This is a genomic window from Streptomyces sp. NBC_00829 (assembly GCF_045161795.1).
GTDB lineage: Bacteria > Actinomycetota > Actinomycetes > Streptomycetales > Streptomycetaceae > Streptomyces.
Genome location: NZ_CP108867.1, coordinates 1,719,046 through 1,776,716 on the forward strand (window position 1 = coordinate 1,719,046; position 57,671 = coordinate 1,776,716).

The following is a 57,671-nucleotide window of genomic DNA, read 5'->3' on the forward strand; positions in this document are numbered from 1 at the left end:
ATCGAGGCGCCGACATGCATCAGCGCGTACAGCACACAGACATAGCTGGCCGAGTTGCCGGCTTTCAGCATGACCCGGTCGCCGAGGCCGACTCCGCGTTCGCGGATCACATCGGCGACGCGGAGGGCGTCCTGCTCGAACTCGTCGACGGGCCGTACCGAGTCGGCTGCAAAGATCTTCGCGGTCATCGGTCGCACACTGTCCTTCCTCTGGGCCGAACGTGACCGGAGCCGGCGTGCGGTGCGCCGTGCCGACGGCGTGTCCGGGCCCGTTCAGGGGTGGATCGCGGGATTCGCGAGCTTCACAAGTGATGGGGAGATCGGTCGGTCCCGCCCATGGACGCGGGTCTCCACACGGCACGCTAGGCAGCGGGGCAGAGCGCGGGTACCCCTGTCCCGCCCCTACGGCCCCTGCTTCGGTGCCGTAGGGCGGAGCCGGTAGCGGTCAGTCGGGTTCCGGTCCGCGGAGCGAAATGAGCTGGTCGTGCACGAGGTTGACCACTTCACGTCGGTGCGAGTCGAGATACCCGCGGGTGCCGGGGAAGACCTCCAGGTCGAACCGGCCCGCCGTGCAGCGCCGCCAGGCCCGTACCCCGGACAGGGGCGCGCGCGGGTCGTGGTACCCGGCCAGGGCGACGACACGGCAGTTGAGCGCGGGGGGGCCGAGGCTTCCCCGGTGGCCCGGTCCCGTACGTCCGGAGACGAACAGGGTCAGGGGTCCCGCGTCGGTCTCCCGTTCCAGCCGCTGCGCGACCGCGTAGGCGAGTTCGGCGCCGAGGCGGTGTCCGAACAGGGCGAGCGGGCGGTCCGCCCAGTCGCGGACCGCCTCGAAGATCTTGTCGGCGAGCGCCGGGTCCTCCTCGGCCGAGTGCTCCTCCTCGGAGGTCGGGCCCGGGTACTGGATGATGAGCAGCTCCACGGTGGGCAGCAGCAGCTCCGACATGGCGAGGTAGCAGACCGAGGAGTTCCGCGAGCTGGGGAAACAGATCATGCGGTAGCTGCTCGGGACCGCCGGCTGCCGGATCTGGATCAGGCTGACGTCGTCGGGGGTGGTCTCCCTGGTGGAGTGCTGGGTGCACTCGTGAGTCATGCGCCCTGAAGCTCCGCCTCGGGCGCTGCCCGGAACGGGCGGTTGGTTCTGTACCAGTCGACTGTTTCGGCAAGGCCCTCGGCGAAGTCGTGGACGGGCGCGTAGCCGGGCTCGTCCTCGACAGGTGCGAGATTGGCGCGGTGGCCGGCGTAGGTGAGCGCGTCCAGGACGGTGACGCGGGCGTCGTCGCCCAGCGGCTTGTCCGGGCCGAGGACCGTGCGCACGAGGTGGGAGCCGATGAAGCCGGCCGCTCCCGTGATCAGGATGTTCATAAACGGATCTGCACCTTGCTGTGGTCGCCGAGGATCAGACGGTGGGCCTGGGGGGTGCGGAGCGCGGGGGTGACCTGCGCCTGACGGCCGATCATGGACGCCTCGATACAGCGGACGCCCTCGATGGCCGCACCGGCCAGCACTATGGAGTACTCGATCTCGCTGTCGACGACCACGCAGTCCTCCGCGACGGAGGTGAACGGGCCGACGTAGGAGCCCTCGACGCGGGTGCCGCGGCCGATGACCGCCGGGCCCACGATCCGGGAGCGGGTGATCACCGCGCCGTCCTCCACGACGACCCGGCCGACCAGCTCGCTCTCGTCGTCGACCGAGCCCGCGCAGGACGGGGTCAGACCGTCGAGCACCGAGCGGTTGACCTCCAGCAGGCCGGCGGCGTTCCCGGTGTCCTTCCAGTAGCCGTTGACGGTGGAGGAAGCGATGTCGAGGCCCTTGTCGAGCAGCCACTGGATGGCGTCGGTGATCTCCAGCTCGCCACGGGCGGAGAGCCTGATGGCGTCCACGGCGTCGTGCACGGCGGCCGTGAAGAAGTACACACCGACCAGTGCCAGATCGCTCTTGGGGAACGTCGGCTTCTCTTCGAGGCCGGTGACCCGGCCCGCGTCATCGAGGGTGACGACGCCGAAGGCGGACGGATTGGGGACCTGGGTCAGCATGATCTGCGCGGCGGGCCGCCGGGTGCGGAACTCCTCCAGCTGCTCGCTGATCCCGCCGAGCAGGAAGTTGTCGCCCAGGTACATCACGAAGTCGTCGTCGCCCAGCCAGTCCCGTGAGATACGCACGGCGTGGGCCAGGCCGAGCGGCTGGTGCTGGGGGATGTAGGTGACGCTGATGCCGAAGCGGGAACCGTCGCCGACGGCCTCCCGGATCTCTTCGGCCGTGTCGCCGACGATGACGCCGACATCGGTGATGCCCGCTTCGGCGATCCCTTCGAGGACATAGAAGAGGATGGGTTTGTTGGCCACCGGGACGAGTTGCTGGGCCGAGGTGTGGGTCAGGGGGCGCAGGCGGGTGCCGGCTCCCCCCGACAGGACGAGTGCCTTCACGGGGTCTCCTCGCTGAGTGGTGTGGCGAGCGAGGACACGTACCGTACGCAGTCCTCGTACGCGGGCAGCCCAGGCCTTGGGCCTCGGCCGCCGCGACGGTGGGGGGCCGCTGCGTCCTTGGGGGACAGCAGCGGTTCGGTGCCCGGGAGCCAGGTGACGCACCGCGCCGCGTACACAGGTGACGTACGTGGCCTGGCCGGGCGGGAGGTCGGCGAAGTGGACGCCGCGTACGACGCCGCGGCGGGACACGGCGCAGTTGACGACGACAGCGGGGCCGCCGTCGGCCACGCCGCGGCGACCGCCACCGGGTGGCTGAGGTCGAGATCGGCGCTGCCGGTCCCGACCGGGTCGGCGCCGTGGGCGGTGAGGCAGGCGGCCACTTCGCCGCCGAGCATGCCGGTCGCGCCGATCACCATCCACCGCAGCGATCCAGGATCCGCTCCAAAGCCTGCGGACACACGACCCGCCGACGCTTCATTTTGCGAAAAATAATTCGGCGCGATCACGCGTCGATGCTATGAGGATATTCCGCAGAACCGCAACACTCACCGTCCAAAAGCTTTCAATAGGGGGCAGGGGGGATACACCCGACGACCCCCTATTCCCCCCTAGGATTCCCGGATTCCCCCTAGGAATAAGGATAGTTGAGCCATGGCGCCGCCTCGCATGCTAGACAGGTTCCGTACCGCTTCGGTGTCCTATTCAGTCGGCGCTCGACGCGCGGCCGGTCACGCGACTTTCCTGTGCGAATCCCCCGGACTGCCGTTGCCGCGTCCCGCTTGATTCGCAGGCGTAAATGAATTCTGAACGACCCGTGGATTCCGCCGTCGTGGTCGACGGACTGGTCAAGAAGTACCGGGGCCGCGATCGACCAGCGGTGGACGGCTTGAGTTTCTCGGTCCGCCGTGGCGAGGTCTTCGGATTCCTCGGTCCGAACGGAGCGGGCAAGACGACGACCATCGGCATCCTCACCACCCGCGTGGCCCCCACGGCGGGACGCGCGTTCGTGCAGGGCGTCGACGTCGTGGCCAGCCCCGCGCAGGCGCGCCGGGCCTTCGCCGTCGTACCGCAGCGCAACAACCTCGACCGGTCGCTGACCCTCCGGCAGAACCTGACCTTCCACGCCGGCTACCACGGCATGAGCAGGGCCGAGCGTGGGCGGCTGGCCGATGAGTGCCTGGAGTGGGTGGGGCTCGCCGACCGGGGCAAGGCCCGCGGAGACGAGCTCTCCGGCGGCCAGGCCCAGCGCGTGATGATCGCCCGGGCCCTGATGCACCGCCCCGAGGTGCTCTTTCTCGATGAGCCGGCCACCGGACTCGACCCACAGGCACGGCTGTTCATCCACGAGCGCGTGGCGGAGCTGAGCAAGCGCGGTGTGACCACCGTGCTCACCACCCACGACATGGACGAGGCCGAGAAGCTCTGCGACCGCGTGGGCATCGTCGACCACGGCCGGCTGCTCGCTCTCGACACCCCACAGGCTTTGATGCAGAACCTGAGCAGTACGGCGCTCAACCTCACCGTGCAGCCCGCGGAGCACGGACCCGAGAGCGTCGTGCGTCTGCTGGAGAAGATCGAGACGGTCGAGCGGGTCGAGCTGGTGCACCAGGAGGAGGCCCCGGAGCAGGGCGGCGCGCCCTCGCCCGTACGGCTTCGCCTCTACAGCGACGCGCCGTCCGGCGCGGTCCTGCCGACCGCCATCACGGCCCTGACGGAAGCGAGTTGTGACATCAAGGACATGAGCGTCGGAACCGCGACCCTGGAGGACGTCTTCATCGAGCTCACCGGCCGGGAGCTGCGATGACGGCCACCGTCACCGCACCCGACCCGGTCGCCGACTTCCCCGCGGAACTGCGGCCCGCGCGCACCGACGTACGCACCGCGACCCGCACGTTCTTCTTCATCCTGTGGCGCGACATCTTCGTCACCGGCCGCGAACTGGGCCCGTTCCTCGCCCAGGTGCTCGTGGAGCCGTTCTTCATTCTGTTCGTCTTCGGCAAGGTTCTCGGCGAACTCGGCTACACGAGCGGCGGATTCCAGCAGGTTCTGCTGCCGGGCGTGGTGGCGCTCAACAGTTTCCTGGTCAGCCTGCAGAACACGTTGCTTCCCCTGGTCATCGACTTCTCGTGGACCAAGGAGATCGAGGACCGGCTCCTGGCGCCGATCCCGACCAGTCTGGTGGCCGTCGAGAAAGTGGTCTTCGGCGCACTGCGCGGCATCACCGCCTCGCTGGTGATGATCCCGGTCGGCTTCCTGATCCTCGACGACGTGTCCTGGCCGATGGACAGCTTCCCTTCCACGCTGGGCGTGCTGCTGATGGGCGCGCTTGCGGGCAGCACGGTGGGCCTGACGATCGGCACGCTGGCACCGCCGAGGCACATCAGCGTCATCTTCGCGGTGACGCTGACCCCGCTGATGTTCACCGGGTGCACCCAGTTCCCCTGGCACGGTCTGGCGGACATCCGCTGGTTCCAGGTGCTGTGCGCCATCAACCCGCTGACCTACGTCAGCGAGGGGATCCGCGCCCTGCTCCTGCCGCCCGGGGGTCCCGCCTCGATTCCGCTGTGGGTCGACCTGCTCGCCCTGAGCGGTGCGATCGTGATCTTCGGACTGATCGGCATCAGGGGATTCCATCGCAGGGCTCAGGACTGATCGTCCTCTCCCCCACGTCGTCCCCTCCTGGCCTCGTGCCCGGCCCGGCGCACCCGCGTCCGGCCGGGTGCGGGGCCGTTTCCCGTCAGTGACGCCGGCACGCGACTGCCGGTGCAATCCTGGAAAGCAAAGGCATTCACGGATCATGACCAATTCCGAGCAGATTCCCTCGACCGATGCGGCCGTACCGGACGTACCGGCCGAAGTGGCCGAAGTGGCCGAAGTGGCCGAAGTGGCCGGTACCGCCAGTACCGCCGAAGTGGCCGGGCCTTGTGATCCCGTGAGTCCCGCCGACTCCGACGGCACGGCTGACCGGGCCGGTTACGGGGCCGACAGGACCGGGACCGCGATCGTGTTTCCGGGCATGGGCCCGTCGGGCTTCACGGAGGTCGGCAAGTTCCTGCTGCTCGACCCCTATGCGCGCAAGAGGCTCGCGGAGGCCGACGAGGCGCTCGGCTATTCGGTGTTCGACCGGTTCCGCACCTCGGAGGACGACTACTCCGTCTATTCGCAGATCGCCTTTCTGGTGAACTCGATGGGGATGGCGGACCGGGCGGTGGACACGCTCGGCATCTCCCCCACGGTCTGCACGGGTCCGAGCTTCGGCCAGAAAGCCGCCGCGGCCTTCGTCGGCTCGCTTCCCTTCGCGGATGTCGTCCGGCTCACCGCGGAGCTGGCCCGGTGCGAGGAGGAGTACTTCACCGGCGCCTACGAGGACGTCGTCACCCACTCCTTCGTCCGCACCCCGCAGGAGCGACTGGACGAGATCCTCGCCGGCTTCGACGACCGTGGCGTCTGGTACGACATCTCCGGCCGGCTCGACGCCGGCTTCCACATGCTGTCCGTGCGGGAGAAGGAGCTCGACGGCCTGAAGGCGAGTATCAGCGCGGCAGGCGGCTACTCGATGTACTCGATGCGGCCGCCCGTCCACGCGGCGGCCTTCTCGGACCTGCGTCGCAAGGCGGAGGAAGAGGTCTTCGGCGCCTACGAACTGGCCGACCCCACCCTGCCCGTGATCACCGACCAGGACGGCACGGTCGTCCGGGACGCCGCCGGGATGCGCAGGATGATGCTGGACACCTTCGACCGGCCGATCCAGTGGCCGAGCGTGGTGGAGTCGCTCAAGGGGCTCGGTGTGGGCACGGTGTGCGTGACCGGACCGGACAACCTCTTCCACCGCCTCGACCTCACCAAGGACAGCTTCGAGGTCGTGACGGTGGGGCTGCCGAAGAAGCGCTCCCGCGAGCGGGAGCGTCAGCGGGCGCGACGGGCCGCCTGACGGAGTGTCGGCACACCGAGGGCCGGGTCCCACCCTCAGGGGTGGGAGCCGGCCCTTGTGCCTGTCCCGGCGTCGGCGTGAGGCACTCAGTGGGTGGCGTCCACCCACTCCTCGACGGCCTGCGCGGTCGTCGGGGCGTGTTCCTCCATCATGGTGAAGTGGTTGCCCGGCACATCCACAGCGGTGTGTTCCAGGTCCCAGTAGGAACGCCAGTCCCCGTTCGTGGGCCGGGACCAGTCGAAGAACCGCTCTCCTGCCCGTATCAGCAGGGTCGGCGTCTTCACGGCCGTGGGCTTCCATCCGCCGAACAGCCGGAAGTAGGCGCCCATCGCCAGCAGGCGGCTGTCGTCGACCGGTACGTACGTGTCCTGCCGCTCGTCCATTCCCTCCGAGAGGCCGGGCTGGATCCCGATGATCGCGTCATCGTCGTGCGAGTAGATGTCGATCATCACCAGCGCCTGGGGGAAGACCCCCGCGCTCTCCAGCTTCCCGGCGACCGCGTGCGCGAGCATGCCTCCCGAGGAGTGGCCGAGGAGCACGAACGGCGCGCCGCCCGCGTGCCGTAGCACGGCCTCCGCCTGGGCCTCGATCACCGCGTCGGTGGTCGAGGGCAGTTGTTCGCCCCGCAGGAAGCCGGGTGCGCCGAGCGCATGGACGTCCCGGCGCCCCCGGAAGGCCGAGGCGAAGCGTGCGTACTGGTGCGGGCCCGAGATCGACAGGATCGAGGAGAAGCAGACCAGTCCTGACCGCGTCCCGCCGCGCGAGAGCCGTACCAGACTCGGTGCCTTGCGCAGCTCGGCCGGTGAGGCGAACGACGGCCGGAACCGCGACGCCTGCATGAGCAGCTCCATGAACTGCCCGGACGCGCCTTGCGTTCCTGCCTCCTGAAGCATGGCACCGAAGACACCCGCGGAGTCCTCCCCGCCGCTCCCGGCCGCGCCGTCGGACGCAGCCGCAGCGGGGGCTCCGGCGAGTTCGGCGCGCAGCCGGCCGGCGACGAGCGCGGGTGTGGGGTGGTCGAAGATGAGGGTGGCGGGCAGCCGCAGGCCGGTCGTGGCGTTCAGCTGGTTGCGCAGTTCGACGGCGGTCAGCGAGTCCAGACCGAGTTCCAGGAACTCCTGCGACTCTCCCACCGCGTCCGGCGACGGATAGGCGAGCACGGCGGCCACGTGGGTGCGCACCACGTCGAGCAGCACCCGCTCCTGCTCGTCCTCCGGCAGCCCGGACAGGCCCGAGAGCCGTCGCGCGGCGGCGGACACCGCCGAGTCGGCGGCCTGGTGCACGGCGGCCCGGTGCGCGGCGGCTCTGCGGGGACGGCCACGGACCAGCCCCCGGAAGACGGCCGGAAGGGCTCCGGCGTCCGCCTGGGTACGCAGGGGGCCGGTGTCCAGTCGCATGGCGACGAATACTCCGGCGCCGGAGGCCACGGCGCCGGAGCCGGAGCCGGAGGTGACGGTGCCGCCGATCGCCGTGTCGCCCGTCGCTGTGTCGCCCGTCGTGGGCTGTGATGCGCCCGCCGAAGCAAGGGCGCACGCCGTGTCGAAGAGAGCGAGGCCTTCGTCCGAGGAGAGCGGAGCCAGCCCGGCTCGCGCCATCCGCTGGATGTCGGCATCCGTGAGCTCGCTGGTCATCGCACTGCGCTGCTCCCACAGTCCCCAGGCCAGCGACACGGCGGGCAGCCCGGCCGCGCGCCGGTGCTGGGCCAAGGCGTCCAGGAAGGCGTTGGCCGCGGCGTAGTTGCCCTGACCGGGGTTGCCGAGCGTGCCGGCTGCCGAGGAGAACAGGACGAACGCGGCAAGGTCCAGCCCGCGGGTGAGCTCGTGCAGATGCAGCGCCGCCTCGGCCTTGGGACGCAGCACCGTATCGATCCGCTCCGGGCTCAGCGACGGTACGAGTCCGTCGTCGACGCGGCCCGCGGTGTGGACGACGGCGGTGAGCGGGTGTTCGGCCGGGATGCCTGCCAGCAGCGCGGCGAGCGCCTCACGGTCTGCCGCGTCGCACGCGGCGACGGTCGCCTGCGCCCCCAGTTCGGCCAGGGCGGCGACAAGTTCGGGCGCGCCCTCGGCTGAGGCCCCGCGCCGACTGGTCAGCAGCAGGTGCCGTACACCGTGCTCGACGACCAGGTGCCGGGCGAGCAGGCTGCCGAGCGCTCCGGTGCCGCCGGTGATGAGGACGGTGCCGTCGGGGTCGAGGGTGGATACGCTGTCGGTGATCCTCTCCGTCTCGGAGCGCGTTGCCTCGTCCGCCTCGGCACCGGACGTGTGCTGATCCGGTGCCGCGGGAGCAACGGGGACCCGTGCCAGTCGTGCGGCGTGCAGAACGCCGTCACGGAGGGCGAGTTGGGGCTCCCCGCTCGCCACAGCCGCTGCCAGCGACGGGGCGAGGGTGATTGCGTTCGCGCTGTCGGCCCTCGTCTCTCCCGCGCTCTCGGCGATCTCCGTGTCAAGGTCTAAGTCGAGGTCGAGGTCGAGGTCGAGGTCGAGCAGCACGAACCGCCCGGGGTTCTCGGACTGCGCGGACCGCAACAGACCCCACACCGGCGCGTACGCCAGGTCCGGGACACCTTCGCCGGGCCGTGCCTCGACCGCACCACGGGTGACCACGACCAGCCGGGCACCGGCCGACGACTCGTCGGCCAGCCAGTTCTGTACGAGCTCCAGCGCGTCGTGGGCCGCGTGTCGGACCGCGTCGGCCGTGTGCTGCGTACCGACAGATCCCGACGAGGCGTACGAGACGAGCACCGTGTCCGGCAGCGGCTTGCCCGCGGCCACCACTCCGCCGAGCGCGGACAGGTCCGCGTACCCGTCGACGGTAACGCCCGCGTCCCGCAGCGTGGCCTCAAGACCGAGGGGGTCCGCCCCGACCACGGCCCAACGGGCGTCCCCACCGTCCCTGCGGTCATGTTCGGTACGGGAACCGGTGGCCAGTGCGGGCCACTCCAGCCGGAAGAGCGACTCGTGGAACTCCGGCTGGTCCGCCGACCGCAGCCGCGCCGGGTCGAGCGCCCGCAGCAGCAGCGACTCCACCGAAACGACCGGTGCCCCCTGCTCGTCGAAGGCCGCGAGGGACACTGCGCCGGACCCGGCCGGGGCCAGCCGCACCCGCAGCGAGCCCGCGCCGACCGAGTGCAGTCCGACACCGCTGAAGGAGAACGGGAGCCGGATACGGGTGTCCTCACCCGCCCCGCCGGTCCCGCCGCTCCCGCCGGTCTCGCCCGCCCCGCCGCTCTCGCCGCTCTCGCCGCTCCCGCCGGTCTCGGCATCGGTGGAGGTGAGGAACGAGCCGAGCGCGATGCCGTGCAGGCTCGCGTCGAGCAGCGCCGGGTGGACACCGAAGTGGGCGGCCTGGGCGCGCGGGCCCTCGGGCAGAAGCAGTTCGGCGAACAGCTCGTCGCCGCGCCGCCAGGCAGCGCGCAGATTACGGAACGCCGGGCCGTACGCGAAGCCGCCCGCGGCGAACCGGTCGTACAGGTCGGCCGCGTCGAGCGGTTCGGCGTCCGCGGGGGGCCAGACCTCCAGGCCGGAAACGTCCGGCGCGGCGTCGGCGGCGCCCGGCGCGGCGAGCACTCCGCCGGCGTGCCGCGTCCACGGCACCTCGTGCCCGTGACGGTCCGCCCCTCCCAGATCCTCGGGTCGCGAGTGCACGTGCAGCGCGCGCCGCCCCGTGTCGTCCGGCGCGGCCACGGACACGCGCAGCTGGAGCGCGCCAGTCTCGGGCAGCACCAGCGGCGCCTCCAGCGTCAGTTCTTCGAGCAGGCCGCTGCCCACCCGCTGCCCGGCGTACAGCGCGAGCTCCACGAACGCGGTCCCGGGCAGCAGGACGGTGTCGGCAACGGCGTGATCGGCCAGCCAGGGGTGCGACTGCAGCGACAGCCGACCGGTGAACAGAAGCCCTCCGGAGTCGGGCAGTTCGACGGCCGCGCCCAGCAGCGGGTGCTCGGCCTCGCCGAGTCCGGCGGAGGCCACATCACCGTAGGAGGAGACGGGCACGTCGATCCAGTAGCGCTGCCGCTGGAAGGCGTAGGTGGGCAGGTCGACGCGGCGGGCGCCGGTGCCGGAGAAGTACGTGTCCCAGTCGACGGACGTGCCGTGGGTGTGTGCGTGGGCGAGGGCGGTGGTGATGGTCTCAGGCTCGGGGCGGCCCTTGCGGAGGGCGGGCGCGAAGGTGGCGCCGTCCTTGCTCAGGCAGTCCTGGGCCATGGCGGAGAGGACACCGTCGGGGCCGAGTTCGATGTACGTGGTGACACCCGCGGCCTCCAGCGTCCGGATGCCGTCGAGGAAGCGGACCGCCTCACGGACATGCCGTACCCAGAAGTCGGCCGAGCCCATCTCGTCCGAGACCAGCGCGCCGGTGAGGTGGGAGACAACCTTGATGCGCGGAGTCTCGTACGACAGACCCTCGGCGACCTTACGGAACGCGTCGAGCATGCCGTCCATGTGCGGCGAATGGAACGCATGACTGACGGTGAGACGCTTGGACTTACGGTCCGGGAACGCGTCCACGACCGCGACCGCAGCATCCTCGTCACCCGCGACGACCACCGACCGCGGGCCGTTGACCGCCGCGATACTCACCCGGTCGGTCAGCAGCGGCAGAACCTCGTCCTCCGACGCCTGCACCGCGATCATCACACCACCAGTGGGCAATGCCTGCATCAGCCGGCCGCGGGCGGCGACCAGCGCGCACGCATCCTCCAGCGAGAACACCCCCGCCACATGCGCAGCCGCGATCTCACCGATCGAATGACCCGCCACGAAGTCCGGCTTCAGACCCCACGACTCCACCAACCGGAACAACGCCACCTCAACCGCGAACAACGCAGGCTGCGTATACACGGTCTGATCCAGCACGTCCGCGTCCGACCCGAACAGCACATCCTTCAACGGCAGTTCCAAGCGCGAGTCAAAACGCTCACACACCGCGTCCAGAGCCCGCACGAACACCGGATACGTCGCGTACAGCTCCCGCCCCATACCGAGCCGCTGACTCCCCTGCCCGGTGAACAGGAACGCCAGCCTCCCCGCACTCACCGATCCCCGCGTCAGACCCACCGCCGTACCATCCGCCTCCAACACGGCCAGAGAACGCGCCAACTCCTCACGGTCGCCCGCCACGACCACCGCCCGGTGATCAAAGACCGCCCGCCCAGTAGCCAGCGAATACGCCACATCAACATCCCTGGCCTCAACCGAGACCCCCACATGCGCCCGCAGACGCGCCGCCTGACCACGCAACCCCTCCACCGACTTCGCCGACACCACGAACGGCAACACCGGCCACACCTCACCAACCGGTCGTGTGTCGGGCTCCTCCGCGGGCTCGGGAGCCTGCTCGATGATCGTGTGGGCGTTGGTGCCACTGATACCGAAGGACGAGATGGCCGCGCGCCGCGGACGGCCCGTCTCCGGCCAGGCAGTGGCCGTGTCGAGGAGCGTCACAGCCCCTGCCGACCAGTCGACGTGCGGAGTCGGCTCATCCACATGCAGGGTCTTCGGCAGCACGCCGTGGCGCATCGCCATGATCATCTTGATGATGCCCGCCACACCGGCAGCGGCCTGCGTGTGACCCATGTTCGACTTGATCGAACCGAGCAGCAACGGCTGCTCGTCACTGTGCTCCTGACCATACGTGGCAAGCAGCGCCTGCGCCTCGATCGGATCACCCAGAGTCGTACCCGTACCGTGCGCCTCCACCACATCGACCTCGGCCGCCGACAGACCCGCACTCACCAGAGCCTGACGGATCACCCGCTGCTGAGACGGACCATTCGGAGCCGTCAGACCATTACTCGCACCATCCTGATTGACCGCCGAACCACGAACCACCGCAAGCACCGGATGACCGTTCCTGCGCGCGTCCGACAGCCGCTCCACCAGCAGCATGCCGACCCCTTCGCCCCACGCCGTACCGTCGGCCGCAGCCGCGAACGGCTTGCAGCGCCCGTCGCTCGCGAGCCCGCGCTGCCGGCTGAACGCGACAAACGTGCCGGGCGTGGCCATCACGGTGACGCCTCCGGCCAGCGCCATGTCGCACTCGCCGTTGCGCAGTGCCTGGACCGCGAGGTGAAGTGTGACGAGGGAGGACGAGCATGCGGTGTCGACGGTGACCGCCGGGCCTTCGAGACCGAGGGTGTACGAGACCCGGCCCGAGGCGACGCTGCCCGAGCTGGAGGTGCCCATATAGCCTTCGAGACCGTTGGGCGCGCGGTAGAGCAGGGTGCCGTAGTCGCTGTACATGACGCCCGCGAAGACGCCGGTCCGGCTGCCGCGTACGGCCGCCGGGTCGATGCCGGCCCGCTCGAACGCCTCCCACGACGTCTCAAGCAGCAGCCGCTGCTGCGGGTCGGTGGCAAGGGCCTCGCGCGGCGAGATCCCGAAGAACGTCGGGTCGAAGTGGTGGGCGTCATGGAGGAATCCGCCCGCCCTGCTGTAGCTGGTGCCCGGCCGTTCGGGGTCGGGGTCGAACAGCCCGTCGACGTCCCAGCCGCGGTCGTCCGGCATGTCCGAGATGGCGTCCCGGCCTTCCAGAACGAGCCCCCACAGGTCCTCGGGCGACCGTACGCCGCCCGGGAAGCGGCAGGCCATCGCCACGATCGCCACGGGGTCGTCGTCCCGGGCGATGGCGGCGACCGGGGCGTTTGCCGCATCCTGCCCGCCGAGCAGTTCGGCGTGCAGATAGTCGGCAAGGACGACCGGCGTCGGGTAGTCGAAGACGAGCGTGGCGGGCAGCCGTACACCGGTCGCCGCGCCGAGCCGGTTGCGCAGCTCGACGGCGGTCAGCGAGTCGAAGCCGACCTCGTTGAACGACCGTGCCGGATCGACCGCTTCGGGCCCGGCGAACCCGAGCACGGCCGCAACCTGCGCCCGTACGAGCTCAAGCACGGCACCGAGCCGCTGGTCCGCAGCCAGCACGGCCAACTGCCGGGCGAATGTGCCGTCCGAGGCCGAACCACCCCGGACCGCGCGGCGGGTGGGGGTACGGACCAGGCCGCTCAGCAGCGGCGGCAGCATGCCACCACTGCTTGCCTGGGCCCGCAGGGCAGCAAGATCCAGCTTCACCGGCACGAACAACGCCTGCCCGGACCCGGACACAGCATCAAAGAGCGCCACCCCCTCCCCAGCAGACAGCGCACCCACACCACCACGACCGAGCCGCGACACATCACCAGCGTCCAACTCACCCGACATACCCCCGGACCCAGCCCAAAGACCCCACGCCAGCGACGTAGCAACCAGACCCCGCGCCCTACGGTGCGCAGCCAGAGCATCCAGGAACACATTCGCCGCCGCATAGTTCCCCTGACCCGCACCACCGAACACACCAGCAGCCGAAGAGAACAACACAAACACCGACAAGTCCAGCCCACGCGTCAGCTCATGCAGATTCCAGGCCGCATCCACCTTCGGCCGCAACACCGCCGACACACGCTCCGCAGACAACGACGAAACCACACCGTCATCCAGCACACCCGCCGCATGCACCACACCCACCAACGGATGCTCCACCGGCACACCAGCCAACACCAACCCCAGAGCATCCCGATCCGCCACATCACACGCCGCCCACGAAACCCGGGCACCCAACCCAGCCAACTCAGCCGACAGCTCAGCAGCACCCACCGCAGCCTCACCACGACGACCCACCAACAACAAATGCCGCACACCGTACGCAGAAACCAGATGACGGGCGAACAAACCACCCAACGTCCCACCCGCCCCCGTCACCAACACCGTGCCCTCGGAATCCAACAACCCAGCCGAACCATCAACGACAACAGCACGCGCCAACCTCGGCACGAGGACACATCCCCCACGGACCGCGACCTCCGGCTCGCCCGAAGCGAGCACCGCCGACAGCACATCCGAGTCCACATCGCCGTCACCATCGACATCAATCAGACCGAAACGACCCGGATTCTCCGACTGCGCCGACCGCACCAAACCCCACACCGGAGCATGGACCAGATCCGCCACATCCTCACCCGGCACCGCCGCCACAGCACCCCGCGTCAGGAACACCAGACGCGAGCCCCCGAACCGCTCATCCGCCAACCACTCCCGCACCAGACCCAGCGCACACACCACAGCCGCATGCACCCCGCCCGAAACACCACCCCGCCCATCCGGTTCCACCTCCACACACGGAACCACCAACACCGACGGAATCGCACCACCCTCAGCAACAACCGCACCCAGCCCGGCAAGATCCGCATACGCCTGCGAACCAGCACCCAGCACCATCCAGTCATCCACCGAACCCGCAGGACCACCCGCAGGCACTGCCGTCCAGTCCACCTGGAACAACGCATCGCCGGGACCGCCGCCCGGCCCGGAGAGCTGGTCGGGCGAGAAGGCGCGCAGGGCCAGGCTGCGTACGGACGCGACGGGCGCGCCGTCCGCGTCCGCGATCTCCAGCGCCACGGCGTCCTGCCCGGCCCGGGAGAGACGTACGCGCAGGGTGTCCGCCCCCACGGCGTGGACCGCCACACCGCTCCATGCGAACGGGAGACGCCCCTGCCCGGTGTCCTCGACGAGCGAGCCGAGGTTGATGGCATGCAGAGCGGAGTCAAGAAGGGCCGGGTGGAGCGTGAACTGGGCTGCTCCGGGACCGACTTCACCGAGGCTGACTTCGGCGAACACCTCCTCGCCCCGGCGCCAGGCGGCACGCAGCCCCTGGAACACAGGACCGTAGCCGAAGCCGGAGTCCGCGAGCCCTTCGTACAGCCCCTCCACCGGGACGGACTCGGCCCCGGTCGGCGGCCAGATACCGAGGTCGAACGCCGGGGTCTCCGCGCCCTCAGCCAGTACGGCTGTCGCGTGCCGCACCCACGGCTCGTCGTCCGCACCGCGATCGGCGCGCGCGTGGAAGACGACGGACCGGCGGCCCGATTCGTCGGGCGCGGCGACGGCGATCTGGATCTCGACGCCGCAGTCCTCGGGCAGTACCAATGGGGCAGCGAGGGTGAGTTCGTCGACCAGGTCGCAGCCGACCTGGTCGCCCGCGCGGAGTGCCAGCTCGACGAAGGCCGTACCGGGCAGCAGGACCGTCCCCGCCACCGCGTGGTCGGCGAGCCAGGGGTGGGTGTCGAGCGAGAGCCGGCCGGTGAGGAGCAGACCCTCGGCGTCCGCCAGAGCCACGGAGGCGCCGAGCAGCGGATGATCGGCGGACCGGAGGCCCACCGTGGTCACATCCCCGCCGAGAGTCCCCGCGTCGAGCCAGTAGTGCTCGCGCTGGAAGGGGTAGGTGGGCAGATCGACGCGCTGCCCGCCTGTACGGGAGAAATACGCCTGCCAGTCCACGTCGACACCGCGGACGTGCACCTGGGCGAGGGCAGTGGTGACCGTCTCGGCCTCAGAGCGACCGGAGCGCAGAACAGGCACGAAGGCCACAGCCTCGCTCCCCACACACTCCTGAGCCAACGCCGAGAGCACACCGTCAGGGCCGAGCTCGATGTATGTCGTGACCCCGGCGGCTTCCAGGGCACGGACGCCGTCCAGGAAACGCACGGCCTCACGGACATGCCGAACCCAGAAGTCCGGAGACGACATCTCCTCCGAGACCAGCGCGCCTGTCAGATTCGAGACGACCGCAATCCGCGGAGTCTCGTACGACAGACCCTCCGCCACAGCCCGGAAGTCCTCCAACATGCCGTCCATATGCGGCGAATGGAACGCATGACTGACGGTGAGACGCTTGGACTTGCGGCCCTGAGCCTCGAAGCCCTCCGCGATCGCGACCGCCGCGTCCTCGTCACCCGCGATCACCACCGACCGCGGGCCGTTGACCGCGGCAATGCTCACCCGGTCGGTCAGCAGCGGCAGAACTTCAGCCTCCGACGCCTGCACCGCGATCATCACACCACCGGTGGGCAATGCCTGCATCAGACGCCCACGAGCCGACACCAGGGTGCAGGCATCCTCAAGGGTCAGCACCCCCGCCACATGGGCAGCCGCAATCTCACCGATCGAATGACCCGCCACGAAGTCCGGCCTCACACCCCACGACTCCACCAGCCGGAACAACGCCACCTCAACCGCGAACAACGCAGGCTGCGTAACCGCCGTCCGATCCAGCGCAGCGCCATCGGACCCGAACAGCACATCCTTCAACGGCACTTCGAGATCCAGCCGGGCGCACACCGCATCCAACGCCTCCGCGAACACCGGATACGCCGCATACAGCTCACGGCCCATCCCCAGCCGCTGACTCCCCTGCCCCGTAAACAAGAACGCCAGCTTCCCGCGCGCTCCCACCTCACCGAGTACGACGCGCGCGGTGGTCTCGCCCGACGCCAGCGCAGCCAGATCGGCTAGGGCATTCTCCCGGTCCGCCGCGACGACGACGGCGCGGTGTTCCAGCGCGGCGCGACCAGTGGCCAAGGAGAAGCCCGTATCCACCGAAGCCTGGTCCGGATGGGTCCGCGCATGGGCGAGCAGGCGCTCGGCCTGCGCGCGCAGGGCCTCTTCCGTGCGGGCCGAGACGACCCAGGGCAGGACAGGCGGCACGGAAACGGGCCGCACCCCGGCCTCGGCATCAGCGCTCCGCTCGGCGACGTCCGTTCCCTGCGAGCCGTCCGACTCGTCGTCGGCGGGCGGTGTATCGGCCTCCGGCAGCGGTGCCTGCTCGATGATCGTGTGCGCATTGGTGCCGCTGATGCCGAACGACGACACGGCGGCGCGGCGCGGGCGGCCGGTCACCGGCCACTCCACCGTCTCCCGCAGCAGGGAGACCGAGCCCGCCGACCAGTCGACATTGGTCGACGGCTCTTCGACGTGCAGCGTCTTCGGAATCCTGCCGTGGCGGATGGCCATGACCATCTTGATGATGCCCGCGACACCGGCGGCCGCCTGCGTGTGGCCCATGTTCGACTTGACCGAGCCCAGCCACAGCGGGCTGTCCTCGGTGTGCTCTCGGCCGTACGTGGCCAGCAGCGCCTGCGCCTCGATCGGGTCACCCAAGGTCGTACCCGTACCGTGCGCCTCGACGACATCGACGTCGGCGGCCGTGAGCCGGGCGTCGGCCAGGGCCTGCCGGATGACCCGTTGCTGGGAGGGGCCGTTCGGAGCCGTGAGGCCGTTGCTCGCGCCGTCCTGGTTGACAGCCGAGCCCCGGACGACCGCGAGCACCGGATGGCCGTTCCTGAGGGCGTCCGACAGCCGCTCCACAAGGAGCATGCCCGCCCCCTCGGACCAGCCTGTGCCGTCCGCGGAGTCCGCGAAGGACTTGCAGCGGCCGTCGAACGACAGGCCGCGCTGGCGGCTGAACTCGGTGAAGGTTCCCGGGGTCGCCATCACGGTGACACCGCCCGCAAGCGCCAGCGAGCACTCGCCCTTTCGGAGCGCCTGCATGGCCAGGTGGAGCGTGACGAGGGAGGACGAGCAGGCCGTGTCGACGGTGAGCGCCGGGCCCTCCAGACCGAAGGTGTACGAGACCCGGCCGGAGGCGATGCTGCTGGAGCCGCCGGTGCCGAGGTAGCCCTCGACCTCCTCCGGCACGGCACGCAGACGGGACGCGTAGTCGTGGTACATGACGCCCGCGAAGACGCCGGTCCGGCTGCCGCGCACCGAGGTCGGGTCGATACCGGCCCGCTCGAACGCCTCCCAGGACGTCTCCAGCAGCAGCCGCTGCTGCGGGTCCATCGCGAGCGCCTCACGCGGCGAGATCCCGAAGAACGCCGGGTCGAACCGGTTGGCGGTGTGCAGGAATCCGCCCTCCTGCACGTAGCTCGTGCCCCTCCCGTCGGGGTCCTCGTCGAAAAGGCGCCCCATGTCCCAGCCCCGGTCGACGGGGAAAGGTGAGATGGCGTCGGTCTCCTCGGACACCAGCCGCCACAGGTCTTCCGGGGACTCGACATCTCCTGGGTAGCGGCAGCTCATGCCGACGATCGCGATCGGCTCCTGCTCCTCCGACTCGACCTCCTGAAGTCGGCGGCGCGTCTCGTGGAGATCGGCCGTCACCCGCTTCAGGAAGTACCGGAGCTTTTCCTCATTCATGCGTGCATCCCTCGTACAGAAGCCAGAAAGACAGAGCAGTCGGAAAGGGTGGAGCCGAGCCGTCGCATCACGAGATCCCGAACTCCTTACCGATGAAGTCGAAGAGGTCGTCGTCGGTCGCGGTCTCAAGCGCCTCGGCCACGTCGGCGTCGTCGGCGCCCGCCGGTTCGCCGGCCTCGCTCCAGGCGGCCAGCAGTGCCTGCAGACGCTCGGTGATGCGGTTGCGGCCGTCGTCGTCGGGCAGGGACGCGACGAGCGTCTTCTCCAGCCGGTCGAGTTCGGCGAGCAACGGGGGAACCGCCGCAGCGCCGTCCTGCCAGAGCTCGTCCCGCAGGCACTCCACCAGCGCCTGCGGTGTCGGGTAGTCGAAGACGAGCGTGGCGGGCAGCCGTACACCGGTCGCCGCGCCGAGCCGGTTGCGCAGCTCGACGGCTGTCAGCGAGTCGAAGCCCAGCTCGCGGAACGAGCGGTCGGTCTCGACCGCCTCCGGCCCGGCGAACCCGAGCACGGCCGCGACATATGTGCAGACCAGCTCCAGCAGTGCCTCGTCCCGCGCGGCCGGCGACAGCCCGGCCAGGCGCTCCCGCAGCGCGGTCCCGCCGTCCGCACCGGTGTGGGGGGTGCCTGCCGCGCGGCGGGTGGGGGTGCGGACCAGACCGCTGAGCAGCGGCGGCAGCATGCCCCCACTGCTTGCCTGGGCCCGCAGGGCAGCAAGATCCAGCTTCACCGGCACGAACAACGCCTGCCCGGACCCGGACACAGCATCAAAGAGCGCCACCCCCTCCCCAGCAGACAGCGCACCCACACCACCACGACCGAGCCGCGACACATCACCAGCGTCCAACTCACCCGACATACCCCCGGACCCAGCCCAAAGACCCCACGCCAGCGACGTAGCAACCAGACCCCGCGCCCTACGGTGCGCAGCCAGAGCATCCAGGAACACATTCGCCGCCGCATAGTTCCCCTGACCCGCACCACCGAACACACCAGCAGCCGAAGAGAACAACACAAACACCGACAAGTCCAGCCCACGCGTCAGCTCATGCAGATTCCAGGCCGCATCCACCTTCGGCCGCAACACCGCCGACACACGCTCCGCAGACAACGACGAAACCACACCGTCATCCAGCACACCCGCCGCATGCACCACACCCACCAACGGATGCTCCACCGGCACACCAGCCAACACCAACCCCAGAGCATCCCGATCCGCCACATCACACGCCGCCCACGAAACCCGGGCACCCAACCCAGCCAACTCAGCCGACAGCTCAGCAGCACCCACCGCAGCCTCACCACGACGACCCACCAACAACAAATGCCGCACACCGTACGCAGAAACCAGATGACGGGCGAACAAACCACCCAACGTCCCACCCGCCCCCGTCACCAACACCGTGCCCTCGGAATCCAACAACCCAGCCGAACCATCAACGACAACAGCACGCGCCAACCTCGGCACGAGGACACATCCCCCACGGACCGCGACCTCCGGCTCGCCCGAAGCGAGCACCGCCGACAGCACATCCGAGTCCACATCGCCGTCACCATCGACATCAATCAGACCGAAACGACCCGGATTCTCCGACTGCGCCGACCGCACCAAACCCCACACCGGAGCATGGACCAGATCCGCCACATCCTCACCCGGCACCGCCGCCACAGCACCCCGCGTCAGGAACACCAGACGCGAGCCCCCGAACCGCTCATCCGCCAACCACTCCCGCACCAGACCCAGCGCACACACCACAGCCGCATGCACCCCGCCCGAAACACCACCCCGCCCATCCGGTTCCACCTCCACACACGGAACCACCAACACCGACGGAATCGCACCACCCTCAGCAACAACCGCACCCAGCCCGGCAAGATCCGCATACGCCTGCGAACCAGCACCCAGCACCATCCAGTCATCCACCGAACCCGCAGGACCACCCGCAGGCACTGCCGTCCAATCCACCTGGAACAACGCGTCACGTGTGACGTGCTGGGCCGTGCTCAGCTGTTCGCGGCTCACGGCTCGCAGCGCCAGACCGGCCACCGAGGCGACCGGCTCTCCGGTCGCGTCGGCGATCGTCAGGGCCACCTCGCCGTTTCGGGCGGTGGTGAGGCGTACCCGCAACGCTGAGGCACCGACGGCGTGCAGGGACACACCCGACCAGGAGAACGGCAGCCGTCCTTCAGCGCCGCCGATGTCCGTGCTTCCCAGACCCAGCGCATGCAGCGCCGCGTCAAGCAGGGCCGGGTGGAGGCCGAAGTGTCCGGCCTCGCCCTCGGTGCCCTCCGGAAGTCCGACTTCGGCGTAGTACTCGCCTTCGTGCCGCCAGGCGGCACGAAGCCCCTGGAAGACCGGACCGTAGCCGAAGCCGGAATCCGCCAGCCCTTCGTACAGCCCCTCCACCGGGACGGACTCCGCCCCGGTCGGCGGCCACTCGGTGAGGCCATGCGGAGCCCGCTCGGCCCCGACCGCGAGCGCACCGGCGGCGTGGCGGGTCCACGGCGTTTCGGCATCCGCGTCTTCGGTCCGGGAGTGGAGCGCCAGGGGGCGCCGGCCTGCCGGGTCGGCGGCGCCGACGGAGAGCCGCAGCTGTACGCCACCGTGCCCGGGGAGTACCAGGGGCGCCTCCAGGGTGAGTTCGTCGACCAGGTCGCAGCCGACCTGGTCGCCCGCGCGGAGTGCCAGCTCGACGAAGGCCGTGCCCGGCAGGAGCACGGAGCCCATGACCGCGTGGTCCGCGAGCCAGGGGTGGGTGGCCAGCGACAGCCGGCCGGTGAACAGGAACCCGTCCGAGTCGGGCAGTTCCACCGCGGCGCCGAGCAGCGGGTGGTCCGTCGCGCCGAGCCCGGCCGATGCGACATCACCCTGCGAGCGGCCGGCGTCAAGCCAGTAGACCGAGCGCTGGAAGGCGTACGTCGGCAGGCCGACACGCTGGGCCCCGGTGGGGGCGTAGAACGCCTGCCAGTCGACGGGCACACCGCGCACATGGGCCGTGGCGAGCGCGGCGAGCAGGGTCTCGACTTCGTCGCGGCCCCCACGCAGGACCGGGGCGAAAGCGACGCCCTCCTCGTCGGTGACGCACTCCTGGGCCATGGCGGAGAGGACACCGTCGGGGCCGAGTTCGATGTACGTGGTGACGCCCGCGGCCTCCAGGGCACGGATGCCGTCCAGGAAACGGACCGCCTCGCGGACGTGCCGAACCCAGAAGTCGGGAGACGACATCTCGTCCGAGACCAGCGCGCCCGTCAGGTTCGAGACCACCGCAACCCGCGGAGTCTCGAACGACAGCCCCTCCGCCACCTTGCGGAAGTCCTCCAACATGCCGTCCATCTGCGGCGAATGGAACGCATGACTCACCGTCAGACGCTTGGGCTTGCGGCCGGTGAGCGACTCGGCGACCGCGACCGCGTCGACCGCGTCGGCCTCGTCACCCGCGATCACCACCGACCGCGGGCCATTGACCGCCGCAATGCTCACCCAGTCGGTCAGCAGCGGCAGAACCTCAGCCTCCGACGCCTGCACCGCGATCATCACACCACCGGTGGGCAATGCCTGCATGAGCCGGCCGCGGGCGGCGACCAGCGCACACGCATCCTCCAGCGAGAACACCCCCGCCACATGCGCAGCCGCGATCTCACCAATCGAATGACCCGCCACGAAGTCCGGCCTGAGACCCCACGACTCCACCAACCGGAACAACGCCACCTCAACCGCGAACAGCGCAGGCTGCGTATACACGGTCTGATCCAGCACGTCCGCGTCCGACCCGAACAGCACATCCTTCAACGGCACTTCAAGATGCGCGTCCACATACGCGCACACCGCATCCAGCGCCTCCGCGAACACCGGATACGCCTCATACAGCTCACGGCCCATCCCCAGCCGCTGACTCCCCTGCCCCGTAAACAAGAACGCGAGCTTCCCGCCAACCGGCGAACCCTCCACCAGCCCTGCGGCCGAACCACCCTCCGCCAGCGCCGCTAGCCCGGCACGGAAGCCGTCGTGGTCCGAGGCCACCACCGTCGCGCGGTGCTCGAAAAGGGCGCGGCCGGTCGTCAGCGAGTGGCCGATGTCGGCGAGTGCCGTCGCCGGGTGGGTCTCCAGGTGGGACAGCAGCCGCTCCCCTTGGGCGCGCAGGGCGTCCGGGGTCCGGGCCGAGAGGTTCCACGCGAGGCCCGTCGGGGCCGGCACCGGGCTGTTCGCGGATGTGGTGTCGATGCCCGGGGACAGCTCGATGATGGCGTGCGCGTTCGTGCCGCTCATGCCGAACGACGACACACCCGCTCGGCGCGGACGGCCGGTCTCGGGCCAGGCCATCTGCTCGGTGAGGAGGGAGACCGCGCCCGCCGACCAGTCCACGTGCGGGGACGGCTCGTCCACGTGCAGCGTCTTGGGCAGTACGCCGTGGTGCATCGCCTGAACCATTTTGATGATGCCCGCGACACCGGCCGCGGCCTGCGTGTGACCGAAGTTGGACTTGATGGAGCCCAGCCACAGGGGGCTGTCCTCGGGGCGGTCCTGGCCGTAGGTGGCAAGCAGGGCCTGAGCCTCGATCGGGTCGCCGAGCCGGGTGCCCGTGCCGTGCGCCTCGACCGCGTCCACCTCGGCGGCCGACAGGCCGGCGTTGGCGAGGGCCTGGCGGATGACGCGCTGCTGGGAGGGGCCGTTAGGGGCAGTGAGGCCGTTGCTTGCGCCGTCCTGGTTGACGGCCGTGCCCCGGACGACCGCCAGGACCTGGTGGCCGTTCCTGCGGGCGTCCGACAGGCGCTCGACGAGCAGCATGCCGACGCCCTCGCCCCACGCCGTCCCGTCGGCTGCTGCGGCGAACGGCTTGCAGCGGCCGTCGCTCGCGAGCCCGCGCTGGCGGCTGAACTCGGTGAAGACATCGGGTGTGGTGATGATGGTGACGCCGCCCGCCAGCGCCAGCGAGCACTCGCCGTTGCGCAGGGCCTGTGCCGCGAGGTGCAGGGCGACCAGCGAGGACGAGCAGGCCGTGTCGACGGTGACCGCCGGGCCCTCGAAGCCAAAGGTGTAGGAGACGCGGCCGGAGGCGATGCTGCTGGAGCCGCCGGTGCCGAGGTAGCCCTCGACGCCTTCGGGGACGGCGTTCAGGCGGGACACGTAGTCGTTGTGCATCTGGCCGACGAAGACGCCGACCGGCCTGCCGCGCAGGCCCGTCGGGTCGATACCGGCCCGCTCGAACGCCTCCCACGAGGTTTCCAGCAGCAGCCGCTGCTGCGGGTCCATCGCGAGCGCCTCGCGCGGGTTGATCCCGAAGAACGCCGGGTCGAAGTGGTGGGCGTCGTAGAAGAAACCGCCCTCCCTGGCGTAGGAGGTTCCGGGGCTGTCGGGGTCGGGGTCGTACAGCGCCCCGTTGTCCCAGCCTCGGTCGTCCGGCAGGTGGGAGATGCCGTCGCGGCCCTCGGCGAGCAGCTCCCACAGGTCCTCGGGGGTGCGGACGTCTCCGGGGAAGCGGCAGCTCATGGCGACGATGGCGATGGCATCGTCGCCCTCGACGGCGGTGGCGGCGAGCCGCGGGAGGGCGGCTGCGGCGTCGGAGCCGAGGAGTTCGTCCTTGAGATAGCCGGCGAGGACCGCGGGTGTGGGGTAGTCGAAGACGAGCGTGGCGGGCAGCCGGATGCCGGCGGTCGCGCCGAGCCGGTTGCGGAACTCCACGGCGGTCAGCGAGTCGAAGCCGAGATCCTTGAACGCGCGAGTCGGTTCGACGGCGTCGGGGGTGGCGTGGCCGAGCACGGCGGCCACCTGGTTGCGTACGAGGTCGAGCAGGAGCGGGTCGCGCTCGTGCTCGGGGAGCCGTACGAGCCGCTCCACCAGCGGGGTTCCGGTACCGGCCGCGGTGGCCTCGACGGCCCTGCGGGCGGGGGCGCGGACCAGGCCGCGCAGCAGGGCGGGAACCATGCTCGCGTCGGCCTGGCGCAGCGGCGCGAGGTCGAGCTGCATGGGCACGAGGAGCGCGTCGCCGGTGAGGTGGGCGGTGTCGAGCAGCGCCACGCCCTCTTCGGAGGAGAGGCCGAGGACGCCGGAGCGCGTCATCCGGTCCTTGTCGGCGGTGTCGAGTTCGCCGGTCATGCCGCTGGCCTCGGCCCACAGGCCCCACGCCAGGGAGGTGGCGGCGAGGCCGTGGGCCTGCCGGTGGCGGGCGAGTGCGTCGAGGAAGGTGTTGGCGGCGGCGTAGTTGGCCTGTCCGGCGCCGCCGAAGGTGCCGGCGGCGGAGGAGAACAGCACGAAGTCGGCCAGGTCGAGATGGCGGGTCAGCTCGTGCAGGTTCCAGGCCGCGTCCACCTTGGGACGCAGGACTGTCGACAGGCGTTCGGGCGTGAGGGCGTCGACGACACCGTCGTCGAGGACACCGGCGGTGTGGACGACGGCGGTCAGCGGGTGCTCGGCCGGTACGGCGTCGATGAGCGCGGCGAGCGCGTCACGGTCTGCTGCGTCACAGGCGGCCAGGGTCACTTCGGCACCCAGCTCGCGCAGTTCGGCGGCGAGTTCGGCCGCACCGGCCGCGGCCTCGCCGCGACGGCTTGTCAGCAGCAGACGGCGGGCGCCGCGGCTGGTGACGGCGTGCCGGGCGACGAGTGCGCCGAGAGTGCCGGTGCCGCCGGTGATGAGGACGGTGCCGTTCGGGTTCCACTCCGCGGGCAGGGTGAGCACGATCTTGCCGACGTGGCGTGCCTGGCTGAGGTAGCGGAACGCCTCGGGTGCCTGCCTCAGGTCCCAGGCGGAGACCGGCACGGGGCGCAGCGCGCCCGAGCGGAAGAGGGCGAGCAGTTCGGTGAGCATCTCCTGGATGCGGTCGAGGCCGGCCTCGGTGAGGTCGAACGCCTGGTAGCTGACGCCCGGGTGGGCGGCGGCGACGTCCTGCGGGGAGCGGACGTCGGTCTTGCCCATCTCGACGAAGCGTCCGCCGCGCGGCAGCAGCCGCAGGGAGGCGTCGACGAACTCCCGGGCGAGAGAGTCGAGGACGACGTCGACGCCGCGTCCCTCGGTGGCCGTGCGGAAGGTCTCCTCGAAGTCGAGGGTGCGGGACGAGGCGATCCGGTCGTCAGCGAGTCCGAGTCCGCGCAGGGTGTCCCACTTGGCGGGGCCGGCCGTCGCGTAGACGTCGGCGCCCCAGTGGCGGGCGAGCTGGACGGCGGCCATGCCGACCCCGCCGGCGGCGGCGTGCACGAGGAGGGACTCGCCGTCGCGCAGGCCCGCGAGGTCGTGGAGCGCGTAATAGGCCGTCATGAAGACGATGGGTACGGACGCGGCCTCGGCGAAGGTCCAGCCCTCGGGCATCGGGGCGATCATGCGGCGGTCGACGACGGTGAGCGGGCCGAACGCGCCGGGCAGCATGCCCATGACGCGGTCGCCGGGTCCGAGGTCGGTGACACCGGGGCCGGTCTCCAGGACGATGCCCGCGCCTTCGCTGCCCATGCGGCCCGGGTCTCCGGGGTACATGCCGAGGGCGTTGAGCACATCGCGGAAGTTGAGGCCGGCGGCGCGGACGGCGACGCGGACCTGGCCGGGCTCCAGGGGTGCTTCGGACTCCGGGCTGGGGACAAGCGTGAGGTTGTCGAGGGTGCCCTTGTTCTCGATGTCCATGCGCCAGGCGGAGTCGCCGGGGGGCGGGGTCAGCGGGGTGGAGGCGGGGACACGGGCGAGGCGGGGGGCGTGGACCGTGCCGCGGCGGATCGCGAGCTGCGGTTCGCCGGTGGCGAGGGCTGCGGCGAGGGCGCCCGTCGACGAGGGGTCGGCGTCGAGGTCGGCGAGGACGAACCGGTCGGGGTTCTCGGACTGGGCGGTGCGGATCAGTCCCCACACGGGAGCGTGGGTGAGGTCGGCGAGGTCCCAGTCGCTCTGGGTGGCGATCGCACCGCGGGTGACGAACACCAGGCGTGACGCGGCGAAGCGGTCGTCGGCGAGCCATGCCTTGACGAGGCCGAGCGCCTCGTGGGTGGCCGTGTGGACGGCGTCGGCGCCGGCGGCAGCACCCGGTGAGTGGTGCGCCAGGACGTAGGCGGGTGCCGGGGCGCCCGCGTCGAGCGTCGCACCGAGGGCGTCCAGACCGGCGTGTTCACGGCCGGGCAGGGCGGGCATGCCGGGCAGCGCGTTGTTTCCGTCGGTGCCGATGACGGCCCACTCGTCCGCGGTGCCGGGCGTGTTCGACGGCAGCGGCACGGTGGCCCAGTCGATCCGGAACAGCGACTCGTGGTGCGCGGAGCGTGCGCTGCCGAGTTGGTCGGCGGAGACGGGCCGCAGCGTCAGATTGCCGACGGCGGCGACGGGAGCGCCGGTGGTGTCGGCCAGCTGGAGGGAGAGGGTGTCCCGGCCGTCGGGGGTGAGGCGTACGCGCAGCACGGACGCGCCGACGGCGTGCAGGGACACACCGCGCCAGGAGAACGGCAGTCGGCCCTGCTGGTCACCGTCGGTGGACGGCTGGACGAAGGTGGCGTGCAGGGCCGCGTCGAGCAGCGCCGGGTGCAGGCCGAACCGGGCGGCCTCGGCCTGACGGTCCTCGGGCAGGGCGACCTCGGCGTACACGTCGTCGCCGAGGAGCCAGGCGGCACGCAGCCCCTGGAAGACCGGCCCGTAGGCGAAGCCGCCCTGCCCGAGGTGCTCGTACAGGCCGTCGACGCCGACGGCTTCGGCGCCGGGCGGCGGCCAGGCGGTCAGGTCGAAGCCGGGTGCCTGGGCTCCGCGGGCGAGGACTCCGCCCGCGTGGCGGGTCCACGGCTCGTCGGCGGGCGCGTCCGGGTCGCTGGAGTACAGGTCCACGGTGCGCCGGCCGGACGCGTCGGGCGCGCCCACCACGATCTGGAGGCGCGCCGCGGCCTGTGGGGCGAGGATCAGCGGTGCTTCGAGGGTGAGTTCTTCGAGGAGGTCGCAGCCGGCCTGGTCACCCGCGCGGATGGCGAGTTCGACGAACGCGGTGCCCGGCAGCAGGACGTTGCCCAGGACGGCGTGGTCGGCGAGCCAGGGGTGGGTGTCGAGCGAGAGGCGGCCGGTGAACAGGAATCCTTCGCCGTCGGCGAGGGCCACGGCGGCGCCGAGGAGCGGGTGGTGGGCTGCGCCCAGACCTGCCGATTCGACATCGCCGACGTAGCCGGCCGGGGCTTGGAGCCAGAACCGTTCGCGCTGGAAGGCGTACGTGGGCAGCTCGACGCGACGGGCGCCGGTGCCGGCGAAGTACGCGGACCAGTCGAGCGGTACACCACGTGTGTGGGCGGCGGCGATCGCGGCGGTCAGGGCCTCGGCCTCGCCGCGGTCGCGGCGCAGGGCCGGTACGAAGACGGCGGTGTCGGCCGGGTCCGCCGGGTCGGTGAGGCAGTCGCGGCCGAGGCCGGACAGCACGCCCTGCGGACCCAGTTCGAGGTAGGTGGTGACGTGTTCGGAGTCCAGGGTGCGGATGCCGTCGAGGAAGCGGACCGCTTCGCGGACATGGGAGACCCAGTGGTCGGCGGTGCGCAGTTCGTCGCCGGCGACCGCTCCCGTGAGGTGGGTGACGACCGGGATGGCGGGTGCGTGGTACGTCAGGGACTCGGCGACCTCGCGGAAGGCGTCGAGCATGCCGTCCATCAGCGGGGAGTGGAAGGCGTGGCTGACGGTGAGCCGCTTGGTGCGCCGGCCTCGCCGTTCGAACTCGGCGGCGATCTCCAGGGCGAGGCTCTCCTCGCCGGAGACGACCACGGCGGAGGCGGAGTTGACGGCGGCGATGCCGATCCGGCCCTCGTGGCCCGCGAGCAGTGGCAGAACCTCGTCCTCGGTGGCGGTCAGCGCGATCATCGCGCCGCCCTCGGGCAGTTCCTGCATGAGGCGGCCCCGGGCGGCGACCAGGGTGGCCGCGTCGGGCAGCGAGAGGACGCCCGCGATGTGCGCGGCGGTGATCTCGCCGATGGAGTGCCCGGCGACGAAGTCGGCGCGTACGCCCCACGATTCGACGAGCCGGTACAGCGCGGTCTCCAGCGCGAACAGGGCGGGCTGGGTGAAGCCGGTCCGGTTCAGCAGGTCACCGTCGTCGGTGAACAGTATGTCCTTGAGGGGCTGTTCGAGGTGCGGGTCCAGTTCGGCGCAGACCGCGTCCAGGGCGTTGGCGAAGGCGGGGTACGTCGCGTAGAGCTCTCGGCCCGTGCCGGGGCGCTGGCTGCCCTGTCCGGTGAACAGGACGGCCGTCCTGCCGTCGGCGGCGGCGTGCTGGACGAGTTGGGCGCTGTCGTGGCCGCCGGCCAGGGCGGCGAGCCCGGCGAGGAGTTCCTCGCGGTCGTGCGCGACGACGGCTGCCCGGCGGTCCAGGGCGGTTCGGGTGGTGGCGAGGGAGAGCGCCACATCGGCGGGGGCGGCCTCGGGCCGCTCCGCGAGATGGTCCATGAGCCGGGCGGCCTGGGCGCGCAGTGCGGCGGGGGTCCGGCCGGAGAGGGTGAACGGCAGGGGTGTGCCCGTCGGGACGCTGTCGCCGTCCGTGGTCGCGGGCTCGTCGAGGGGCGGCTGCTCGATGATGACGTGCGCGTTGGTGCCGCTGACGCCGAACGAGGAGATGCCCGCGCGGCGGGGGCGGCCCGTGTCGGGCCACTCGGAGGCCTCGGTGAGCAGCGAGACCGCGCCGGCGGACCAGTCGATGTGCGGGGACGGCTCGCCGATGTGCAGCGACGGCGGCATGACGCCGTGGCGCATGGCGAGGACCATCTTGATGATGCCCGCTGCGCCGGCGGCGGCCTGGGTGTGGCCGATGTTGGACTTGATGGAGCCCAACCACAAGGGGCTGTCCTCGGGGCGGCCCTGGCCGTAGGTGGCGAGGAGGGCCTGCGCCTCGATGGGGTCGCCGAGGGTGGTGCCGGTGCCGTGGGCCTCGACGGCGTCGACGTCCGCGCTGGTCAGGCCCGCGTTGGCCAGGGCCTGGCGGATGACGCGCTGTTGGGAGGGGCCGTTGGGCGCGGTCAGTCCGTTGCTCGCGCCGTCCTGGTTGACGGCGGTGCCGCGGACGACGGCGAGGATCTGGTGGCCGTTGCGGCGGGCGTCGGAGAGCCGCTCGACGAGGATCATGCCCGCGCCCTCGGCCCAGCCGGTGCCGTCGGCGTCGGCGGAGAAGGACTTGCAGCGACCGTTGGTGGCGAGGCCGCGCTGGCGGCTGAAGTCGATGAAGGTGTCCGGGGTGGACATGACGGTGACACCGCCCGCGAGCGCCATGTCGCACTCGCCGTTGCGCAGGGCCTGCGCGGCGAGGTGCAGGGCGACCAGCGACGACGAGCAGGCCGTGTCGACGGTGACGGCGGGGCCTTCGAGACCGAACGTGTACGAGATACGGCCGGAGGCGACACTGCCCGCGGTGCCGGTGCCCAGGTAGCCCTCCAGGCCCTCGGGGACGGCCGGGAGCCGGGTCAGGTAGTCGTGGTACATGACGCCGGCGAAGACGCCGGTGCGGCTTCCGCGCACGGACGACGGGTCGATCCCGGCCCGCTCGAACGCCTCCCAGGAGGTCTCCAGGAGGAGCCGCTGGTGCGGGTCCATGGCGAGGGCTTCGCGCGGGTTGATGCCGAAGACGTCCGGGTCGAAGTCGGCTGCGTCGTGCAGGAAACCACCCTCTCGGGTGTACGAGGTGCCGGCCCGGCCGGGGTCGGAGTCGTACAGCGCGTCGAGGTTCCAGCCGCGGTCGGTGGGGAACGGCGAGATCGCGTCGACGGAGCCCGCGACAAGCTGCCACAGCTCCTCGGGGGTGGTGACCCCGCCGGGGTAGCGGCAGCTCATGCCGACGATGGCGATGGGATCGTCGTCGATGGCGGTGACGATCGCGACCGGGGCCGTGTCCGCCTCGTCGCCGAGGAGTTCGGTCCGCAGGAACGCGGCGAGCGCGTTCGGGGTGGGGTAGTCGAAGACGAGGGTGGCGGGCAGCCGCACACCGGTGGCGGAGCCGAGGCGGTTGCGCAGTTCGACGGCGGTCAGCGAGTCGAAGCCGAGCTCCTTGAAGGCGCGGCCCGGGTCGACGGCTTCGGGACCGGGGTAGCCGAGGACGGCGGCGACCTGGACGCGGACGGTGTCCAGCAGCAGCCGGTCGCGTTCGGCGGCGGTCAGCGGCAGCAGACGGCCGGTGAGGCCGCCGGCCGGGGCGGCGTCCGGGGACTCGACGGCTCTGCGGGCGGGGGCGCGGACCAGGCCGCGCAGCAGGGCGGGGACCATGCTCGCGTCGGCCTGGCGCAGGGACGCCAGGTCGAGGTGCATGGGGACGGCGGTGGGGTCGCCGACGGCGCGGGCGGTGTCCAGCAGTGCAAGGCCCTCCGCGGAGGTCAGGGCGGCGACTCCGGCGCGGGAGATCCGCTCTAGGTCGGCGTCGGCGAGGTCGCCGGTCATGCCGCTGCGTTCGGCCCACAGGCCCCAGGCGAGCGCGGTGGCGGGCAGCCCTTCGGCTCGGCGGCGGTGGGCGAGTGCGTCGAGGAAGGTGTTGGCGGCGGCGTAGTTGGCCTGTCCGGGGCCGCCGAGGGTGCCGGCCGCGGCGGAGAACAGCACGAAGGCCGCGAGGTCCAGGTCCCGGGTCAGCTCGTGCAGGTTCACGGCCGCGTCGACCTTGGCGGGCAGGACGCGGTCGATGCGTTCGGGGGTGAGCGCTTCGAGGACGCCGTCGTCGAGGACACCGGCGGTGTGGACGACGGCGGTCAGCGGGTGCTCGGCCGGTATGGCGTCGATGAGCGCGGCGAGCGCGTCACGGTCTGCTGCGTCACAGGCGGCCAGGGTCACTTCGGCACCCAGCTCGCGCAGTTCGGCGAGGAGTTCGGCCGCACCGGCCGCGGCCTCGCCGCGACGGCTGGTCAGCAGCAGTCGGCGGGCGCCGTGCTCAGCGACGAGGTGCCGCGCGACCAGGCCGCCGAGGGTGCCGGTGGCGCCGGTGATCAGGGCGGTGCCCTCGGGGTCGAGCGGGGGCGTGTCCTGGCCGGGGGCGGCGGCGACCCGGGCGAGCCGGGGCACCAGGGCCTTGCCCTCGCGCAGGGCGAGCTGCGGCTCGGCCGTGGCGAGCGCGGCGGGCAGGGCGCGCAGGGTCTCCTCGCGTTCGTCCAGGTCGAGCAGGACGAAACGGTCGGGGTGCTCGGACTGTGCGGAGCGCAGCAGGCCCCACAGCGGGGCGTGGATCAGGTCGGTGACATCGGAGGCCGCGGTGGTGGCGACGGCGTCACGGGTGACGAACACCAGCCGGGAGCCGGCGAAACGGTCGTCGGCGAGCCATGCCTGGGCGAGCTCCAGGGCGCGGTGCAGGGCGTCGGCGACGGCGGTGGGCAGCGCGGTGTCGACGGGGGTCGCCGACGGGGCGCCGGATGCGGGGAAAGGGACGACGACGGCCTGCGGGACGGGTCCTTGGGCCTCCAGCGCCGCGCCGAGGGCGGCGAGGTCGGCGTGGGCGACCGCGGTGGGCAGCGCGGTGGTGAACTCCGTACCGGCATCACCCAGCAGCGCCCACTGGCCCGCGGCGACGGTGGTGGCGGCCGGAAGGGGCGCGCCTGTCCACTCCACGCGGAACAGCGACTCGTGGAAGGCGGTGCGGGCGGCGTGCACCTGGTCCGGGGAGACGGGCCGCAGGAGCAGCGCGTCGACGGAGGCCACGGGTGTGCCGGTCTCGTCGGCGAGGGTCACCGACACGGTGTCGTTGCCTGCGGGCGCGAGGCGTACGCGCAGAGCGCGGGCTCCCACGGCCCGGAGCGAGACTCCGCTCCAGGAGAACGGCAGCCTGCCGTGTTCGGTCTCGTCGAGGAGCGAACCGATGCCGACGGCGTGCAGCGCGGCGTCCAGCAGGGCCGGGTGCAGACCGAACAGGGCCGCCTCGGCGTGCGCCTGCTCGGGCAGGCGGACTTCGGCGAAGACCTCGTCGCCGCGCTGCCAGGCGCCGGTCAGGCCCTGGAAGACGGGACCGTACGCGAAGCCGGACTCGGTGAGGTAGTCGTACAGGCCCTCGACGTCGACCTCGGTGGCGCCCTTCGGCGGCCAGCTGGTGAGGTCGGCGAGGGGTTCGCGGGTGCCCTGGGCGGCGGCCAGGAAGCCGGTGGCGTGCCGGGTCCAGGCGCCCTCGCCCCAGGTGTCGTCCGCGGCGTCCTCGGGCCGGGAGTGCAGGGTCAGTGAGCGGCGTCCCTCGGCGTCGGGCGCGCCGACGGCGAGCTGGATCTGCACCCCGCCGTGCGGGGGCAGCACCAGCGGCGCTTCCAGGGTGAGTTCGTCCAGCAGGTCGCAGCCGGTGTGGTCGCCGGCCTGGAGGGCGAGTTCGACGAAGGCGGTGCCGGGCAGCAGCACGGTCTCCATCACCGTGTGGTCGGCGAGCCAGGGGTGGGTGGCCAGTGAGAGCCGGCCGGTGAACAGGTGTCCGTCGCCGTCGGCCAGTGCGATGGCCGCGCCCAGCAGCGGGTGGTCGGCGGAGCCGATGCCGGCGGCGCTGATGTCGCCGGCCCAGCCGGTGGGCTGCTCGGGCCAGTACAGCTCGCGCTGGAAGGCGTACGTGGGCAGGTCGATGCGGCCGGCTCCGCGCCCGGCGAAGACGGCGGGCCAGTCGACGTCGACGCCGTGGACATGGGCCTGGGCGACGGCCGTCGCGAACGCGGACGCCTCGGGGCGGTCGGCGCGCAGGACGGGGACGAAGACGGCGTCCTGGCCGGTGACACACTCCTGTGCCAGGGCGGTGAGGACTCCGCCGGGGCCGACCTCGACAAAGGTGGTGACGCCCTGCGCGGCGAGCCTGCGCACCCCGTCCAGGAAGCGGACCCCCTCGCGGACGTGGCGTACCCAGTAGTCGGCCGCGCAGATCTCCTCCGCTGTGACGGAGGCGCCGGTCAGGTTGGAGACGATCGGGATGACGGGCGGCGCGTACTCGACGGTCTCGGCGACCTCGCGGAACGCGTCGAGCATGCCGTCCATCAGCGGCGAGTGGAAGGCGTGGCTGACCTTGAGCCGCTTTGTCCTGCGTCCGCGGGCTCGCAGCGTCCCGGCGAGTGCCGTGGCGGCGTCCTCGTCGCCCGAGACGACCACGGAGCGGGGGCCGTTGACGGCGGCGATGCTCACCCGGTCGGTGAGCAGCGGTGTGACCTCGTCCTCGGTGGCCTCGACGGCGATCATCGCGCCGCCCGGGGGCAGCGCCTGCATCAGCCGGGCGCGGGCGGCGACGAGCTTGGCCGCGTCCGCGAGGGTGAGAACGCCGGAGACATGGGCGGCGGCGAGTTCACCGATGGAGTGGCCGATGAGGAAGTCGGCCGTCACCCCCCACTGTTCGAGCTGCCGGTACAGGGCGACCTCGACGGCGAACAGCGAGGTCTGGGTGTACGCGGTCTCGTCGAGCAGGTCCGCCTCGGGGCTGCCCTCCGCGGCGAACAGCACGTCGGACAGGGGCCGTTCGAGGTGCCGGTCGAGTTCGGTACGGACCTCGTCGAGGGCGCGGGCGAAGCCGGGGTGCGTGGCGTACAGCTCCCGTCCCATGCCCAGGCGCTGGCTGCCCTGGCCGGTGAAGAGGAAGGCGGTCTTGCCCTCGCCCACCGCGCCCGTGATCGGGCCGGCCGGCTGTTCGCCGCCGGCGAGGGCGGCGAGCTCGGCGAGGAGGCTGTCCCGGTCGGCGCCGAACAGCACAGCCCGGCGGTCGAGCGAGGAGCGGCTCGTGGCGAGGGAGAAACCGAGGTCGGTCAGGCTCGCGGGGTCCGCGGCGAGTTCGGGGTTCGCGTGCAGGTGGGCGGCGAGGCGCTCGGCCTGCGCACGCAGGGCGGCATCGCTCTGTCCCGAGACGAGCAGCGGCACCGGGCCGGTGGCACCCTTCGGTCCCTCGACAGCGGATTCCTCGGGCGCGGCGTCGACGGCGGGCTCCTGCGGCGCGTCGGCGGGCGGAGCCTGCTCGATGACGGTGTGCGCGTTGGTGCCGCTGACGCCGAAGGAGGAGATGCCGGCGCGGCGCGGCTGGCCCGTCCGGGGCCAGGGCACGGCCTCGGTCAGCAGTCTGACGTCACCGGTGGCCCAGTCGACGTTGCCGGACGGCTGGTCGATGTGGAGCGACTCGGGCAGCACGCCGTGCTGCATGGCGAGGACCATCTTGATGATGCCCGCGACACCGGCGGCGGCCTGCGTGTGCCCGATGTTGGACTTGATGGAGCCCAGCCACAGCGGTCGTCCGTCGGGACGGTTCTGGCCGTACGTGGCGAGGATGGCCTGCGCCTCGATCGGGTCGCCGAGGGTCGTGCCGGTTCCGTGCGCCTCGACGACGTCGACCTGCGCGGGGGTGAGTCCGGCGTTGGTGAGCGCCTGACGGATGACGCGCTGCTGGGACGGGCCGTTGGGCGCGGTCAGACCATTGCTCGCGCCGTCCTGGTTGATCGCCGAGCCGCGCACGATGGCAAGGACGGGGTGGCCGTTGCGGCGGGCGTCGGAGAGCCGCTCGACGAGCAGCATGCCGACGCCCTCGCCCCAGCCGGTGCCGTCTGCGCCGTCGGCGAACGGCTTGCAGCGGCCGTCGGGCGCGAGCCCGCGCTGTCGGCTGAACTGGACGAACGCGCGCGGGCTCGACATGACGGTGACGCCGCCCGCCAGTGCCAGCGAGCACTCGTCGTTGCGCAGCGCCTGCACCGCGAGGTGCAGGGCGACGAGCGAGGCAGAGCAGGCGGTGTCGACCGTGACCGCGGGGCCTTCGAGACCGAAGGTGTAGGAGAGACGGCCGGAGACGACGCTGGCCGCGTTTCCGGTGAGGAGATACCCCTCGACGCCCTTGGGTACTTCACGCAACAGCTCGGGATAGTCCTGGCCGTTGGTGCCGATGAAGACACCGGCCTTGCTGCCGCGCAGGGTCGCCGGGTCGATTCCGGCTCTTTCGAAGGTTTCCCAGGACGTTTCGAGCAGCAGACGCTGCTGCGGGTCCATGCCGAGGGTTTCGCGCGGGCTGATCCCGAAGAAAGCGGCGTCGAATTCGCCTACGCCGTCGAGGAATCCGCCCTCACGGGTGTACGAGGTGCCCTGCTGGTCGGGATCGGCGTCGTACAGCGACTCGATGTCCCAGCCTCGGTCGGCAGGGAAGTCGGTGATCGCGTCCCGACCGCCGGCCACCAGGTCCCACAGGCCCTCCGGCGACTCGATGCCGCCGGGGAACCTGCAGCTCATGCCGACGATCGCGATCGGCTCCGGCTCCTGGGCCTCGACCTCGCGAAGGCGCTGCCGCGTCTGGTGCAGATCGGCCGTCACCCGCTTCAGATAGCCGAGGATCTTGTCCTGATCTGCCATTGGAACCTCACCCATGCTTCTCGTCACAAACCTTTGCGCCGCTACTGCCTGCTGTCCGCTGTGCTAAATACCGAGCTCGTTCTCGATGAAATCGAAGAGCTCGTCGGGCGTGGCCTCATGAAGTTTCTCGGTCACGGCCTCGCCACTGGTTTCGGTGTGCGGTTCACCCCATTTCGCCAGGAGAGCCTGCAGACGCAGCGCGATGTCGGTACGCGTTTCACCGTCCGGGTCGAGAACGGACAACGCGGACTCCAGCTTTTCGAGTTCCGCTATTCCGGGGGCGGCCCCGGTACTGCCGTCCTGGGTGATCTCGGCCCGGAGGAACTCGGCCAGGATGGTCGGGGTCGGGTGGTCGAAGACGAGCGTGGCCGGGAGCCTCAGCCCGGTTGCGGCGTTGAGGCGGTTGCGCAGCTCCAGCGCGATCAGGGAGTCGAAACCGAGCTCCTTGAACGCGCGGCCCGCGCCCACCTCGTCGGTCGTGGGGTGCCCCAGGGCGGTGGCCGCGTGGGAGCGGACCAGTTCGAGTACGGCCAGGGCCTGTTCGGCCTGCGGCATGACGGCGAGCCGTCGGCGCAGCGCCTCGGCCGGGGAGTTCCCGCCCGCTTCGCCGGTGGCCGGTGCGGACTCGGCCAGCTGCCGCACCTCGGGCAGGTCGCCGAGGAACGGGCTGGGCCGCACGGCGGTGTAGCCGGGCACGAACCGCTCCCACTGGATGTCGGCGACGGCGACGGCCGCCTCCGCGTGGTCGAGAGCCTGCTGCAGCGCACGGATCGCCGAGCGGGGCGCCATGGCGGGCACGCCTCCGCGGTCGAGCCGCTCGCCGATAGCGCCGCCCGCGGCGAGCCCGCTGTCACCCCAGCGGCCCCAGGCCACGGAGGTCGCGACCAGGCCGTCGGCGTGCCGCTGCTCGGCGAGGGCGTCCAAGTAGGAGTTGGCGGCGGCGTAGTTGCCCTGTCCCGCGTCGCCGAGCGTGCCGGCGACACCGGAGAACAGGACGAACGCGGACAGGTCCAGGTCGTGGGTCAGCTCGTGGAGGGTGAGCGCCGCGTCCGCCTTGGGGGCGAGAACGGTCGCGAACCGCTCGGGAGTCAGTGCGTCGATGACTCCGTCGTCGAGGACACCCGCGGTGTGCATGATGGCGGTGAGGGGCTGGTCGGCGGGTATGGCGGCGATGAGGGCGGTGACGGAGTCGCGGTCGGCCATGTCGCAGGCGGCGATGGTGACCTGTGCCCCGAGGGCGGTGAGTTCGTCGCGCAGTTCGGCCGCTCCGGGGGCGTCGGGGCCGCGGCGGCTGGTGAGGAGCAGGTGCTCGGCCCCGTTCCCGGCGAGCCAGCGGGCCACATGCGCGCCGAGCGCGCCCGTACCGCCGGTGACGAGGGTCGTGCCCCGCGGACGCCACTCCCGTACAGCGGTGGCGTCCGCGAGGGGCGCGTGGGCCAGGCGTCGGCCGAACAGACCCGAGGCGCGCACCGCCACCTGGTCCTCGGCCGCGTCACCCGCCAGCACACCCACCAGACGGGCGATCGCCCGGTCGTCGAGGTCGGCAGGCAGGTCGAGCAGACCACCCCAGCGGTCGGGGTACTCCAGTGCGACCGTGCGGCCGAAGCCCCAGATGAGGGCCTGCGCCGGGTCGTGGAGCCGCTCGGAACGGGCCACGGAGACAGCGCCGCGCGTGACGCACCACAGGGGCGCGGACACATCGGCGTCACCGAGTGCCTGCACGAGCGCGGCCGTGGTGACGAGTCCGGTGTGGGTACGGAGCGTGCTGCCTTCGGCGGTGAAGGCGCCCTCATCGGCGAGGGCGAGGAGGGACAGGACACCGGTCGGTGCGGCCTCGCCCGCCTCGGCCTCCAGCCTCACGGCGAGACGTTCGCGGTCGGCCGCGTCGGCGGAGACGATCACGGTACGGATGTCCGCGCCGCGCTCGGCGAGCATACGCAGAACAGCACCCGCCCACTCCCGGGCCGGGCCGGTCAGCACCTCGGGAACGACAACCAGCCACACGCCGGACAGACGATTCTGGACAGGCTCGGCAATCCGCCTCCAGACGACGCGGTAGCGCCAGCCATCCACCATGGACTGCTCACGACTCTGCCGCCGCCACGACGACAGCGCGGGCAGCAGCGCGGTCAGCGGCTGGTCGCCCTCAATGTCAAGTTCCGCGGTGAGCGCTTCAAGGTCTTCACGTTCGACGGCCTCCCAGAACCGGGCATCAATCGCACTCTCCGCAGACACCACCGCCGCCCCGACCCCAGCAGCCTCCGGCCAGAACCGCTGCGACTGGAAAGCGTAGGTGGGCAGATCCACCCGCCGCGCACCCGTGCCCGCGAAGACCGCGTCCCAGTCCACACCCACACCCCGGACATACGCCTCACCCAACGACAGCCAGAAACGCTCCAGCCCACCCTCATCACGGCGCAGCGAACCAACAACCGCGGCCTCACGGCCCGCATCCTCCACCGTCTCCTGCAACCCCACACTCAGCACCGGATGCGGACTCGACTCGATGAACACACCAAACCCCTGCTCCAGAAGCGTCCGGGCAGCCCCCTCCAACTCCACCGTCCGCCGCAGATTCCGGAACCAGTACCCACCATCCAGCTCCGGCCCCCGCACCCACTCCCCCGTCACCGTCGACAGGAACGGCACCTCCCCAACCCGAGGAACAATCGGAGCCAACAACTCCGCCAACTCCTCACGCAACAAATCCACCTGCGCCGAATGCGACGCATAATCCACCGCAATCCGCCTCGCCCGCACCCCATCCGCCTCACACAAAGCCAGGAACTCATCCAGAGCCCCCACCTCACCCGACACCACCACCGACGACGGCCCATTCACCGCAGCAACCGAAATCCGCTCCTCACCCCACGGACCAATCAGCTCCCGCACATCCCCCGCAGGCAACGACACCGACACCATGCCACCCAGCCCCGCCAGCACCCGCCCAATCACCTGACTCCGCAACGCAACCACCCGCGCCGCATCCCCCAACGACAAAATCCCCGCCACACACGCAGCAGCAATCTCACCCTGCGAATGACCGATCACCGCACCCGGACACACACCCGCAGCCCGCCACACCTCCGCCAACGACACCATCACCGCAAACAACGCAGGCTGCACCACATCCACCCGCTCCAACGACGGCGCACCCTCCACACCCCGCAAAACATCCCGCAACGACCAGCCAGTGAAAGGCTCCAACGCCTCCGCACACTCATCCACCCGCGCAGCGAACACAGGCGAAGCATCCAACAGCGCCTCCGCCATGCCTACCCATTGCGACCCCTGTCCGGGGAAGACGAACGCCGTCTTCCCCCCGACAACAGCCCCCTGAACGAGCAGGGGTGACGTGCCCCCCGAGGCCAGAGCGCTCAGGGCTCCGACGTAGTCCTCGCGGTCCCGGCCGATGAGCACGGCGCGCTGGTCGAGTGCGGTACGGGTCGTGGCCAAGGAGTGGCCGACATCGACAAGTCGCAGGTCGGAGTGGGTTGCGAGCTGCGTCAGCAGGCGTTCGGCCTGGCCGCGCAGCGCCTTCTCACTCTTGGCGGTCAGCGTCCAGGGCAGCACGGCGGGCCGGTCGGACGCGGCGTCGTCCGGGGCAGTCGCGGCCAGTAGGGGTTCGGTCGGCGGCTCAGGGGTTTCCCGGTCGCCGGACCCCGGTTCGGCCGGGGCCTGTTCGATGATGGCGTGTGCGTTGGTGCCGCTGAATCCGAACGACGAGACGCCGGCCCGCCAGGGGCGGCCGGTGTCCGGCCATGCCCGCTCTTCGGTGAGCAGGGCGACCTCGCCCGCGCTCCAGTCGACGTGCGGGGTGGGCTCCGCGATGTGCAGGCTCTGCGGCAGCACGCCGTGCTGCATGGCGAGCACCATCTTCATGACGCCCGCGACCCCGGCCGCTGCCTGGGCATGGCCGATGTTCGACTTGATCGAGCCGAGCAGCAACGGCTGTGCGGCCGGGCGCTCCTGGCCGTACGTGGCGATCAGGGCCTGCGCCTCGATCGGGTCACCGAGCGTCGTACCCGTACCGTGCGCCTCGACGACGTCCACATCGGCCGCCGACAGACGGGCGTTGGCCAGGGCCTGCCGGATCACGCGCTGCTGGGAAGGCCCGTTGGGGGCGGTCAGGCCGTTGCTGGCACCGTCTTGGTTGATCGCCGAACCACGGACCACCGCAAGCACCGGATGCCCCTTGGCCCGCGCGTCCGAAAGGCGCTCGACGAGGAGCATGCCGACGCCCTCGGCCGGGCTGAATCCGTCGGCGTCCGAGGAGAATGCCTTGCAGCGGCCGTCGGTGGAGAGGCCGCGCTGACGGCTGAACTCGATGAAGGTGCCGGGCGTCGACATGACCGTCACACCGCCGGCCAGGGCGAGCGAGCACTCGCCGCTGCGCAGGGCCTGCACGGCCAGGTGCAGGGCGACGAGCGAGGCCGAGCAGGCGGTGTCGATGGTGACGGCCGGACCTTCGAGGCCGAAGGTGTAGGAGAGTCGGCCGGAGACGACGCTGCCCGCGCTGCCGGTGGCCAGGTGGCCTTCGAGGCCGTCCGTGGCGGCCCGTACGAGGTTGGAGTAGTCGGAGCCGTTGGTGCCGACGAACACACCGGACTGGCTGCCGCGCAGGGTCTGCGGGTCGATGCCCGCCCGCTCGAACGCCTCCCAGCAGGTTTCCAGGAGCAGGCGCTGCTGCGGGTCCATGGCGAGAGCCTCGCGCGGCGAGATCCCGAAGAACGACGAGTCGAAGGCGGCGGCGTCGGAGAGGAAGCCGCCCTCACGGGTGTACGAGGTGCCCTGCGCGTCGGGGTCGGGGTCGTACAGCGCGTCGACGTCCCAGCCGCGGTCCAGGGGGAACTGCGACAGTGCGTCGCTGTCGGAGGTGAGCAGCTGCCACAGCTCTTCGGGATTGCGGACCCCGCCGGGGAAGCGGCAGCTCATCGCGACGATGGCGATCGGCTCGGAGTCGGAGACGGCGGCCGTCGGCACGAGGGCCGCGGATGCCGCGCCCTGCCCGAAGAACTCGGCCCGCAGGTGCCGGGCGAGAACGGTGGGCGTCGGGTAGTCGAAGACGAGGGTGGGCGGCAGCTTGAGGCCGCTGGCCGCGTTCAGGCGGTTGCGCAGTTCGACGGAGGTGAGGGAGTCGAAGCCGAGCTCCTTGAAGGCCCGGCCGGCCTCGACCGCGTCGGGTCCCGCGTAGCCGAGGACGGCGGCGACGGCGGTACGGACGAGTTCGAGGAGCAGCCGCTCCTGTTCGGCCTCGGGCCGGCCGGTGAGCTGCTGGGCAAGTGCGGCGGCGTTGCCGGTGTCCTCCGCTGGGTCCGTACGGATGGCCTCCATGGCCTCCCGCGCCTCGGGCAGGTCGTGCAGCAGTGGCCGCGCGCGACCGGAGGTGAAGGCGAGGACGAACCGCTTCCACTCCATGTCGGCGACGGTCAGCGTCGTCTCGTCGCGGTCCAGGGCGTGCTGGAGCGCGGAGACGGCGCGTTCGGGCGTCATCTCGATGACGCCGTGGCGGCGCATCCGGTCACCGACCGCGCCCTCGGCCATGCCGCCGTCGCCCCAGGGGCCCCAGGCGATGGAGGTGGCGGGCAGTCCGGCTGCCCGGCGGTACTCGGCGAAGGCGTCCAGGAAGGCGTTGCCCGGCGCGTAGTTGCCCTGACCGGGAGCGCCGAAGGTGGCAGCGAAGGAGGAGAAGAGGACGAACGCCGACAGGTCCAGATCGCGGGTCAGCTCGTGCAGATGCAGCGTCGCGTCGACCTTCACCCGTAGGACCCGCTCGATCTGGCCGGGGGTGAGCGTCTCGATGACCCCGTCGTCGAGGACGGCCGCCGTGTGCACCACGGCGGTGAGGGGCTGGTCGGCGGGGATGGCGGCGATGAGGGCGGCGACGGAGTCGCGGTCGGCCATGTCGCAGGCGGCGATGGTGACCTGTGCCCCGAGGGCGGTGAGTTCGTCGCGCAGTTCGGCCGCTCCGGGGGCGTCGGGGCCGCGGCGGCTGGTGAGGAGCAGGTGCTCGGCCCCGTTCCCGGCGAGCCAGCGGGCCACATGCGCGCCGAGCGCGCCCGTACCGCCGGTGACGAGAGTCGTGCCCCGCGGACGCCACTCCCGCGCTGCCGGCGTCTCGGCGAGACGGGCGCGTACGAGCCTGCGCACGAAGAGGCCGGAGGCGCGCACGGCCACCTGGTCCTCGGCGGCGTCGCCCGCCAGCACGCCCGCGAGCCGGGCCAGCGCCCGGTCGTCCACGGCGTCCGTGCCGGGCAGATCGACCAGTCCGCCCCAGCGCTCGCCGTGCTCCAGCGCGGTCACCCGGCCAAGGCCCCAGACCGGCGCCTGTGCAGGGTCGGCCAGTTGCTCGGAACGGGCCACGGAGACGGCGCCGCGCGTGACACACCACAGCGGCGCGCTCACCTCGGCGTCGCCGAGGGCCTGGACGAGGGACAGGGTGGCGATCACGCCACCGGGCGCGGAGACATTGAGCGGCTCGTCGGTCCCCGCGGGAGTCAGCAGGGACAGGACGCCCGACACTGCGGGACCGTCCCCGAGTAGGTCGCGTATCTGCTCGGCAAGACCGGCCCGGCCGTCCTCCGTCCGGGCGACGGCGATCTGCCGTACGTCGGCGCCGTGTTCGGCGAGTGCACGGAGGACCGCTCCGGCCCACTCGTCGGCCGGGCCGGTCAGGGTGTCGGGAACGGCAACCAGCCATGTGCCGGAGAGGCGGGCGGTCGCGGGGTCCGGCGCCGGCTTCCAGGTGACGCGGTAGCGCCAGCCGTCCACGGTGGACTGCTCACGGCTCTGCCGCCGCCACGACGACAGCGCGGGCAGCAGCGCGGTCAGCGTTTCGTCCTCGTCGACGTCCAACTCGGCGGTGAGCGCGGCCACATCCTGACGCTCGACGGCCTCCCAGAAGCGGGCTTCGACGGTGTCGACGGGGTGCGCGGTGGCCGTGGTGTCCTCGCCGGTGCCGCTTTCGAGCCAGTAGTGCTCCTGCTGGAAGGCGTAGGTGGGCAGATCCACCCGCCGCGCACCCGTACCCGCGAAGACCGCATCCCAGTCCACACCCACACCCCGGACATACGCCTCACCCAACGACAGCCAGAAACGCTCCAGCCCACCCTCATCACGGCGCAGCGAACCAACAACCGCGGCCTCACGGCCCGCATCCTCCACCGTCTCCTGCAACCCCACACTCAGCACCGGATGCGGACTCGACTCGATGAACACACCAAACCCCTGCTCCAGAAGCGTCCGGGCAGCCCCCTCCAACTCCACCGTCCGCCGCAGATTCCGGAACCAGTACCCACCATCCAGCTCCGGCCCCCGCACCCACTCCCCCGTCACCGTCGACAGGAACGGCACCTCCCCAACCCGAGGAACAATCGGAGCCAACAACTCCGCCAACTCCTCACGCAACAAATCCACCTGCGCCGAATGCGACGCATAATCCACCGCAATCCGCCTCGCCCGCACCCCATCCGCCTCACACAAAGCCAGGAACTCATCCAGAGCCCCCACCTCACCCGACACCACCACCGACGACGGCCCATTCACCGCAGCAACCGAAATCCGCTCCTCACCCCACGGACCAATCAGCTCCCGCACATCCCCCGCAGGCAACGACACCGACACCATGCCACCCAGCCCCGCCAGCACCCGCCCAATCACCTGACTCCGCAACGCAACCACCCGCGCCGCATCCCCCAACGACAAAATCCCCGCCACACACGCAGCAGCAATCTCACCCTGCGAATGACCGATCACCGCACCCGGACACACACCCGCAGCCCGCCACACCTCCGCCAACGACACCATCACCGCAAACAACGCAGGCTGCACCACATCCACCCGCTCCAACGACGGCGCACCCTCCACACCCCGCAAAACATCCCGCAACGACCAACCAGTGAAAGGCTCCAACGCCTCCGCACACTCATCCACCCGCGCAGCGAACACAGGCGAAGCATCCAACAGCGCCTCCGCCATACCCACCCACTGCGACCCCTGCCCCGGGAACACGAACACCGTCTTCCCACCCACAACCGACCCGGTCACCACACCCGCGCCAAGACCACCCGACGCCACCGCCGCCACACCCACCGCATGATCACCCAACACCACAGCCCGATGATCCAAACCCGCACGCGACGACGCCAACGACCAGCCCACATCCACCGGATCCACAACCGACCCACCCGCAAGCCAACCCGACAACCGCCCCGCCTGCGCCCGCAACGCCCCCGCACTCCTGCCCGACAACACCCACGGCACCACCGGCAGACCCGAAACCCCACCAACCACCACAGACTCCTCAACCACCGGAGCCTGCTCCACAATCACATGCGCATTCGTCCCACTGAACCCGAACGACGACACACCCGCACGACGGGGTTCACCGGTCTCCGGCCAGGCGATCGTCTCGCCGATCAGGGAGACTGCGCCCGCCTCCCAGTCCACATGAGGGGTCGGCTCATCGAGGTGAAGGGTCTTGGGCACAACACCGTGGCGCATGGCCTCGACCATCTTGATGATGCCCGCGACACCCGCCGCCGCCTGTGTGTGACCGATGTTGGACTTGATCGAACCGAGCAGCAGCGGCCTGTCGGCCGGCCGGTCCTGCCCGTACGTGGCGAGGATGGCCTGCGCCTCGATCGGGTCACCGAGCGTCGTACCCGTACCGTGCGCCTCGACGACGTCCACATCGGCCGCCGACAGACGGGCGTTGGTGAGCGCCTGGTGGATGACGCGCTGCTGCGACGGACCGTTCGGAGCCGTCAGACCATTGCTGGCACCGTCCTGGTTGATCGCCGAACCACGGACCACCGCAAGCACCGGATGCCCCTTGGCCCGCGCGTCCGAGAGCCGCTCGACGAGGAGCATGCCGACGCCTTCGCCCCAGCCCGTACCGTCGGCGGCGGCGGCGAAGGGCTTGCAGCGCCCGTCCGGCGCCAGGCCGCGCTGGCGGCTGAACTCGGTGAAGGTCGCGGGGGTCGCCATCACGGTGACACCGCCCGCCAGTGCCAGCGAGCACTCGCCGGCCCGCAGCGCCTGAACCGCCAGGTGCAGGGTGACGAGCGAGGACGAGCAGGCCGTGTCGACCGTGACCGCCGGACCCTCCAGACCGAACGTGTAGGCCACGCGGCCCGAGGCGATGCTTCCGGAGCTGCCGGTGCCGAGGAAGCCCTCGACACCCTCGGGCACGGTGCCGAGACGCGCGGTGTAGTCGTGGTACATCACGCCGGCGAACACGGCCGTCCGGCTGCCGCGCACGGACGACGGATCGATACCCGCCCGCTCGAACGCCTCCCACGACGCTTCGAGCAGCAGCCGCTGTTGCGGGTCCATCGCCAGTGCCTCGCGCGGCGAGATCCCGAAGGGGGCGGGGTCGAAGCGGGCGGCGTCGTAGAGGAAGCCGCCCTCGCTCACATAGCTGGATCCGGCGCTGTCAGGGTCGGCGTCGTAGAGCGACTCCACGTCCCAGCCGCGGTCGACGGGGAAGCCGGAGACGGCGTCCTCGCCGTTCTCGACGAGCCGCCACAGGTCCTCGGGGGTGCGGACGCCCCCGGGGTAGCGGCAGCTCATCGCGACGATGGCGATGGGCTCCTGGTTCTTCTCCTCGACCTCGCGCAGCCGCCTGCGGGCCTGGCGCAGATCGGCGGTCGCCCGCTTGAGGTAGTCGCGAAGCTTGTCCTCGTTCACCATTGCGTGGGCTCCATGCCAGAGAGGCGGTTGTACGGTCGGTCGTCTGGGCGGCCCCAGGGGTGCCCGGCGGGCGGGGTCCCGTGGCCTGTTGCGCTGGTGCCGGCGAAGGCCGTCCCCGCTCGGGAAGCGGCGGGGGAGGCGCTCCGCGCGGCTGCTCAGGAAGCGCCGAGCTCGTCGTCGAGCAGATCGAAGAGTTCGTCGTCGGTTGCCGTTTCGAGGTCGTCGCCGTCGACGTCCTCGTCCGTGGCGGCACCACTCGCGTCCTGTGCGTCGTTCCACTTCGTCATGAGGGCCTGGAGGCGCATCGTGATCCGCGAGCGCAGGACGCTGTCCGCGTCCGCCGCGCTCAAGGCGGCCTCCAGCCGGTCGAGTTCACCGAGGACGGACGGCCCGTCGTCGTCGAGGGGCAGCGCGGAGCGCAGATAGCCGCTCAGCGCTTCGGGGGTGGGGTAGTCGAAGATGAGCGTGGCGGGAAGCCGCAGCCCGGTGACCGCGCCGAGCCGGTTGCGCAGCTCGACCGCGGTCAGCGAGTCGAAGCCGAGCTCCTTGAAGGCGCTGCCCGGTTCGATCGCGCCGGCACCGCTGTGGCCCAGCACCTGGGCCACCTGGGTGCAGACCAGGTCGAGCAGCACCCGGTCCCGTTCGGCGGGCGGCAGCTGGGCGAGCCGCTGCGCGAGCGAGTCCGGTGCGTCGGCCGTCGAGCCGCTCGCCCTGCGCCGTACCGGGGTACGGAGCAGGCCGCGCAGCAAGGGCGGTACGGCGTCATCCACTTGGGCCTGGAGTACGGCCAGGTCGAGCCGTGCCGCCACGAGCACGCTCGCGGCCCGCGCCTCCTCGGGCACAGCGCCGGAGGCCGATCTGCCCGGCAGTGCGGCGTCGAAGAGAGCAAGTCCCTCCGCCGCCGACAGCGGGTTCATGCTGCCCCGGCCGAGCCGCCGCCGGTCCTGGTCGTCGAGAGTGGCTGCCATGCCCGCCTCGTCGTCCCACAGGCCCCAGGCCAGCGAGACCGCCGTGAAGCCCTGTGCCCTGCGGTGCTGGGCGAGGGCGTCCAGGAAGGTGTTGCCCGCGGCGTAGTTGGCCTGCCCCGCGTTGCCGAACACGCCGGCTGCCGAGGAGAACAGGACGAAAGCGGCCAGATCGAGGCCATGGGTCAGCTCGTGAAGATTCCACGCGGCGTCGACCTTGGGCCGCAGCACCTTGTCCACCCGCTCGGCGGTCAGCGACTCGACCGTGCCGTCGTCCAGCACACCGGCGATGTGCACGACGGCCGTCAGCGGATGCGTCTCGGGCACGGACTCCAGCAGCGCGGCCAGCGCGTCCCGGTCGGCCACATCACACGCCGCCCAGGTGACCTGTGCGCCCGACCGGGCCAGTTCGTCCGCGAGTTGTACGGCGCCGTCGGCGGCTGCGCCACGGCGGCTGGTGAGCAGCAGATGCCGTACGCCGTGCTCGGCGACCAGATGACGGGCGAGCAGTCCGCCCAGTGTGCCGCTCGCTCCCGTGACGAGGACCGTGCCCTCCGGGTCCAGGCCCTGGTCCGGGGCCGTGTCGTCCGCGGCCGGTGCGATGACCGCCCGCGCCAGGCGCGGAGCCAGGACGACGCCGTCGCGTACGGCGAGCTGGGTCTCGTCGCTGTCGAGCACCGCGGGCAGGGCCCGGTACGAGTCGTCCTCGCTGTCGAGGTCGACCAGCACCAGCCGGTCCGGGTGCTCGGCCTGTGCGGAGCGCACCAGGCCCCACACCGCGGCGTGCGCCAGGTCCTCCACATCCTCGTCGGGGTCCGTCGAGACGGCACCACGAGTGACGACCGCCAGCCGTGAGGCGGCGAACCGCTCGTCCGCCAGCCAGGACTGGATCAGCTCCAGAGCGTCCGTGACGGCGGAGTGCGCGGCCGAGGCGAGGCCGCCCGCCGTGCCGAGATCGGGTGCCAAGGAGACAAGGACCGTCTGAGGGGCCGGTTCCCCGAGGGCCTGGGCCAGATCGACCGCTTCGCCGAGAGCGGGCAGGCCATGGTGGTGCACGCCGCCGGCCTCGGAGTCCGCACCGAACACCGCGGCCCGATCCAGGACCCCGGTCCGCTCCAGCGCGGCACCCAGCTTCAGTGGGTCGCCACCCAGCAGGGACCAGCGTCCCTCGGCCGGCCGCTGCGCCTCGGGCAATGGCAGCACGGGCCAGTCGACCTGGAACAGAGCATCCCGCAGGGAGCCCGGTCCGCTGTCCGAGCCGCCGGGACCGTCGAGGGCGAGGGGACGCAGAACGAGCGAGTCGACGGTGAGGACCGGTTGTCCCGTGTCGTCGGAGAGGGCCAGCGTGACCGCGTCCTGGCCGGCCGGAGCCATGCGTACCCGCAGCGCCGCCGCGCCCACGGCGTGCAGCCGCACGCCGTCCCACGAGAACGGCAGCCTCGCCCCCTCGGGGCCGTCGGGGAAGAAATCTCCGAGGCCGACCGCGTGGAGGGCGGCGTCGAGCAGCGCCGGGTGGAGCCCGTAGAGGGCGCCCTCCGGCCGCCGGTCCTCGCTGAGGGCGACCTCGGCGAACACCTCGTCGTCGCGCCTCCAGGCGAGCAGCAGATTGCGGAACGCCGGGCCGTAGCCGAGCCCGATGGCGTCGAACGACGGATACAGCTCCTCCACCGGGCAGGGCACGGCTCCGGCCGGCGGCCACTCGGGCTGCGCCTCGGCCTCGGCCGCCCTGCCGCCCTCGACGGCCAGAACTCCGCCCGCGTGACGGGTCCACGGCTCCTCGGACGCGGCATCCTCCGGGCGCGAGTAGACGTGGAAGACCCGCCGTCCCGACGCGTCGGGCTCCGCCACGGCAAGCCGCAGCTGAACCCCTCCCGCTTCGGGCAGCACCAGCGGCGCCTCCAGCGTGAGGTCCTCCAGCAGATCGCAGCCTGCGTGGTCCCCGGCGCGCACGGCCAGCTCCACCAGCGCGGCGCCTGGCAGCAGGGCAGTGCCCGCCACCCTGTGATCGACAAGCCATGGATGGGTGCGCAGGGAGAGCCGCCCGGTGAACAGGAACCCGTCCGAGTCCGGCAGTTCGACCGCCGCGCCGAGGAGCGGATGCCCGGCGGAGCCGAGCCCCGCGGACGCCACGTCCCCGCTCAGTGCGTGGGCGGGTGCCTCCAGCCAGTAGCGCTGCCGCTGGAAGGCGTAGGTGGGCAGGTCGACGCGCTGGGCGCCGGTACCGGAGTAGTACGTGTCCCAGTCGACGGTGATCCCGCGCAGGTGCGCCTGGGCGAGGGCCGAGGTGACCGTCTCTTCTTCGGAGCGGTCGGCGCGCAGGGCCGGGACGAAGGCTGCGTCGTCGCGGGTGACGCACGACTGCGCCATGGCGGAGAGGACACCGTCGGGGCCGAGTTCGATGTAGGTGGTGACACCCGCGGCCTCCAGCGTCCGGATGCCGTCGAGGAAGCGGACCGCCTCACGGACATGCCGTACCCAGAAGTCGGCGGACGTCATCTCGTCCGAGACCGGCCCGCCCGTCAGGTTCGACACCACCGGGATGCGCGGAGTCTCGTACGACAGCCCCTCCGCCACAGCACGGAAGTCGTCGAGCATGCCGTCCATGTGCGGCGAATGGAAGGCATGACTGACGGTGAGGCGCTTGGACTTGCGGTCCGGGAACGCGTCCACGACCGCGACCGCAGCATCCTCGTCACCCGCGATCACGACTGACCGCGGGCCGTTGACCGCCGCGATACTCACCCGGTCGGTCAGCAGCGGCAGAACCTCAGCCTCCGACGCCTCAACGGCGATCATCACACCACCGGACGGCAGCGCCTGCATCAACCGGCCGCGGGCGGCCACCAGCGCGCACGCATCCTCCAGCGAGAGAACCCCGGCGACATGCGCAGCCGCGATCTCACCGATCGAATGACCGGCGAGGAAGTCCGGCCTGAGACCCCAGCTCTCCACCAGCCGGAACAACGCCACCTCAACCGCGAGCAACGCAGGCTGCGTATAGGCAGTCCGGTCGAGGAGATCACCCTCGTCCCCGAACAGCACATCCTTCAACGGCACTTCAAGATCCAGCCGAGCGCACACCGCATCCAACGCCTCCGCGAACACCGGATACGCCGCATACAGCTCACGGCCCATCCCCAGCCGCTGACTCCCCTGCCCGGTAAACACGAACGCCAGCTTTCCGCCAACCGGCGAACCCTCCAGCAGGCTGGCCGCCGTGGCGCCCTCGGCGAGCGCCGCGAGACCCGTCAGGAATTCCTCACGGTCCCCGGCGACCACGGCAGCCCGGCGGTCGAGCGCAGTCCTGCTCGTGGCCAGGGAGTAGCCGACGTCGGCGAGGGACAGATCAGGGTGCTCGATCGCGTGGGCCCGCAGCCGCGCGGCCTGGTCGCGCAGAGCGTCCGGGCTCTTCGCCGAAAGGAGCCATGACAGGCTGCTGGGAGCCCGAGCGGGCTCCGGTCGTGTGTCGGGCTGCTCCGAAGGCTCGGGAGCCTGCTCGATGATGGCGTGGGCGTTGGTGCCACTGAAGCCGAAGGACGAGATGGCCGCGCGCCGCGGACGGCCGGTCTCGGGCCAGGCCATCTGCTCGGTGAGGAGGGAGACCGCGCCCGCCGACCAGTCCACGTGCGGGGACGGCTCGTCCACGTGCAGCGTCTCGGGCAGCACGCCGTGGTGCATCGCCTGAACCATTTTGATGATGCCCGCGACACCGGCCGCGGCCTGCGTGTGACCCATGTTCGACTTGATCGAACCGAGCAGCAACGGCTGCTCGACACTGTGCTCCTGACCATACGTCGCAAGCAGCGCCTGCGCCTCGATCGGATCACCCAGAGTCGTACCCGTACCGTGCGCCTCCACCACATCGACCTCGGCCGCCGACAGACCCGCACTCACCAGAGCCTGACGGATCACCCGCTGCTGAGACGGACCATTCGGAGCCGTCAGACCATTACTCGCACCATCCTGATTGACCGCCGAACCACGAACCACCGCAAGCACCGGATGACCGTTCCTGCGCGCGTCCGACAGCCGCTCCACCAGCAGGACGCCTGCGCCCTCGGACCAGCCCGTACCGTCGGCGTCGGCCGAGAACGCCTTGCAGCGCCCGTCGGCCGCGAGCCCGCGCTGCCGGCTGAACTCCACGAACGGCGCCGGGGTCGCCATGACCGTCACACCGCCCGCGAGAGCCAACGAGCACTCCCCGCTGCGCAACGCCTGCACCGCGAGGTGGAGGGCGACCAGTGAGGACGAGCACGCGGTGTCCACGGTGACCGCCGGGCCTTCGAGGCCGAAGGCGTAGGAGAGCCGTCCGGAGATGACACTCGCCGCGTTGCCCGTGCCGAGGAAGCCCTCAACGCCCTCGGGGAGAGCGGTGAGGCGGGAGGCGTAGTCGTGGTACATGACGCCCGCGAACACTCCGGTCCGGCTGCCGCGCAGGGCCGCCGGGTCGATCCCGGCCCGCTCGAACGCCTCCCACGACGTCTCAAGGAGCAACCGCTGCTGCGGGTCCATCGCCACGGCCTCACGCGGCGAAATCCCGAAGAAAGCCGGGTCGAAGTGGCCGGCGTCGCGCACGAATCCGCCCTCGCGGGCGTAGCTCGTGCCCTGTTGGTCGGGGTCGGCGTCGAACAGCGCGTCCACGTCCCAGCCCCGGTCGTCCGGGAACTCCGAGATGGCGTCCCGGCCTTCCAGAACGAGCCGCCAAAGGTCGTCCGGGCTCTCCACTCCGCCGGGGTAACGACAGCCCAGGCCCACGATCGCGATGGGCTCGTCGTCCTGGGCCGCGAGCGCGACGGGAGCCGACGCCGCGGGCGCGGCTCCGAGCAGCTCCGCCCGCAGGTGGTCGGCCAGGACCGCCGAGGTCGGGTAGTCGAAGACGAGCGTGGCGGGGAGCCGCAGCCCCGTGGCCGCGCCGAGCCGGTTGCGCAGCTCGACGGCGGTCAGCGAGTCGAAGCCCAGCTCGCGGAACGAGCGGTCGGTCTCGACCGTCTCCGGCCCGGCATATCCCAGGACTGTGGCGACCTGATTGCGGACCAACTCCAGCACGTACGCCGCCTGTTCGGCGACCGACAGCCCGGCGAGGCGTTCCGCAGGCGCGGATGCACCGGTGTGGGGGGTGCCTGCCGCGCGGCGGGTGGGGGTACGGACCAGGCCGCTCAGCAGCGGCGGCAGCATGCCACCACTGCTTGCCTGGGCCCGCAGGGCAGCAAGATCCAGCTTCACCGGCACGAACAACGCCTGCCCGGACCCGGACACAGCATCAAAGAGCGCCACCCCCTCCCCAGCAGACAGCGCACCCACACCACCACGACCGAGCCGCGACACATCACCAGCGTCCAACTCACCCGACATACCCCCGGACCCAGCCCAAAGACCCCACGCCAGCGACGTAGCAACCAGACCCCGCGCCCTACGGTGCGCAGCCAGAGCATCCAGGAACACATTCGCCGCCGCATAGTTCCCCTGACCCGCACCACCGAACACACCAGCAGCCGAAGAGAACAACACAAACACCGACAAGTCCAACCCACGCGTCAGCTCATGCAGATTCCAGGCCGCATCCACCTTCGGCCGCAACACCGCCGACACACGCTCCGCAGACAACGACGAAACCACACCGTCATCCAGCACACCCGCCGCATGCACCACACCCACCAACGGATGCTCCACCGGCACACCAGCCAACACCAACCCCAGAGCATCCCGATCCGCCACATCACACGCCGCCCACGAAACCCGGGCACCCAACCCAGCCAACTCAGCCGACAGCTCAGCAGCACCCACCGCAGCCTCACCACGACGACCCACCAACAACAAATGCCGCACACCGTACGCAGAAACCAGATGACGGGCGAACAAACCACCCAACGTCCCACCCGCCCCCGTCACCAACACCGTGCCCTCGGAATCCAACAACCCAGCCGAACCATCAACGACAACAGCACGCGCCAACCTCGGCACGAGGACACATCCCCCACGGACCAGCAGTTCGGACTCGCCTGCCGCCAAGGCCGTCGCCACTGTCCGCTCGGGCAGGCCGTCGTCGATGTCGACCAGGGCGAACCGGCCGGGGTGCTCGGTAGCGGCGGAACGGACGAGGCCCCACACCGCCGCGCCCGCGAGATCCCGGACGGGCTCGGCCGGACCGGCGGTCATCGCGCCGCGGGTGACGAACACCAAACGGGAGGACGCAAAACGTTCCTCGGCCAGCCATGTCCGTACGACCGCGAGCGCGTCGCATGCCCGCACATGCACTGCGCCCGGCAGCACATCAACGGCCGCCTCAGCGGCTGTGTCTGCTCCCGTGGTGATGAACACCAGCTCCGGGACATCGGAGTCCGAAGTCGCCAGGGCGGTGAGATCGGCGTACGGCGTGGAGTCCAGCCCGGGCACCTCCTTGCCCACCACTGCGCTTTCGATGTCGACCGAAGCCGCTGTCCGGTCAGCCTGAAGCTCGGTCCAGTCGATCTGGAACAGCGACTCCCGGCGACCGACGCGCGCCGCGCCGATCTGCTCGGACGACATCGCCCGCAGCACCAGCGAGTCCACCGAGGCGACGGGCGCACCCGTGGAGTCGGCCACCTCCAGCGACACCGCGCCCTGACCGGCCTCGGCCAGCCGAACCCGTACCGCCGAGGCGCCGGTCGCGTGGAGCCGTACACCGCTCCAGGCGAACGGCAGTCGGGCAGCACCGCCCGTCGCATCGGCATCGGCATCGGAGCCGTTGAGCAGGTCGCCCAGCGCCAGGGTATGCAGCGCGGAGTCGAGCAGGGCGGGGTGCAGGCCGAACGCGTCGGCGTCCGTCTGCGCCTCGGTGGGGAGGGTCAGTTCGGCGAACAGTTCCCCATCGCGCCGCCAGGCAGCCCGCAGTCCTCGGAAAAGAGGCCCATAGGCGAGCCCGGAAGCGTCGAGGATCTCATAGGCGCTGTCCACCGGCACCGCGGTCGCGTGGGCCGGCGGCCACACGCCGAGGTCCGCAGTTGCGCCCCGGACCTCGTTTGCGAGGAGACCTTCGGCGTGCCGCAGCCAGGGCTCGTCGTCGGCGTCCGGGCGAGAGTACACGGCCACCGTGCGGCGGCCCGAGGCATCAGGCGCACCCACCACGACCTGCAGCTGGACCGCACCCTCCGCGGTCAGGATCAGCGGGGCCTGAAGCGTCAGCTCGTCCAGGGCACGCGTTCCGACGCGGTCTCCCGCGTGCAGGGCCAGTTCGACGAGAGCCGTTCCCGGAAGCAGTACGGAACCCATGACGGCGTGGTCCGCGAGCCAGGGATGCGTCCGCAGCGAGAGCCGGCCGGTGAAGACACATCCGTCGGCGTCCGCGAGTGTCACAGCGGCACCCAGCAGAGGATGCCCGGCGGCGGCGAGTCCAAGGCCGGCGGTGTCGCCGGGCAGCGGGATTCCGGTCTCCGGCCAGTAGCGCTGGCGCTGGAAGGGGTAGGTGGGCAGGTCGACGCGCTGGGCGCCTGTACGGGAGAAGTACGCCTGCCAGTCCACGTCGACACCGCGGACGTGCACCTGGGCGAGGGCAGTGGTGACCGTCTCGGCCTCAGAGCGACCGGAGCGCAGAACAGGCACGAAGGCCACGGCCTCGCTGCCCACACACTCCTGGGCCATCGCCGAGAGGACACCGTCAGGGCCGAGTTCGATGTATGTCGTGACCCCGGCGGCTTCCAGGGCACGGACGCCGTCCAGGAAACGCACGGCCTCACGGACGTGCCGAACCCAGAAGTCGGGAGACGACATCTCATCCGAGACCAGCGCGCCCGTCAGGTTCGACACCACCGCAATCCGCGGAGTCTCGTACGACAGCCCCTCCGCCACAGCACGGAAGTCCTCCAACATGCCGTCCATATGCGGCGAATGGAACGCATGACTGACGGTGAGACGCTTGGACTTACGGCCCTGAGCCTCGAAGCCGTCCGCGATCGCGACGGCCGCGTCCTCGTCACCCGCGACGACCACGGCCTGCGGGCCGTTGACCGCGGCAATGCTCACCCGGTCGGTCAGCAGCGGCAGAACCTCATCCTCCGACGCCTCAACGGCGATCATCACGCCACCCGTCGGCAGCGCCTGCATCAACCGCCCACGAGCCAACACCAGGGTGCAGGCATCCTCAAGGGTCAGCACCCCCGCCACATGCGCAGCCGCGATCTCACCAATGGAGTGACCGGCCACGAAGTCCGGCCTCACACCCCACGACTCCACCAGCCGGAACAACGCCACCTCAACCGCGAACAACGCAGGCTGCGTAACCGCCGTCCGATCCAGCGCAGCGCCATCGGACCCGAACAGCACATCCTTCAACGGCAGTTCGAGGTCAAGACGTTCACACACCGCGTCCAGCGCCTCCGCGAACACCGGATACGCCGCATACAGCTCACGGCCCATCCTCAGCCGCTGACTCCCCTGCCCCGTAAACAAGAACGCCGTACGTCCGCCCTTGCTGACCGTGCCCTGTACCGAGCCCGGTGTCGTACGCCGGTCGGCGAGCGCGTCGAGCGCGGTGGCTGCCGTGGTGCAGTCCGCCGCGACGAGGACCGCTCGGTGGTCGAACGTGGCGCGGCTCGTGGCCAGGGAGTACGCCAGGTCCGCGAGGGACAGGTCGGGGTGCGCGCTCAGGTGGGCGCTCAAGGCGCGGGCCTGGGCCGACAGGGCGTCGGCACTGCGGCCCGAGAGCCGCAGCGGCAGAAACCCCGGCGCGACCACGGCATCGGCGTCGGCAGGTGCGTCTTCCTCCGGTGCCTGCTCGATGATCGTGTGCGCATTGGTGCCGCTGATGCCGAACGACGACACACCCGCTCGGCGCGGACGGCCCGTCTCCGGCCACGGGACTGCCTCGGTGAGCAGCGAGACCGCACCTTCCGACCAGTCCACGTGCGGCGAGGGCTGCTCCGCGTGCAGAGTGAGCGGCAGCAGTCCGTGCCGCATGGCCAGGACCATCTTCATGACACCGGCGACGCCCGCCGCCGCCTGCGTGTGGCCCATGTTCGACTTGACCGAGCCCAGCCACAGCGGGCTGTCCTCGCTGTGCTCCTGACCATAGGTGGCAAGGAGTGCCTGCGCCTCGATCGGGTCACCCAGGGTCGTACCGGTACCGTGCGCCTCCACCGCGTCCACCTCGGCGGCCGACAGGCCGGCGCTCTCCAGCGCGGCGCGGATCACCCGTTGCTGCGAGGGGCCGTTCGGGGCCGTCAGCCCGTTGCTCGCGCCGTCCTGGTTGATCGCCGAGCCCCGCACCACGGCAAGTACCGGGTGGCCCTTGGCCCGCGCGTCCGACAGCCGCTCCACCAGCAGCATTCCGGCGCCCTCGCCCCAGCCCGTGCCGTCGGCGTCGGCCGAGAAGGCCCGGCAGCGGCCGTCGGCGGACAGGCCGCGCTGACGGCTGAAACCGACGAACGTACCAGGGGTCGCCATCACGGTGACACCTCCGGCCAGCGCCATGTCGCACTCGCCGGTGCGCAGCGCCTGGATGGCCATGTGCAGGGCGACCAGCGACGACGAACAGGCGGTGTCGATCGTGACGGCGAGGCCTTCGAGACCGAAGGTGTACGAGACCCGGCCCGAGGCGATGCTGCCGGTACTGCCCGAGCCCAGCGAGCCGTCGGCGCCGTCTGGCGAGCGCTCCAGCAGGGCTGCGTAGTCGTGGTACATCACGCCGGCGAACACGCCGGTCCGGCTGCCGCGCACGGTCGCCGGGTCGATACCGGCCCGCTCGAACGCCTCCCAGGTGATCTCCAGGAGGAGTCGCTGCTGGGGGTCGGTCCCGACGGCCTCGCGCGGACTGATCCCGAAGAACGTCGGGTCGAACGCGGCGGCGTCGCGCAGGAAGCCGCCATGGCGGGTGTACGAGGTGCCGGGATGGTCGGGATCGGGGTCGTACAGGGCCTCGACGTCCCAGCCGCGGTCGGCGGGGAAGCCGGAGATCGCGTCGCCGCCGCCCTCCAGGAGCTGCCACAGCTCCTCGGGGGTGGTCACTCCGCCGGGGTAGCGGCAGCTCATGGCCACGATGGCGATCGGGTCGTCGTCGACCACGGCGGGCAGGGGCCCGGCGGGCGCGATCGTGTTCCGGTCTCCCGCGAGTTCGCCGGACAGGTGCCGGGCGAGGGTGAGCGAGGACGGGTAGTCGAAGATCAGCGTGGCGGGCAGGCGCCTGCCGACGGCCGCACCCAGGCGGTTGCGCAGTTCGACCGCGGTGAGGGAGTCGAAACCCAGCTCGCTGAAGGCGTGTTCGGGTTCGATGGCGTCCGGGGAGCCGTGGCCGAGCACGTCGGCGACATGGCTGCGGACGAGGTCGAGGAGCAGTCGCTCCCGCTCCGGCGTGCTGAGGTCAAGGAGTCGCCGCTGCAGAGCGGAGGGTCCCCTCTCGGTTCCGCCGGTGACTCCGGCCGCGACACGCCTCGCCGGTGTGCGGACCAACCCGCGAAGCAGCGGGGCCACTTCACCGCCCGGGACGACGGCGGGAAGGGCCAGTCGCATGGGCACGAGCAGCGCCGGCCCGACCGTTTCACGATCGGCTGTCGCGAGGGTCTCGGCGAGGTCGAGCAGCGCGAGTCCCTCGGCGGCGGTGAGGCCGTGGACACCGCCGCGCTTCATCCGGTCGAGGTCGGCACGGTCCAGGGCTCCCGCCATGCCCTCGGTGTCCTCCCACAGGCCCCAGGCCAGCGACTGGCCGGGGAGCCCGTGGGCGCGCCGGTGCTGGGCGAGGGCGTCCAGGAAGGAGTTGGCCGCGGCGTAGTTGCCCTGTCCCGGCGCGCCGAAGACTCCGGCGGCCGAGGAGAAGAGGACGAACGCGGACAGGGGCAGGTCCCGGGTCAGCTCGTGCAGGTGGAGCGCGGCGTCGGCCTTCGGGCCCAGGACCGTGTCCAGACGCTCCGGAGTGAGCGAGCCGATCACACCGTCGTCGAGGACACCGGCGGTGTGGACAACCCCGGTGAGCGGATGCGCGGCCGGGATCGCGGACAGGACAGCGGCCAGGGCGTCCCGGTCGGCCGCATCGCACGCCGCCCAGGTCACGTCGGCACCCAACTCAGCGAGTTCACATGCCAGTTCACCGGCACCGGGAGCGTCGGCGCCCCGGCGGCTCAGCAGCAGCAGATGCCGTACGCCACGGTCGGTCACGAGATGCCGGGCGACGAGCCGACCGAGGGTGCCACTGGCTCCCGTGACGAGGACCGTGCCGTCGACGTCGTACGACGGCTTCTCGGCGGGGGCGCCGGCGGGAACCTTGGCCAGCCGGGGAGCGTATGCAGTGCCGCCGCGCAGGGCTGCCTGCGGCTCCCCGGAGGCGAGCACGGCACTGAGCATCTGCCAGGACACCCCGTCGGGGTCGACATCGAAGTCGCAGCCGGTGTCGGTCTCGGTGTCGGTGTCGACCAGTACGAAGCGGCCCGGGTGCTCGGACTGCGCGGAGCGGACCAGGCCCCAGACGACGGCGTGCACCGGA

10 protein-coding genes and 2 pseudogenes (2 of these 12 only partly in view) are annotated in these 57,671 nt (G+C 71.2%); 3 read left to right on the plus strand and 9 right to left on the minus strand.

The genetic code is table 11. The features are described from left to right. The 5 genes and pseudogenes from OG293_RS07480 to OG293_RS07500 form a co-directional block, all read right to left on the minus strand. On the minus strand, positions 1-188 hold the beginning of the coding sequence (locus OG293_RS07480; RefSeq protein ID WP_405997983.1) for a class I adenylate-forming enzyme family protein. It extends 1,216 nt beyond the left edge of the window; 188 of the gene's 1,404 nt are visible here — the first part of the coding sequence; its start codon is at positions 186-188; its stop codon lies off the left edge, out of view. 256 nt (positions 189-444) lie between these two features. After that, a complete protein-coding gene (locus OG293_RS07485; RefSeq protein WP_405997984.1) occupies positions 445-1,089 on the minus strand; it encodes a thioesterase II family protein in 645 nt (214 codons plus the stop codon). A gap of 89 nt (positions 1,090-1,178) precedes the next feature. After that, positions 1,179-1,361 (minus strand): annotated as a pseudogene (locus OG293_RS07490) (NAD-dependent epimerase/dehydratase family protein); the annotation flags it as partial. After that, entirely contained in the window at positions 1,358-2,425 is a 1,068-nt protein-coding gene (locus OG293_RS07495; RefSeq protein ID WP_406003530.1) for a glucose-1-phosphate thymidylyltransferase, read from the minus strand. The pseudogene OG293_RS07490 and the gene OG293_RS07495, both read right to left, overlap by 4 nt. 201 nt (positions 2,426-2,626) lie before the next feature. Then, positions 2,627-2,845, minus strand: a pseudogene (locus OG293_RS07500) (hypothetical protein); the annotation flags it as partial. 376 nt (positions 2,846-3,221) lie between these two features. Between OG293_RS07500 and OG293_RS07505 the strand changes: the two are divergent. The 3 genes from OG293_RS07505 (at position 3,222) to OG293_RS07515 (ending at position 6,356) form a co-directional block, all read left to right on the plus strand. Continuing rightward, a complete protein-coding gene (locus tag OG293_RS07505) occupies positions 3,222-4,229 on the plus strand; it encodes an ABC transporter ATP-binding protein (protein WP_405997985.1) in 1,008 nt (335 codons plus the stop codon). Next, positions 4,226-5,077, plus strand: coding sequence for an ABC transporter permease (locus tag OG293_RS07510; RefSeq protein ID WP_405997986.1), 852 nt, complete (start codon positions 4,226-4,228; stop codon positions 5,075-5,077). Before OG293_RS07505 ends, OG293_RS07510 begins: the two co-directional genes overlap by 4 nt. 145 nt (positions 5,078-5,222) lie before the next feature. Next, positions 5,223-6,356, plus strand: a complete 1,134-nt coding sequence (locus OG293_RS07515) for an ACP S-malonyltransferase (protein ID WP_405997987.1) — start codon at positions 5,223-5,225, stop codon at positions 6,354-6,356. A gap of 86 nt (positions 6,357-6,442) precedes the next feature. On the opposite strand, the gene OG293_RS07520 is transcribed toward OG293_RS07515, so the two are convergent. The 4 genes from OG293_RS07520 to OG293_RS07535 form a co-directional block, all read right to left on the minus strand. Then, positions 6,443-18,349, minus strand: coding sequence for a type I polyketide synthase (locus OG293_RS07520; RefSeq protein WP_405997988.1), 11,907 nt, complete (start codon positions 18,347-18,349; stop codon positions 6,443-6,445). Positions 18,350-18,416: 67 nt separating this feature from the next. Next, positions 18,417-35,567 (minus strand): SDR family NAD(P)-dependent oxidoreductase, encoded by a 17,151-nt coding sequence (locus OG293_RS07525; protein WP_405997989.1) that lies wholly within the window; start codon positions 35,565-35,567, stop codon positions 18,417-18,419. Between the two features lie 63 nt (positions 35,568-35,630). Further along, complete coding sequence (locus OG293_RS07530) at positions 35,631-45,260, minus strand: type I polyketide synthase (protein ID WP_405997990.1); 9,630 nt, start codon at positions 45,258-45,260, stop codon at positions 35,631-35,633. A 155-nt stretch (positions 45,261-45,415) separates the two neighbouring features. Next, on the minus strand, positions 45,416-57,671 hold the 3' portion of the coding sequence (locus tag OG293_RS07535) for a type I polyketide synthase (RefSeq protein ID WP_405997991.1). It continues 4,004 nt past the right edge of the window; the window shows 12,256 of its 16,260 coding nt (coding positions 4,005-16,260); its start codon lies beyond the right edge, outside the window; its stop codon occupies positions 45,416-45,418.

Coding starts and splice junctions, on each gene's coding strand:
- OG293_RS07510 (WP_405997986.1), top strand. CDS start 4,226: ATGACGGCCACCGTCACCGCACCCGACCCGGTCGCCGACTTCCCCGCG.
- OG293_RS07515 (WP_405997987.1), top strand. CDS start 5,223: ATGACCAATTCCGAGCAGATTCCCTCGACCGATGCGGCCGTACCGGAC.
- OG293_RS07485 (WP_405997984.1), bottom strand. CDS start 1,089: ATGACTCACGAGTGCACCCAGCACTCCACCAGGGAGACCACCCCCGAC.
- OG293_RS07530 (WP_405997990.1), bottom strand. CDS start 45,260: ATGGTGAACGAGGACAAGCTTCGCGACTACCTCAAGCGGGCGACCGCC.
- OG293_RS07505 (WP_405997985.1), top strand. CDS start 3,222: ATGAATTCTGAACGACCCGTGGATTCCGCCGTCGTGGTCGACGGACTG.
- OG293_RS07520 (WP_405997988.1), bottom strand. CDS start 18,349: ATGAATGAGGAAAAGCTCCGGTACTTCCTGAAGCGGGTGACGGCCGAT.
- OG293_RS07525 (WP_405997989.1), bottom strand. CDS start 35,567: ATGGCAGATCAGGACAAGATCCTCGGCTATCTGAAGCGGGTGACGGCC.